Origin of the sequence: Flavilitoribacter nigricans DSM 23189 = NBRC 102662, assembly GCF_002646595.1 — a bacterium.
Taxonomy (GTDB): Bacteria; Bacteroidota; Bacteroidia; order Chitinophagales; family Saprospiraceae; genus Flavilitoribacter; species Flavilitoribacter nigricans.
Map to the genome: position 1 here is coordinate 230,686 of NZ_PDUD01000004.1, position 40,998 is coordinate 271,683.

Annotated in this window: 22 protein-coding genes (1 of these 22 only partly in view); 10 read left to right on the top strand and 12 right to left on the bottom strand. The window is 52.7% G+C overall.

Annotated elements, in window-relative coordinates:
* Nucleotides 1–6,278: the 3' portion of a T9SS type B sorting domain-containing protein gene (locus CRP01_RS04345; RefSeq protein ID WP_099148781.1), read on the top strand. 754 nt of this gene lie to the left of the window's left edge; only the last 6,278 of its 7,032 coding nucleotides appear in the window; its start codon lies off the left edge, out of view; it ends in the stop codon at nt 6,276–6,278.
* Between the two features lie 74 nt (nt 6,279–6,352).
* Here the strand turns inward: CRP01_RS04345 and CRP01_RS04350 are convergent, their stop codons facing one another.
* Entirely contained in the window at nt 6,353–7,012 is a 660-nt protein-coding gene (locus CRP01_RS04350) for a YggS family pyridoxal phosphate-dependent enzyme (protein ID WP_099148782.1), read from the bottom strand.
* Between the two features lie 365 nt (nt 7,013–7,377).
* On the opposite strand from CRP01_RS04350, the gene CRP01_RS04355 reads away from it, so the two are divergent.
* Complete coding sequence (locus tag CRP01_RS04355) at nt 7,378–7,599, top strand: hypothetical protein (protein WP_099148783.1); 222 nt, start codon at nt 7,378–7,380, stop codon at nt 7,597–7,599.
* 14 nt (nt 7,600–7,613) lie between these two features.
* Here CRP01_RS04355 and CRP01_RS04360 read toward each other — a convergent pair whose 3' ends face one another.
* A complete protein-coding gene (locus tag CRP01_RS04360; protein WP_099148784.1) occupies nt 7,614–8,390 on the bottom strand; it encodes a TrmH family RNA methyltransferase in 777 nt (258 codons plus the stop codon).
* 18 nt (nt 8,391–8,408) lie between these two features.
* Here CRP01_RS04360 and tamL point away from each other — a divergent pair, with 18 nt between their 5' ends.
* From tamL to CRP01_RS04375, 3 genes are all read left to right on the top strand, one after another.
* Entirely contained in the window at nt 8,409–10,859 is a 2,451-nt protein-coding gene (gene tamL, locus CRP01_RS04365; protein ID WP_099148785.1) for a translocation and assembly module lipoprotein TamL, read from the top strand.
* Between the two features lie 131 nt (nt 10,860–10,990).
* A complete protein-coding gene (locus CRP01_RS04370; RefSeq protein WP_099148786.1) occupies nt 10,991–12,013 on the top strand; it encodes a sterol desaturase family protein in 1,023 nt (340 codons plus the stop codon).
* A gap of 290 nt (nt 12,014–12,303) precedes the next feature.
* Nucleotides 12,304–12,879, top strand: coding sequence for a hypothetical protein (locus CRP01_RS04375; RefSeq protein WP_099148787.1), 576 nt, complete (start codon nt 12,304–12,306; stop codon nt 12,877–12,879).
* Here the strand turns inward: CRP01_RS04375 and CRP01_RS04380 are convergent.
* Entirely contained in the window at nt 12,839–14,134 is a 1,296-nt protein-coding gene (locus CRP01_RS04380; protein ID WP_099148788.1) for a sterol desaturase family protein, read from the bottom strand. The two genes, CRP01_RS04375 and CRP01_RS04380, sit on opposite strands and share 41 nt — an antisense overlap.
* Nucleotides 14,135–14,433: 299 nt before the next feature.
* On the opposite strand from CRP01_RS04380, the gene CRP01_RS04385 reads away from it, so the two are divergent.
* Nucleotides 14,434–16,023 (top strand): M20/M25/M40 family metallo-hydrolase, encoded by a 1,590-nt coding sequence (locus tag CRP01_RS04385; RefSeq protein WP_099148789.1) that lies wholly within the window; start codon nt 14,434–14,436, stop codon nt 16,021–16,023.
* 128 nt (nt 16,024–16,151) lie between these two features.
* On the opposite strand, the gene CRP01_RS04390 is transcribed toward CRP01_RS04385, so the two are convergent.
* The 8 genes from CRP01_RS04390 to CRP01_RS04425 all read right to left on the bottom strand — a co-directional run bounded on the left by CRP01_RS04390 (nt 16,152) and on the right by CRP01_RS04425 (nt 32,791).
* Nucleotides 16,152–18,239 carry a S9 family peptidase gene (locus CRP01_RS04390; RefSeq protein WP_099148790.1) on the bottom strand — a complete coding sequence of 696 codons (2,088 nt, stop codon included), beginning with the start codon at nt 18,237–18,239 and terminating at the stop codon, nt 16,152–16,154.
* A 15-nt stretch (nt 18,240–18,254) separates the two neighbouring features.
* The gene (locus CRP01_RS04395) at nt 18,255–19,874 is read right to left on the bottom strand and encodes a M1 family metallopeptidase (RefSeq protein ID WP_099148791.1); all 1,620 of its coding nucleotides are present in this window, start codon (nt 19,872–19,874) and stop codon (nt 18,255–18,257) included.
* 208 nt (nt 19,875–20,082) lie between these two features.
* Nucleotides 20,083–24,699 (bottom strand): thrombospondin type 3 repeat-containing protein, encoded by a 4,617-nt coding sequence (locus CRP01_RS04400; protein ID WP_099148792.1) that lies wholly within the window; start codon nt 24,697–24,699, stop codon nt 20,083–20,085.
* Nucleotides 24,700–24,830: 131 nt separating this feature from the next.
* A complete protein-coding gene (locus tag CRP01_RS04405; RefSeq protein WP_233752628.1) occupies nt 24,831–25,580 on the bottom strand; it encodes a LytR/AlgR family response regulator transcription factor in 750 nt (249 codons plus the stop codon).
* Nucleotides 25,580–27,466: a histidine kinase dimerization/phosphoacceptor domain -containing protein gene (locus tag CRP01_RS04410; RefSeq protein WP_099148794.1), complete on the bottom strand. Its 1,887-nt coding sequence runs from the start codon at nt 27,464–27,466 to the stop codon at nt 25,580–25,582. Before CRP01_RS04410 ends, CRP01_RS04405 begins: the two co-directional genes overlap by 1 nt.
* 234 nt (nt 27,467–27,700) lie before the next feature.
* Nucleotides 27,701–29,329 carry a glycoside hydrolase family 32 protein gene (locus tag CRP01_RS04415; RefSeq protein WP_099148795.1) on the bottom strand — a complete coding sequence of 543 codons (1,629 nt, stop codon included), beginning with the start codon at nt 29,327–29,329 and terminating at the stop codon, nt 27,701–27,703.
* A 68-nt stretch (nt 29,330–29,397) separates the two neighbouring features.
* Complete coding sequence (locus CRP01_RS04420) at nt 29,398–30,723, bottom strand: sugar porter family MFS transporter (RefSeq protein ID WP_099148796.1); 1,326 nt, start codon at nt 30,721–30,723, stop codon at nt 29,398–29,400.
* Between the two features lie 343 nt (nt 30,724–31,066).
* The gene (locus CRP01_RS04425) at nt 31,067–32,791 is read right to left on the bottom strand and encodes a PQQ-dependent sugar dehydrogenase (protein ID WP_170110220.1); all 1,725 of its coding nucleotides are present in this window, start codon (nt 32,789–32,791) and stop codon (nt 31,067–31,069) included.
* 581 nt (nt 32,792–33,372) lie between these two features.
* On the opposite strand from CRP01_RS04425, the gene CRP01_RS04430 reads away from it, so the two are divergent.
* The 3 genes from CRP01_RS04430 to CRP01_RS04440 all read left to right on the top strand — a co-directional run bounded on the left by CRP01_RS04430 (nt 33,373) and on the right by CRP01_RS04440 (nt 39,001).
* Nucleotides 33,373–33,705, top strand: a complete 333-nt coding sequence (locus CRP01_RS04430) for a PadR family transcriptional regulator (RefSeq protein WP_099148798.1) — start codon at nt 33,373–33,375, stop codon at nt 33,703–33,705.
* Nucleotides 33,702–36,353, top strand: coding sequence for an ABC transporter permease (locus CRP01_RS04435; protein ID WP_099148799.1), 2,652 nt, complete (start codon nt 33,702–33,704; stop codon nt 36,351–36,353). The genes CRP01_RS04430 and CRP01_RS04435 overlap by 4 nt, the downstream gene beginning before the upstream one ends.
* Nucleotides 36,354–36,550: 197 nt before the next feature.
* A complete protein-coding gene (locus CRP01_RS04440; RefSeq protein WP_099148800.1) occupies nt 36,551–39,001 on the top strand; it encodes a ligase-associated DNA damage response DEXH box helicase in 2,451 nt (816 codons plus the stop codon).
* A 58-nt stretch (nt 39,002–39,059) separates the two neighbouring features.
* Here CRP01_RS04440 and CRP01_RS04445 read toward each other — a convergent pair whose 3' ends face one another.
* The gene (locus CRP01_RS04445) at nt 39,060–39,422 is read right to left on the bottom strand and encodes a hypothetical protein (protein WP_099148801.1); all 363 of its coding nucleotides are present in this window, start codon (nt 39,420–39,422) and stop codon (nt 39,060–39,062) included.
* Between the two features lie 324 nt (nt 39,423–39,746).
* Here CRP01_RS04445 and CRP01_RS04450 point away from each other — a divergent pair, with 324 nt between their 5' ends.
* The gene (locus CRP01_RS04450; protein WP_222845653.1) at nt 39,747–40,874 is read left to right on the top strand and encodes a tyrosine-type recombinase/integrase; all 1,128 of its coding nucleotides are present in this window, start codon (nt 39,747–39,749) and stop codon (nt 40,872–40,874) included.
* Nucleotides 40,875–40,998 lie beyond the last annotated feature (124 nt).

Genomic DNA, 40,998 nt, shown 5'->3' on the forward strand with positions numbered 1-40,998 from the left:
CTTTTCGCAATAACTTTTGTGGCAATGACGGCGGGGCCATCAGTGCAACGCCCACCGGCGACGGGAGTTTACTGGCCATGCAGGTCGATAGTTGCCAGTTTACCAATAACCGGGCGGCGGACCGGGGCGGGGCCATCTGGTACCGGATGTCCAGTTTTGGCGAGTGCCGGGTAACGATCAAAAATTCTCAATTTCTCGAAAATGAATCCGGGGGAGAAGGCGGAGCGATCTACGCCCGCAGCAGCTTCGATAATGTGGCCGGGGATACGATCGCCAATTGTGTATTCACCCAAAACCGGGCCACGGGTACCAGTACGATCAACGAGGGAGAAGGCGGGGCCATCTTTATCAGAGGTTCGCAGGCGGGTACGCGTCACCAGCAGATCATCAACTGTGTATTTGATCGCAATAGTGCCGTACTGTTGGGAGGAGCGATTGCCACCACTTCCATAGAGTCGACACCGGGAGTCTGCTTCACGGACGTTGTAAACTGTTCTTTTTCCGGCAATACGACGGCCGGACGGGGCGGAGCGATCCATGCCCAGGATTCTACCGGCACCAACCAGGTGCGGGTGGTCAACAGCATCCTGTGGGGCGATTCGGCGGCAACGGACGGGATGGAGATCTTTACCGATCGCTCCTTGGTTGCGGTCCTGTACAGCGATGTGGCCGGCGGTTTATCACCCGACCTCACGGATGGCGGGAATAATCTGGATATCGATCCTTTGTACGCCGATCCGGAAAACGGCGACCTCCATCTGCCGTCCTGTTCACCGCTGGTGGACCGGGGTGATAATACCCAGATCCCACCCGCTATTACTACCGATCTGGACGGAGACGCCCGCATCCTCGGCGCTGCCGTCGATCTGGGAGCCTACGAATTGGGCCGTATCTACGTAGATCAGTCGGCCTCCGGCGCGAACAACGGCCGCTCCTGGTCCGATGCCTTCAATCTTTTTGAGGACGGCCTGGCGGCCGCCGCAACGGGCGATCAGATCTGGGTGGCCCAGGGTACCTACCGGCCGACCGACTGTGCGACCTGCACGGAAGCGGACCGGCAGATCTCCTTCCATTTGGTGCCCAATGTGGAAGCCTACGGCGGTTTTGCCGGCAATGAAACAGCGCTGGATCAGCGCGACTGGGTGACCCGCCCCACGGTATTGAGTGGGGATATTGGCGTGCCGAACGATAGTCTGGACAATACCTTTAGCGTGCTCATTGCAGAAAATTCGACCGACAAGACCATCCTGGACGGATTCATCATCGAAAGAGGCAATGCAGACGGTTCTTTCGGCTCGGCGGCCGGCGGCGGACTGTATCTGGATGCCAATCCGGGCGGGACCGCCAATCTCCAGATCCGCAACTGTACTTTTCGCCACAACTATGCCGGTGGCGGCGGCGGGATCGCTATTGACTGTACCCTGGGCGGCGAAAGCCGGGCGGAGATCCGGAACTGTATTTTTGAATTCAATACGGCCTCTCTGGGGATCACGAGTACCGGTGCTGCCATCTTTATGCAGGGCAACAGTGCGGCGCAGGTGTTGCCGCGCATTGTCAATTGTACCTTTCGCGATAACTTTTGCGGCAATGACGGCGGGGCCATCAGCGCAACGCCCACCGGAGAGGGCAGCCTGTTGGCCATGCAGATCGACAGCTGCCTGTTTACCCGCAACCGGGCGGCTGACCGCGGGGCCGGGATCTGGTATCGGATGTCCAATTTCGGAACGAGCCGGGTAGTGATCAAAAACAGCCAGTTTCTGGGGAATGTAGCCGGCGGGGAAGGCGGCGCGATCTATGCCCGCAGTAGTTTCGATAATATCGCAAACGATACGATCGCCAATTGCCTTTTTTCACTAAATCAGGCGACCGGTACCAGTACCATCAATGACGGAGAGGGCGGGGCGGTCTTTCTGCGGGCATCCCAACAGGGGACCCGGCACCATACCCTCGTTAATTGCATCTTCGACCGAAACCAGGCGACTTTATTGGGAGGAGCCTTAGCGATCACCTCCATTGAAAGCACTGCCGGAAATGCTACCACCGATGTGATCAATTGTACCTTCTCCGGAAACTCCACACCGGGAGACGGTGGGGCCATTCACGCGGAAGGTTCGGAGGGAATAAACACGCTCAATATCCGGAACAGTATCCTGTGGGATAACGACGCCACCGGGAATGGATCGGAGATCCGTAACAACAATGCAACCGTCAACCTCAGTTTTTCCGATATCGAGGGCGGGGTGCCCAATGGGATCAGTGATGCCGGTGATAATATCACTACCGATCCTCAGTTCGTCGATGCGGCTAACGGAGATCTGCATCTGGGCCCCTGTTCTCCGGCGCTCGATGTCGGCAGTAACGAACTCCTCCCGCCGGATCTGATCGATCTGGATGCCGACGGGAATACGGCCGAGGCCATCCCGCTGGATCTCGATGGCTTTGACCGGATCTTTCAAGGCACGATTGATCTGGGTGCTTACGAATTTGACGGCAGTGAACCGGCTCTGACGGTGAATAAAAACATCACGCCCGAAAGCTGCGGCGGCGCCTGTGACGGGGAAGTGATCGTGGTGCCCAGCGGCGGTCAGGCGGGGTATACCTTCGATTGGTCCAACGGACAGGCCACTCCCAAACTGGAGAACCTTTGCGCGGGCACCTATTACGTCACCATTAACGACGCATCTACCTGTACGCTGGTGGATTCCATCACCATCGAAGCGGGAGAGGCGCTGGGGCTAATGGTCAGCCCCGACCTGGAAAGCTGCCCGGGTGAGACTTCCGAGTTCTTCGCTACCGCCTCCGGCGGAGTGGGCATTCTGACCTACAATTGGGATAACGGACTGGGGAGCGGCAATCTGCAATCGGTCAATCCGGAAGTCAGTACGACCTACTCCGTGACGGTCAGTGATTTTAACGGATGTACGGAGACGGATTCGGTGACGGTAGCGGTATTCGACCGGCCGGAACCGGCGATCCAGGGAGCAGGCAGTATTTGTCCGGGCGGCACGACTACCCTGGATGCCGGAGACTTTGCTACCTACCAATGGTCGACCGGAGCTCAAACCCAACAGATCGAGGTCGCAGCGGCCGGCGTTTACAGCCTCACGGTGACCGATGAAAACGCCTGTACGGCAAGTACCGATATAACGATCACCCAGGCGGATAGTCTGCAGGTGAATATAATCGGGGAACTGGCTTACTGCCCCGGAACGGAAACCATTCTGGATGCGGGGCCCTTCGCCACCTACCAATGGTCTACCGGCGCTGCCACCCGAGAAATTGCAGTCAGTAGTCCCGGCAATTACCGGGTATTGGTGACCGACGAAAGCGGCTGCCCGGGCACGGCTAATGTAACGGTTGCGGAACTCGCTAGCGTGACGGTAGGCATTGCGGGTGATACCGCTTTTTGTAGCGGTACGGGCACGCTCCTGGATGCGGGAGTGTTCACCACCTACCAATGGTCAACAGGGGCGGATGTAGCCCAGATCGAGGTGAATGAAAGCGGCATTTATGGTGTCACAGTGACCAATGCGGAAGGGTGTCAGGGTACCGCTGAAATTACGGTGACCGAACTTATGCTTCCCGCTCCTGCTATTGCCGGGAACGATAGCATTTGCCCCGGAAGTAGTACACTCCTGAACGCTGGAGATTTTACAACTTATCTCTGGTCCAATGGTGCCGCCACGCGGGAAATTGAAGTCAGTGAAACGGGCATTTATTCCGTAGCGGTGACCGATGAAAACGGCTGCCCGGGCACGGCGGAGATCGAGATCACAGCGGCGGATAGTTTGCTGCCGGTTATCCAGGGTACGGATCGCTTTTGTGCCGGAGATACGGTTACGCTAGCCGGTAGCACGGGTTTCGACACTTATCAATGGTCCAACGGACTTAGCAGTCCCAACATAGCAATAAATACGGCGGGCACTTACGGACTAACGGTTACCGATGCAATGGGCTGTAGTGGTTCGGCCAGCTTTACACTCACCCAAGATCCAGATCCGATACCGGCCATTAGCGGAGCCACGAGTCTCTGTCCCGGTGCAACGGCGACCCTGGATGCCGGAAGCTTTTCCGGCTATCTCTGGTCTACCGGAGATACTACCCGGGCACTTACGGTTTCCACTCCGGGAACTTATAGTCTTACGGTCACCGACGATAATGGATGCAGTGGCAGCACGGAAGTCAATCTGCCGGCAGCCGACAGTCTGGAAGTCTCTATTCAGGGATCAGCTACCTTTTGTGCGGGTAGTTCGGCGGTGCTGACGGGAGAGCCGGGGTTTGCGACCTATGCCTGGTCTACCGGCGCTATCGAGTCCAGTATCGAGGTGGATACGGAAGGCACCTATTCCCTGACGGTAACGGATATGGCCGGCTGTAGTGGTACGGCTGCATTCAGCATTAACGAAAGTGCTTCCCTGAGTCCGGTGATCAACGGGGAACTCGACCTGTGCCCGGGATCAGTGACTACCCTGGACGGCGGTGTTTTTTCCGCTTACGCCTGGTCCACCGGTGCGAATGGGGCACAGATCGAAGTCAGTGAACCGGGACTTTACGGGCTTATCGTCACGGACGAAGCCGGTTGCACCGGTACCGCCGAAGTGGAAGTGGTGAGTGCCGACAGCCTGGAAACCATGATCCTGGGAACGAGCTCATTTTGCCCGGGTTCTTCCACAACGCTCACGGGAGAAACGGGATTTGCGGCCTACGCCTGGTCCACCGGCGCGACCGAAACCGGGATCACGGTCAGTGAACCCGGAACGTATCGCCTGACGGTCACGGACGAACGCGGTTGTACGGGGAGTGCACAAATTGAGACGGTGCTGGCGGATAGCCTGACCTTGGAGATCTTGGGTTCCGAAACCTTTTGCCCGGGTAGTAATACCGTCTTGTCCGGCCCCGCGGGTTTTACCAGTTACCTCTGGTCCACGGGAGCTACGGTATCCAGTATCACCGTCAACCAGCCAGGCACTTACCGGCTGACGGTCACGGACGCGACCGGTTGCAGCGGCTCGGCGGCCCTCACCGTAAGTGAAGGCGCTTCGTTGAGTCCGACGATCAGCGGCTCGCTTACTTTTTGTGCCGGAGCCAGTACCATTTTGAGTGTGGGCAGTTTTGCCAGTTACCAATGGTCTACTGGGGCGACCACTCGGGAGATCAGCATCAGTACCAGCGGCATTTACAGTGTGACGGTCAGTGACGGAGAGGGCTGTAATGGTTCGGCGCAGGTGACGGCCAAGGTACAGAGCAGTTCCCCGCCGCAGATCACGGGGATCACTACTTTCTGTCCCGGCGATTCCACGGTGCTGGACGGTGGGGAGGGGTACAGCGCTTATCAGTGGTCGGACGGTTCCACGACCCGGACCATTACCGTGCGCAACGAAGGCACCTACGCCCTGACCGTTTCGGATGAGGTCGGCTGCACCGCTACGGATGAAGTACTGATCAGTTTTGATCTGCCGGCAGATGCCATGGCCGGAGCCGGTCCGGAAAGCTGTGCGGATACTCTGCTACTGGCGGCCAATCAGCCACCGGGAACCATCGGCCGCTGGACTACCGATGCCGCCGGAGTTTCGATCCTGGAACCCGACGCGGCAAACAGCCGGATCACCGACTTACCGGAAAGCCCGGTTAACTTCACCTGGACCTTATCGACGGCAGACTGTCCGGATTACAGTAGTGATGCAGTGACGGTGAATCCCGGACAGGGACCCGTTGCCCGCGACGACCAGGCGATGATCGCCGCCACAGCCTCCCGAACGCTGATGGTTAACTTATTGACAAATGATGAGTTGCCCGCCGGAGGAACGCCGCTCGTAACCATTACGAATGAGCCGTCGCTCGGTACTGTCCTTGGGATTGAAAACGGGGTGTTGTCCTACCTCGCCCCGGAAGGGGCTTTCGGAGCGGTAAGTCTCACTTACGAACTATGCCTGGAAGCGTGCCCCTGTAGCACCGCTACCCTCACGATCACCATCGAAGCGGGTGCCATCGAGGAAATGGAAATTGCCAACGCCATTACCCCGAATGGTGATGGATTGAACGAGTTTTTTGTGTTCGATATCATCCGCAATACGCCGCCGGAAGCCAGTCCGGATAACGAACTGACCATTTTTAACCGCTGGGGCGACGTGGTCTTTTATCAGGAAAACTACGACAACTCCTGGACCGGCCTGAACAACCAGGGCAATCCGTTACCGGAAGCGACCTACTACTATATCCTCCGCCTGAATATCGGGGAAGGGGTGATCATTCGGGGGGATATTACCGTGATCAGGTGAGAAAATGGGTGAATGTTGAGATGTCGGAACGTTGGAACGTTTCGTCAATATTCATTTCAGAAATAGACAGATGACTACTGGTAATCCCGTTCGCCAAAAATCAGGCTGCCGATCCGCACCATCGTACTTCCTTCCTCCATGGCCAGTTGGTAATCGCCGGACATGCCCATGGAGATCTCTTTGAAGTGGTCCGCATCCGCAAAGAACTCCTGTTTCAGGGTATCGAAGATCGTTTTCAGGCGACGGAATTCCGTGCGGACCTGCTGCTCATCGTCGGTAAAGGTGGCCATACCCATCACTCCAACGATACGAATATTTTCCATCGCCCGGTAGCGGTCGGATTGGAGGAGTTCTCGGGCTTCCGCCAGGGTTAGGCCGTATTTGGTATCCTCTTCGGCGATCTTGAACTGCAGCAGGCAGTCGACCCGCCGCTCGTCGTTACCGGCACGTTTGTTGATCTCCTTCAGCACTTTGGCACTATCCACGGAATGGATGAGGTGAACGAAAGGCGTGATGTATTTGACCTTATTGGTCTGCAAATGTCCGATAAAATGCCAACGGATATCCGCGGGCAGTTCCTCCTGCTTATCGGTGATCTCCTGGACTTTATTTTCTCCGAAGTCACGTTGCCCAGCATCGTAGATCCGGCGGATCGTGGAAGCGGGATGGGTCTTGGATACGGCTACCAGTTGGGTCTGGTGAGCGGCTAATTCCTGTAGTATTTTTTCAAGCATGATGGATTAGGACTTTTGCGGTCTGCAAAGTAAGGAAAGATGTGGGCAATCTGCAAATGTGGGAGGGGGCGGAGGTGTGAGGTGTCAGGGGGCAGGTGTCAGGGGTGAGGTGCGAGGGGGCTTTTTTTAGCTTATTCTTAATACGCCTTAACCTTTCCTTTAGAAATTTGGCCGGATTCCCTGCGTTTAATAGACAACCGAACGGGATGATCCGCCTCCAAAAAACCAAAGAAAACTAGAAATCAAAACCCTTATCCTTACTACAACACCTATTCCTGAGTGGATCATCCCTTCCTTAAAAACCTGTTTAGACCCAAAAGTCAACCCGTAGAGCCACTATCCCTCATCACTGAAAACCGAAAGTCATGATTAACTATCAATTCGAAAAGAACGCCCGCCGCAACCGAATCAAAGCCTTGTTTTTCACTATTGCTTTTCATGCCATTCTACTGGGTGGTATCTTCATGACGGGAGATGCCGGGATCGAGGAATACATTCCCGACGTGGTGCAGGAGTGGATCGGAATGGATTCGCAGGATGAAGCGGTAGCCAAACTGCCGGAAGATAAGCAGGTGATCCGGCCTTAGTTGGCGGCAGCACCTCAGGCCGGTCCTTTGAGCTGGGCGCCGACCACCAGCGCTGCGATGATGCCCGCCGAAACCCCCGCATTCAAAGATTCCGCTCCGCCTTTCGGGTGGCGCGGAATTGCTATATAGTTGGTAATAAAATCCTTTACATTTTCTGAGATACCCTGGCCTTCATTGCCGATGACGATCAACCCCCTCGACGGCAGCCGGGCCTGGTAGATATTCTGCCCCTCCATACTGGCTCCCAGGATGGGCATCTCTTTCAGATCCGCTGTGAAATCCGATAACTCCAGTTCGGCAAATTTTACCCGGAGGATGGCGCCCATGGAGGCCTGCACCACCTTAGGATTGAATACCTCCACACAGCCCGGAGAACCACAGACCCATTCCAGTCCGAACCAGTCGGCAATGCGCAAGATCGTACCCATATTGCCGGGGTCCTGGATATTGTCGAGGTAGAAGGTCCAGTGGGTGTGCAGCCAGCTGATGTCAAAAACGGGGTGGGGGAGCTGTACCGTGGCCAGTACCTGATTGGGAGTAGTGAGCGTGGAGATCTGGCTGAGTTCGGCGGGAGTGACCGTAAAGACATTTTCCGGCGGAAGTTGTTGTATTTTGGGATTGGCGGAGAGCCATTCCTCCAAAGCGTAGAGGCCGCTTATCGGATGATCCGGTGCGTCCAGTAATTCCCGGGTCATTTTATCGCCTTCCAAAATGAAATTATCATACTTTTGCCTGAACTTCTTCCGGTGTAGCGATTTTAAATACTTGATCTTATTTTTTGAGATATTCATAGTTGGATTACCGTACGCATGCTAAAGTCCGCAAAATACGTATTTCAGGGCATTATCTGTTTGTTGTTGCTTTCTGCCTGCAACAGCACCAAGTTCCTGCAAGAGGACCAGTATCTGCTGCGGAGCAATACCATCAAGCTCAAGAACGAAGAAAAGATCGAGAATAAACGCATTCTCCAGGATGAGTTGCCCGGTTTCTACCGGCAGCGTAAGAACAGTAATTTCCTCTTCTTTTTTCCCCGCGAGTGGTTTTATTTTAAAACTTCCGATCCGGGAGACACCACCAAGCTGGACCGTTTCATCCGTCGCGTGATCGCCGAACCGCCGGCTATTTACAGCGAACAACTAGCCGATGAGACCGCCAGTAATATGGAGCGGTATCTACGCCAGAAAGGCTTCCTCGATGCCGATGTGCTGGTGGAAGATGATATCAACCGGAAACGGACCAAGGCCAACGTCACTTACTACGTATATCCCAACCGGCCTTTCCTGATCGACAGCGTATTTTTCTCCAGTGAAGATCCGATCATTGACAGTATGTTGCAACGGGTGAAGGAGGAGTCCCACTTTCAGCCCGGAAACCAACTGGACCTGGGGTTGTACGAACAGGAAAAGCAACGGGTGACCGCTTTTCTGCGCAATAACGGCTACGCTTATTACTACGGTAATTATTTCGATCAGGTGGAAGTCGATACGCTCGACCAGGATCATAAGGGGAAAGTTTATTTCAACGTATTGAATCCTTTTGGCGACAGTACCCACCAGCGCTATCGCATCGGCGAAGTGACCATCCTGCCGGATTACGATCCCATCTCCACGGATTCGGTTTTTGCCATAGATACGATCATCGACGGCTATCGGTTTCTACTGGAAAAGAACGCTTTTGACGTGCGTCCGCAAACGCTGATCAAAACGATGTTTTTGCGCCCCGGTGACCTGTCGAGCGAGCAAAACTACCAGCGTACCGGCCGGCAGCTTTCCGCGCTGGGTATGTACCGGTTCTGGCGCATCAAACCCGAACCGGACCCGGATGAGCCGGGTATCCTGAACTACAGGGTAGAACTGACGCCCAACTACAAGATGGAACTGGGGGCCGATTTTGAAGTCAACTACACCAACCGGAGTACGTCCGGTGCGGGTAACCTCATCGGTTTTGCCATCAACCCCAGTTTTCGGAACCGCAATCTACTGGGTGGCGGAGAGACGCTGCTGACGAACTTCTCCACCGGGGTGGAAATGAACTTCAGTGATCGCAGCCGCTTCTGGAATACGGTGGATCTGCGACTGCAGACCGAACTGTTTTTTCCCCGTTTCCGGGATTATCTCGGCTTCTGGAGTTTGTACAATGCCCAGCCGATCAATAAAAAACGCCGGGCGGAAGAGGACAGTTTCTACGCGCAGCTGCGGGAGAACGCCGCAACCCGTCTGTCGCTGAGTTATAACTACCTGCTGATCATCGACTGGTACAAATACAATCTGTTCAACGCCAGCTACGGCTACGATCTGCAGCGTACGCCCACCAAGCGCTACCTGCTCAACCACGTGGGCGTGGACCTGCTCATCCCGCAGACGCAACCGCAGTTCGATACCCTGCTGGCGGATAATCCCTTCCTCCGGAACAGTTTCGGGCAGCAGTTATTCGTGAGTCTGCTGTTCCGGGATTTTAACTACGTCTACAACGGCCGGCCGAACCGCTTCAATGAATCCAACTATTTCAGTTTTTCTCTGGAAATGGCCGGGGCGGAACTGTGGGCGGCGAACAATATCTACAACGGACTCGCCAACCGCAACGACATCTGGCGCTTGTCGGACACGATCAATTTTTCCCAGTACGCCCGTCTGGAAATGGACTTCCGATACTATAAACAGAATACCAGTAAACGCAGTATTGCGTCCCGCTTCAATTTCGGCATTGCGCGGCCTTTCGGGTTTACCACCGATGTGCCCTACGTGAAGCAGTTCTTTGTGGGTGGGCCCAACAGTATCCGGGCCTGGGCGCCGCGTGGACTGGGGCCGGGCGGTTATCAGGATCCCAACGCTCTGGACCGGGAAAACAACTTCCGTCTTTACCAGACCGGTGACCTCAAACTGGAATTTAATCTCGAATACCGTTTTGAGATCCTCTGGCAGATGAAGGGCGCTCTTTTCCTGGATGCCGGCAACATCTGGACCATCCGGGAGGACCCCGCCCGCTGTGGCTCTCAGTTCCTGTTCAGCGGAACGGAGCGGGCGGACGGTTGTTTCAATGACCCATTTTATAAACAGATCGCCGTGGGTGGCGGCTTCGGATTGCGTTTTGACTTTTCCTACTTTATCTTTCGCCTCGATATGGGCGTGAAGTTGCGCAATTCATATCCTAATTTTCGGGATGAATCCGGCAATGCGCTGGAGCGTGCCTACTGGGAGTCTTTCCGCAGCTTTGGATTATCCAGGGTTGCTTTCAACTTTGGGCTGGGTTATCCGTTTTAAGTTTATATGAAAATGTGTTGATGTATTCATGGGTTGAAGCGTTACGCCGGTTTCCGGCTGCCTATCATCCAGTTTTTCCCTCTGAAAAGCCACTTCTGCCCCGTGGAACATCGCTACCTCAATATAAGGACATGAACTATTGGGATATTTTTGTCAACGGTTATCGCGGCTACGCCGGCTATCTTTGGCACGAGATCACGCATCCGGCCTGGAATAACTATTTCTACTGGCTGATATTGGTATCGGCCTTCTTTTTCGGGATCGAATTACTGGCACCCTGGCGGCGCGATCAGCCGAAGTTTCGCAAGGATTTCTGGCTGGATTTCTTCTACATGTTCTTCAACTTCTTTTTATTCTCCCTGATCATCTACAATGCCGCTTCCGAAGTGGTGGTCAACTTCTTCAACCAGATCATCAAAGGCATTTCCGGATTTGACCTGCAGGCGAACAACCCCATGCGGCTGTGGCCGATGTGGGCCATCCTGCTGGTCGGCTTTGTCGTCCGGGATTTCGTACAATGGTGGGTCCACCGTTTGCTGCATTCTTCCCATCGTCTGTGGGAATTCCATAAGGTACACCATTCCGTAGAGCAGATGGGCTTCGCGGCTCACCTGCGTTACCACTGGATGGAGACGGTCGTGTACCGTTCCATCGAATATATTCCGCTGGCTCTGCTGGGCATCGGGCTGTACGATTTCTTTATCATCCATATTTTTACCCTGGCCATCGGCCATTACAACCACTCCAATATCACCGTACCGGGCCGGGTAACCGGAGGAATACTCGGCGGTCTGATCGGTATCGTTATTGCAATTGGCGCTTTTGATGTAAATTTGCTGACGGAACCTACCTTAATGACCCGGTTGCTGACGATAGCCGGCGCTACCCTGGTCGGCGCACTTGCGCTGGGACCTATTATGAAAAAACTATTCAATAGTCCGGAAATGCACATCTGGCACCATTCGTACGAATTGCCCGAGAGCCATCCGAACGGGATCAATTTCGGCATCTCCCTGGCCATCTGGGATTATATATTCGGAACGGCCCACGTGCCGCACAACGGCCGGGATATTCAGCTGGGATTTCCCGGGGTGGAGGAATTTCCCGAGGATTTCGTGCATCAGAATTTGCACGGATTCGGTAAGAAAGCCTGAGGCCGGACTGACCGGCCCCGCCTGTATTCCGGGGAACCTTAAAGTCCCAGATTGAGACAATGAGCGCGCTGAGAAGGGCGGGATCACTGACTTTCAGTGGCTTTTGAATGGTTAAAAAATCTCTTTTTAAAAACTCGACAAAAGATAAGCTAGGCTGGAGCAAGAATACGTTACCAAGGTCTACACTGACGTCAATCCGGTTGGGTCCTGACGGCAACCTCAGTCAGGATGCAACCGCTGCGCGTCGGGCATAAAACCCGTTTTCCAAATTGAGCAATCAAGTTAATCTTATGTTCCAATCCGCATCTACCAAACTCGTTCTGCTGTTCATCATGCTACCGATCTTTACGTTTGCCCAGCAGGAGCAGGATTCCACTTTAGTCAAAAGCGAAAAATACCGCATCAAGGCCCACGATCTCATTATCGGCAACCACCTGATCGAGGGTAGTGACGAAAGGTTTGAAGGGGCTCCCTTTTATTTTCTCGAACTGGGTTACGCCCGTTCGGTATCCTCCTACAACGGTGAGCATTCCTTAGGGACCACCGTCATGTCCATCACCCAGTCTTTTGCCATCAATCGGGAATTCGTCACGGCTACCCGTGTGGGTATGTCCGTACGGGGCTGGCTCGCCTCCATGGGGCTTTACCTCAATTACTACACGGATTTTGAATACGGTAATCTAAAGATCGCTCCGGAGTTCGGCATGGGTTTTCCCAACTTCAAAGCGGTGATGGGATTCAATATCCCTACCGTCTACAATAAGGATTTCGACTCCGTGCAGCACGGTATGTATCAGTTTACCGTCAATTTCAATCTGCCACTGGCTAAGAAGCGATTTGACTATGAGGAGCAGATGGCGCCTTAGCCTCGGCTGTATCGCGGCATTCGGTCCGTACGAAATAATAGACCACCAGGGGTGAAAAGATCAGGTAAGCGGCGATCAGGTAATTCAGATAGGGAACGATCGAGCTCATGCCGAACCAATCCTGCTGCCACCATATTAGTGCCAGCCCAAGACCGGACCGGACTAGTTCGGTAGCCAGGGCGTAGGGCGACTTGTCCATCAGAGTGGTAAAGCTGAATACGGATACGAACAAAAAGATACCGTAGAGCAGGATCGCGATAAAACTCAGATCACCGATGCGATTGAACAGGTACAGCATCAGTACGAAGGTGATCGCCAGCTGGGTCCAGGACCACACCAGCAACTGCGAGGAAAGGCGGGTATCGTATTTCTGGTAGGCGTAGACATCCTCCACGCCGGTAATCGGGAAGCGGTCGGCCACATCCGCCGGACGCCAGCCCGTGGGCATGAACCAGAGCCGGATCTTATCCCACCAATTACGGGTGTACCAGGCATCCCGGGCCAGCAGGGCCAGGTGTTGAAAATTGATCAGGAAGGGATTCCAGGTCTTCACCGGCCGTTTGACACCGTAGACCGGCGGAATATCCTCCCGCTCTTCCTGGAAGGTACCGAACCACTTATCCCAGAAAATAAAGATCGCAGCGTAATTCTTATCCAGGTATTGCTGGTTGATGGCGTGGTGTACGCGGTGGTGGGAAGGGGTGACCAGGATGTGTTCCAGCCAGCCCATTTTGTCGATCAGCTTGGTATGGTACCAGAACTGGGCAAACAAATGAATGGGTGCGACTACCGCGATCACTTCCGTCGGGACTCCCAGCAGGGCCGCGGGCAGCAGCAGGAAATTGAAGTAGGAAAAGATATTGGAAATAGACTGGCGCAGCGCGCAGGCCAGGTTGAATTCCTCACTACTGTGGTGAATGATGTGCCGGTTCCACAAAAAGTTGATCTCGTGACTCCAGCGGTGGACCCAGTAGCTGGACAGATCCATCGCCAGAAAGGCGATAACGTACAGCAGCCAGCCGGATTTGATCTCCGTGAGCGCCACCTTGTCCACCAACCATCCGTAGCTGAGGATCACAATAGTAAGTCCTAAAACGTCCTTTATCACATTGGTAAAACCGGAACTCAGACTGGAGATCGTATCGACTCCGCGGTTGACTTCCACCCGCATCCAGCGGGCGGCAATTTCTTCCACCAGCATTAACAATATGAAAAAAGGGATAGCGTAATTCAGTACCTGAGCGTATGTTTCCATAATTTTTTCAAGGATATAGTACAAAAATAATAATTTATCTGTTTCCGGAATTAAAGTTAACTTTAGGGCCTATTAGCTATAGGTATTTTGGAACATTAGACATACCGGACTCCGGATAGTATAGAAGTCAAGACAACATTAGAAGTAGGTATATTGGAACTTTAGGAAATTAGGATGTTTGGAAATTGGGAGCGTAAGGATCCTAAAATTACGTTATTTTCCCTTTGCACCTCCGGACTTCCCAAAACCCTCGTTATCCATCATCAAGACAATTATCTCACTTGACTCAATAATTCATTATGACTAATCGCTTACTAGTTCTCGCATTTTTACTGGTCGGCACCTTTACCATAGCTACCGCACAGGAAAAGGTCAACGACGAGATCAACGACATTATCCGCAAGCACGGTCTGGACCAAAGCCAGGCCATGGAGATTGCCGGCTGGATCACCGATGTGTACGGGCCGCGTCTGACCGGTTCACCCATGTTGGACAAAGCTACCGACTGGGCCGTTAAGACCCTGAAAGAATGGGGCATGGACAATGTACATCTGGAGCAGTGGGGACCATTCGGTCGCGGCTGGCAGATGAACCACTTTGAAATGCACGCCACCGATCCGAGCTACTGGCCGATCATTGCCTACCCGAAGGCCTGGTCACCATCTGTGAAGGGCGAAGGCGAAGTGATCTACCTGCAGGCCAACGACGAAGCGGATCTTGCTGCCTATAAAGGCAAATTGAAAGGCAAATTCGTACTGTTCGATACGCTGCGCAATGTTGATGAGTGGTTTGAAGCACCCGCTTTCCGTCACGATTCCGAAAGCCTGCTGAACCTGGCCAACGCGCCCGAGCCTACCCCTCGTCCCCGCCGCAACTTCCGTCGTCTGGGAGGTTTTAACTTCAATCAGATGCTCTGGGAATTCATCGCCGAAGAAGGGCCGATCGCCGTACTGGATCGCAGCTACAAGGGCGACCTGGGTACCGTATTCGTATCCGGCGCACGTACCGCTGAGGGCCGGGGTCAAACGGTGGACAATAAGGTAGTGCCTCAGTTCACACTGGCCGTAGAGCATTACAACCGCATTTTCCGCAACCTGCAGCGCGGTATTCCGGTGAAACTCAGCGTAGAGCTGGATGCCGAATACACCAATGAAGACGAAATGGAACACAACATCATCGCCGAGATCCCCGGAACGGATCTGAAGGACGAAGTGGTGATGTTTGGCGCGCATTTCGATAGCTGGCATACCGGCACGGGCGCTACGGACAACGGCGCCGGCTCCACCGTAATGATGGAAGCGGCACGTATCCTGATGGAAACGTTCAAGGAGAGTGGCGAAAAACCACGCCGTACGCTTCGTTTGGCTCTGTGGACGGGTGAAGAACAGGGACTGCTCGGTTCTCGCGCCTACGCCAAAGACCACTTTGCCGAGTTTCCGCCCGACAGCTATACGCCGCAAAGTCTGAAGCCGGACCAGGAGAAGATCTCCGCTTACTACAACCTGGATAATGGTACCGGTAAAGTACGGGGAGTCTACCTGCAGGGTAACGAAAAAGTAGCTCCGATCTTCCGCAGCTGGCTGCAGCCGTTCAAGGATCTGGAAGCCGGAACTTTGTCCATGTCCAATACCGGTGGTACGGATCACCTGGCGTTCGATGCCGTTGGCATCCCCGGATTCCAGTTCATTCAGGACCCTATGGCCTATTTCAACCGCACCCACCACTCCAATATGGATAATCTGGATCACCTGGTAGAAGCGGATCTGTCGCAGGCTGCTACCATCATCGCTTCCTTCATCTACCACACCGCCATGCGGGATGAGATGATGCCGCGCAAACCGTTTGAGGTCGAAGACGAAGACGCTGCCGACGGTTCCGGAGGGAAATAATTTGATCGAGTAGTTCGATCCGTCCTTACGGAATAAAAAAAACGCTAAGAATGCATAGCAGTAGGAAAAAGCTGCCCGCGTTCTTAGCGTTTTTTTATTGCTCCTTTTTGGAGATGCGCTTAAAGCGCCTACTCTTTATCTTTCTCCTTTTCCTTGTCAAATGGCAATTGCACCTCTTCTCCCCAAAGGTATTTATTGAACCACTGCCAGTTGTGCCAGGCGGCGGCCAGTCTTTCCTTTGGTTTGGAAATGCCGTGACCAAATCCCTTATACACCACCAGCTTGGCCGGCACGCCCACATCCCGCAGACCCTGCAGGAGCTCATAGGCATTGGCGATGGGGACCCGTTGGTCGAACTCTCCGTGCTGGATTAGGGTAGGGGTGGAGGCCTGGTTGATGTTAGTCATGGGAGAGGTCTTTTTGTAGATCTCCTCATCTTCCCAGGGCGTGGCCTTCAGGTATTGCCGGGTAAACGGATGAATATCGGTATTGACATAGTAGGTCATCCAATTGGAGATACCCGCGCCGACGGAAATGGCTTTGAAGCGATTCGTATTGGTGGTCAGGAAGGCGGAGATATAACCGCCCTGGCTCCAGCCCATAGCGCCCATACGCGTGGTGTCGATCAGCCCCTGATCCGCCAGGTGATCTACGCCGGAGAGAACATCCCAGGCGTCACCTACTCCGAGGTTCTGGACATTCAGTGAGCGGAAAGCCTCGCCGTAGCCGGCGGATCCCCGGTAGTTGGGGCGCAGCACGAGCGCTCCCTTATCCAGCCAGTGCAGGATCGGATAGAGGCTGCTGGGTACGGGGCGGGGCCGGTCGATACCCGTCGGGCCACCGTGGATCACCACCAATAATGGATATTTTTTGTTGGGATCGTAATCCTGCGGTTTGTGAAGAATGCCTTCAATGGTAGCGCTGTCTTTACTTTTCCAGGAGATCACCTCGCTTTGGGCCACCTTCCAGTCGGCGATCTGCTCCGTGAAATTGGTGATGGCGCGGGGGCGGTAATTCGCCGTCTCCGTCCAGTAGATCTCGTTGAGGTCTTCCCCTGATTCGGCATTGAAAGCTATCTTATCGCCCTTTTCGGTGACGGAAAATCCGTAGATCAGTCGCGGGTTATCGCCCAGCAGCGTGACCTTGCCGGTATTCGGGTCGATGCGATAGAGAAAGCGTTTGGTCTTTTGCCAGGCGGCACCGATGATGCCCGTTTCCGTCCAGTTGAGGCTGCCGATCTCCTCGTCGAAGTCCGTGGCCAGCGGGATGGCCCGTCCGCCACCGACCGGTATTTTGAAGATGTTTCCGTTCAGATAGTAATTGGAGGTGCGGTTATCGAGACTGGATTCGTAGAGGATAAACTTGCCGTCCGGCGACCAGTCTGCAAAGAAATCCGCACTCGGGTTTTCCACGAGCGGAGTAACCGTCCCGGACTCCACATCCAGGATCGAAATGTCGCTGTCGAAAAAGGAATTGATCAGCGGATCCGGTTGGTGATTGATCACGATCTTATCCCCGGAGGGAGACCACTTGAACCCACGGATGGTATAATCCACGCTATCGATGAGCGCTTCGACCTTCGGCCATTCCAGGCATTTCCAGGCCTGGGCCGTGCTATCCTTGGTGTCGTAGCAGGGCAGGTCGGTGGGCAGGGGCATATCCGGTTTGAAATCTACCGTGTACAGCCAGGAGCGGCGGAATTCCTGGTCGTCCACTTCGTAGGCTCCAAAACGCTCTTTACGGTCTTTCTGACTTTTGGCCTCGGGTTCCGACAGGCTGATGGCGAAGCGTTGGCCATCCGGCGACCAGTCGAAACTTTCAATATTGCGATCGGAATTGGTCATGGCGCGGGCCTCGCCGCCATTCGGACTGATCACATGGATCTGATTGTGTTCGCCGCTTTTGCGCAGAAAAGCGATCCATTGACCGTCCGGCGACCACTGCGGATTAAAGCTACCACCGTCGGTATTGTTCGTCAGCTGAAAGGGCTGCCCACCGTTTTTGGACAACCAGATCTCGGTATCGTAGCGGTTTTTGGACCAGTTGGTCCGTCCGGAAGTAAAGGCAACGTGTTGGCCGTCCGGAGAGATCGCCACGCTGCCGGCGGAGCGCAGGGCGATAATTTCTTCAAAGCCGGGCAACCGACTATCGTCCTGGGCAACCATTGGGCCGGACGCTAAAAACAGGCAGAGGATGGTAAACAATCTGGAATTCATTCGTTCGATTTTTGGTTATGGTGTTTCTCCCACGAGCAGGTCAACTTCGGGATCTATTTCAATGCGCTCGATGGTACCTTTAAATTTGATGGTCTGGCTCTCTTCTTTTTTCCGAACATCGACAGTGATCGTCTCACTGTTACCGTCGACTCCGTAGAGGTCGATCTTCAGCGGGAATTCAAACGCGGCCCCTTCCTGGGTCTGCCGGATGCGCAGTTCGTGTTTATTGCGCTTGCTGCCGGGAGTTAGCTGTACTTCTAGTATAGGCAGTCCGGGACGGTAGAGCCACTGCTCGAAGAAGGTATCGAGGTCTTGCCCTCCGGCTTTTTCCATAATGCGTTGCAGATCTTCGCTCAGCGCATTACCGTTGCGGTAAGTGGTGTAATACTCACGAATGCCGCGCCAAAAGGCGTCGTCTCCAATCTTGCGGCGCAGCATGTGCAGTACCCAGCCGCCCTTCTGGTAGGAGTTGGTATTGAGCAGATCGTTGTAATCCGTAATGCGGGTATCGATGATGGGACTGTCACTGGAAGCGGCAAAGTTGATGATCTGATCGCGGTCTTCCCGCCGCATTTCCCGGGCCGCTTCTGCGCTGTGCTCGTATTCGAAGTAAAGGATCGTAAAATAGGTAGCAAAACCTTCACTCAGCCAGACGTGGTGCCAGTTCCCTTCGGAAGCTGAGTTCCCAAACCACTGGTGAGCGATCTCGTGGGTGATGAGCGACTCCTGTTCTTTCCGGCCGTTCACGGAGTTTTCGTAATAAAAAATATTACTGGCGTTTTCCATGCCGCCGTAGCGGGTCTTGGATTGAACGTTGGCGAGTTTGGAATAGGAGTACGGTCCGACCCGTTCGATAAAGAAGGGCAAGACGTCCAGCGCCTGACCGTAATCGAAAAATCCGGCCTGCCGATTTTCCGGATATACCCAGCTGGTGATGGGAATGCCCATGACCGCTCCGGCCCGTTGTACGGCAAAATCCGCCGCTCCGATAACCATCACCTTCGTGGGTAAGGGAACATCCTCCCGCCAGTGGGTCAGTTTCAGACCGTTCAGCAGATTGGTCTCTTCTACCTGCACGCCATTGCCGATCACCTGGTAGTGCTCCGGGGCGGTGACGATAAATTCCACACTGGCTTTGTCGGACGGGTGGTCCACACTCGGCAGCCAGTGATGCGCCCGGTTGGGCCAGTTATCACCAAAGAAAGTGCGGTGGCCGAATTTGTTGGCATCGATGATCAGCCCGTCCGCCGGAATACCGCGGTAGCTGACCGAGAAATTATGCTCGCTGTCTCGTTCCGGTGCTGTGGGAAGCTGAATGGTAAGTTTTTCCCCGCTTTGCTCAAAAGAAAGCGATTGCTCCCCGAGACGGACCTGCTCCACTTTCATGCCGGTCTCTTCGGTTTCCCGGTAGGCGACTAAATCGAGGTCAAAAGAAGCAAGTGGCTGTAAAAACTTGATCGTAATCTCTGCTTTTCCGCGGATCTCATCGGTCGCATCCGAGAGGGCCAGCTGGAATTGGTAATGTTGTACATCGATCTGATCCAGTCTGGGTATCTGGTTTTGGGCGAAAGCGGACAGGATACCGGAGAAAAGAAAAAGTACGAACCAACAGGGTCTGGGTAAGGATCGCTTCATAAGGAAAATATGATAATTAGGATGGTTTGCAGAAGGGGCGTTCTATTAGCCGTAAGTTATCAGTCATTGGAAAAAAAACCTAATACGGCCGGTATAAACTTTAGACAACTTCGCTAAAAAATAAATCCCGAACTCCGGTTTACCGGAATTCGAGATTTTATCAACTTACTGCTTGCGGTTTAACGTTATACGCTTCTCGTCTCGCCTATCAATGGGCGATCACCAATTGCTGGGCCCGGACGCGTTGCTCGTCTTTCAATACCAGGTAGTACATCCCCGCCGGCAACTGCCAGGTAGCAAGGCTGTAGGTAGACGACTGCCCGGCAAATACGGAAATCGTTTGCTGCTGCCGCTGGCGACCAAATACGTCGTATAATTCCAGACTGATCTTCCGGCTGCGGTCGGAACCCATGCGGACGAATACGGATTCATCACCCGGATTGGGATAGATCTGCAGGTCATTTAGGTAATCGAGCTCCTGGGTGCCTACGGTATTTTTGCAGGCATCACCAATACCATCCTGATCCTCATCTTCCTGCAGGGCATTAGGTGTGGTTTGGCAATTGTCTTTATAATTGGGTATCCCATCGCCGTCAATATCTTCGTCGCAGGCATCACCGATCCCGTCCTGATCCAGGTCTGCCTGGTCACCGTTCTTCTGGTTGATGCAATTATCCATACTGTTAACTATTCCGTCCTGATCGCCATCCGCGTCCGGTTCCGCTACATCGCCGATGCCGTTGTTATCACTGTCCAGTTGGTCCGGATTGCTGAAAATGGGGGCATTATCCAAGGCGTTGACGATGCCGTCCCCGTCGACGTCTTCATCACAGGAATCGCCGATACCGTCACCGTCAATATCGGATTGCAGGGCATTAGCGGCCAGCAGGCAATTGTCTGCAGTGTCGGGGATCCCATCGCCGTCCATATCCGGATTCGGATTACCCGCGCCGGCTCCAATAGCGAATTTCCAAACTACCGGCTCCTCTATGGCATTGCCGTACTGATCCGCTACTTTCGCTACACGGATCTCGTAATTTTCACCTACCTGTGCGGCAAAGTTCCCTTCCGGTAGAATGATCAGTTGATTGCCGGAACAGCCGAACTGTGCGTCGAGAATCACGTCGTCGGACAAGCGTTTAACCGTAATATTATCTTTGGTCAGGTTCAGGCAGTTCAGCGGTTCATTGAAACTTACGCTGATCAGGTCACCGGGAAGGTATTCATCATCCACTGGTTCGGGCTGTCCAAATACCATCGGCGGACTGCGGTCTACCAGGCCGTTCCATTTTTCGGAATACACAAAACCCTGATCGCATAACAAACGAGCCCGAACCTGGTAGTTACCTTCGTGCAGATGCCCCAGGTCTACGGGTACGGCCATCGCATTCATATCGTCCGCCAATTGATCCGCTTCGACGCTTTGTAAAGTCTCCCAGTTATTGGTACCGGCGGCCGCGATTTCGATTTCCACGCGTTGGAGTTTGGTTTTATCGTAGTCCGTAAGCTGCACATCCAGGGTTTGGTCGTCCGTGCTGTTGACCAACCAGGCAGCGTCAGTATCATTGATGCGGATCGGACTACAGTCACTTGTGAAGAATGCAGAGATAGTTACAGATTGGCTGACATCTGGATCACAGTCGGAAGAGAGCGTGAACTCTAACCCATCATAGCTGTAAGCCAGTGGCCCTCTTTCTACTTCAACCGTCACCTCGACTTGTTGAAACGGATTGATGGTATAGGAGATCGGACCTTGCACTTCGCTTCCACCAACGCGGATACGGGCTGCATCCGGGTTACTGGCCTGGTTGAATTGCAGCAAATAGGTACGTGCTTCTTCACTTTGACTGATATTTCCCAGCAGCAATTTGAAAACCGCCGATTTGTTAGGGTCTACATCAGTTTTCACCAATTCTTCGGCGCTGATCTGTAAATCGTCTCTCGGTTGGGTACCCGGTTCCAACGGGCAACTGGAGCGCCCGCTGACCAGTTCGAAGACCGGGGTGTTATATACCGGGTCGGTTTTGATATCTACACTGTAGAAATCCCCTTCGTCATCATCGTTCAGGATGAAGCCCGTAGTAGTCTCCTTGGTGGTAGTCTGGGTCTCGGATTCTCCGGTTTCCATCCTGAACGTATAACGGTTGCCGCCGGATACGCCGGAGCCGGCTACTTCAAAACCCAGTTCTACCGCTACTTCCTGACTGATAAGCTGATTGAATTCGATGGAAATGGATTCGGTACTGGAACTGGAAACGGTGGATTCGTAGGGTGCATTAGCGCTGAAAGACCGATTTTCTTTGAATTTCGCTTTTTCTTTTAACTCCTCATTGCGTTGCAGGGCCTGCTCCCAAACGGCAATTTGGTCGGCAAAATAGGCTGCAGTATCTGGATTATTCGTTGCATTGAGGTCTCGCAATCGGCTCAGATCCGGCAGCAGGGAATTTCGGATATGGCTTTCGGTATAGGTATAGGTAGTGGCGAAGCCGTCGTTGCCCAGGATCAGACTGACGTCCGTAAGGATTCGGCAATTATCCGGGTCGTAAATAACCTCATCTGCGAGGGCATAGATCAAATTAAGCGCCGCGCCCATGAACACATCGCCTTGCTGCCCGGTGACGGCCTCATTGTCCGATGTAGAAAAGTTTTCGCCCACCGAATAGGAGACAATGTATTCCTCATTATTGACCGTGGAAGCACCTATTTCCGTAGAGGCTCCGATCATTCCCCAAAACGCGTACTCGGTCGTTATGCCGACTCCAACTTCGATAGTCGTACCCAATTTAGCTTCTACCCAGGGGTTATTTACCTTGTCGGTTAAGGCCGAAAAGCGGAGTGCTGTTTCCAACGTAGTATTTTTTTGCAGATAACTACTGCTGGCATCGCCCGGTGGATCTCGCAGGATAAGCAGGGGCAATTCGGGAGAGACGGTGGCAAAAGTTTTTTCCCGGGCGCGGACTCCGGTGACGATCAGATCGCGCTGCAGGTTGGCGATCCGGCCGTCTACATCGGCGCTGACGCTGAAATTTTTCAGATAAGGCTGGATGATGTTGGGGGTGCCTGCTTTCAGTTCGTAAGCAACCCGGCCCTGAGAAATAGGCAACGTGATAATTTGTTCTGCTTCACAGATGCGGTCTACAATGGTGAGTAAGCCGGTATCAACCGGACAGACCCCGACTTCTTCCCATACTTCAATGATTAGCGGATAGACCTGATGCTGTTCCAAAACGGGGTGATCCAGGCCGGTACAGGGGGCGCCCTCCAAACCGGTCAGTTGAATAATTGGCGGCCGACGATACGTGAAGTTCACTTGTTGGTCGCCTTCCAGCAGACTGATGTTTTTATCCTGGAAAAAGCCAACCACTTCGGCGTCGTTCAGATCGGATGCTTCGGTAGCACTGAAATTCTTTACCGTAACGGTATACTCCCGAGCCGGCAGTACCATTTGGTAATAGCCTGTTTCCGGGTCGGTCATGATCGTTGTATCCAGACAAGAGCCAGTACTGAAAATTCGCACTTCTGCTTGGCCAATGTAGCGCTCGCAACTGGCGTGTACGTAACCGCTGATGGTATCGACCGCCTGACTGGTGAAACTCAGTCCGTTGATAGGCTGGGTAACGACTACCGTTGCTTCGGTTTGTTGAAAAGTATGGTCCTTATAACGAGGCCGTATTTTGTAGGTGCCGGCCTGTTCTACGAGTATGGAGAAATTACCATTATTGTCTGTACGGAAACCCAGATCCTGGCCGTCCAGCAGCATTTCTACCTCGGGCAGACCGCAGGTGAAGCTTCCGGTCTGTTGTACCACCTGACCCTTTACCAGAAAGGAAGTCGTATCGATGAAGTTGACGTTGTTCTCCGTACTGATCTGCGGGGACAAGGTGCGGGTACGAAAAGCGGGATCAAAACCATGACCGGCTTTTCTGGCTTCGATGCGGAAAGTACCCTCATCGGCACCGTAGTATATATCTGATATGGTATAATTCCCTTCCGCATCGGTTGTGGTGCAATACTGCGCCCCCGGTGCCCATCTTCCCGGAATGTTGTTGGTTTGTACGGCACATACTTCTACTCCCTGGACCGGCGTACCTAATCCGGAAACCCCGGGTTTGGTGGCGACTTTCCCTCTGATAATCCCATCCGGCGGACGGAACATAATTGTCTCAGACCAGGTTTCGTTTGGATTAGCGAACTTCGGAACGTGAATACTTACGCGGTATTCGTGAGTTTGCCCTTTGGCGGGGGTGTCTGAGTAAGATGTTTGAGATCCTAAGCTTTTGGGGCCGTTATTGTTTTTATAGAGCACCCAGTCAATAAGATTAGCCGGCACATCTGATTCATTGGTCCACGTCATACCTATGCCGCCCGAACCATTGTCCCACCATTCCACCTTTGGAGCCCTAAGGCGCTGGGTTTTTACGGTAAGGTATTCGTCCGCTATGGATAAGCAACTAAGCTGACATGGAAAATCCGGAAACGCGGGGTGCTTATTAAAGCCCGTCTCCGCAAAGACTACCCGTATATCTTCGGTATCTTTTCCAGTCCTGGGAAATTTTAGTCTTACCGTCCAATTACTGGTAGATGCTGCTCTGGTTTTTTCGGCATACTGTTTAGAATCGTCCGAGGCGGATGCCACATAAACGCGTTGCGTGGCATTACAATCACACCCCTTTTGATCCGGGCGAATTTTGAGCTCCACTTCGAAGTAATAATCGTTGCCCTTATTAATCTGAGTAACCGTCATACTTTGTGCCCAGGTAGTATTTAGCGCAAAAAATATAACCAGGATCGTGAGCCCCCCTTTAAGGAATGTATCTTTTCTCATGGATCTTAGCTTTGATATGAAAATTTTTCTTCTATAAAGCTAAGGGGAAGCCCGGCCGGACACGTTCGGAATTGTCTGAAAGGGTAAAATGACTGTATGAGTGGTTGGATCGGGAGTTTAAGTGGTGTTTGCTAAAACAATCGCAATCTATTCAGGACTTCCGGTTTAAATCGCCGACTGACCGGTACGTGTTTATTGCCCCCGAGAGTGAGAAATTCCTGGTTGTCGGTGAGGGCTTCGATCTTATTCAGGTTGACCACAAAAGACCGGTGAGTACGCATGAAATGGGTGGAGGGAAGGCTTTCTTCCAGCGTTTTTAGCGGAACGGTGAGGATGTAGTCTTTATCATTGGTGGCGATCAGGCAGTAGTTCCCGTCGGCTTTGATGTAGAGGATGTCTTCGATTACCACCTTAACCATTTTGTCTTTATACCGAACGAAAATGCGGTCACTGAGAATGTAGGCGTTATCCTGGTTGTGATCGGAATGACCGGAGGTGTTTTCGGCCTGTAGACGACTAACGACCAGGGCCAGCGTGCGCTGCAGGTCCAGTTTTTTATAAGGTTTGGAAAGGAAGGCAAATGGAAGAGTTTCTTTGGCCCGATTGAAAGTGGCCTCATCAGCATTGGCGGTCAGAAAAATGATGGGGATATCGATCTCTTCGTTAAGCTGGTGGGCCAGTTGGATCCCATCCATTTCTCCTTTCAATTTGATATCGAGTAAGATGATGTCCGGTGGTGTCTGCCGGCAATGAGCCAGTGCCTGTTCGGCCCGGGTGACCATGCCGGTTACTTCGTAGCCTAATTCATCCAGATCAACCGAAATGCCGGCCGCAATTACCGTTTCGTCTTCTACAATTAACACTTTTACCGGATGGTCCATCAGTTCAGATTCGCTTTTTCGAGTTCAAAGTAAAATTTTGTGCCGTTCTGGTAATCAGCCTGTATGCTCCCCTGCAACTGGTCGGTCAATAAGCGTACCAATTGTGATCCGAAGCCGGTGCCCTGGGGGAGGCTTCCTTCCTTCCGACCGATCCCATTATCGGCAACGATCAGTTGCAATTGGTTTTGGGCAATTTCCCGAAGACTCAGTTCTATTTTGCCTTCCCGTCCTTCGGGAAAGGCATATTTTAAGGAATTGGTCAATAATTCATTAACGATGAGTCCAATCGGTACGGCTGTGTCTACGTCCAGCTCAACCGGCTCCATCACAAAACGGACCTCGACCTGCTCGTGAGCTCCGTAGGCATCCACGATATTTTCGCTCAGGTTTTTAAAGTAGTCCAGCATTTCGATGGTGCCAAGGTTTCTTCCCTGGTACAATTTCTGGTGAATGATCCCCATGGACTGTACACGACTCTGACTGGCTTGCATCACTTCTTTAGTGCTGCGGTCTTTCACTTTAATGGATTGGAGTTTCAACAGACTGGAGACCATTTCCAGATTGTTCTTGACGCGGTGATGGATTTCCTTGAGCAAGAGCTCATTTTCGTTATTTTTGGCAGCTAAGGCTGCATTTGTCTTTTTGTTTTTTCGAAAAAAGTAGAAAAGGGTTACAAAGAGAACGGCCAAAGACCCGGCGATGCCGATGCTAAGCCATTGAATCCGCTTTTGTTGGCGAATGGTCTCTTCCTGTTCCAAAAGGGCCTGGTTCTTCTTTCCCGTTTCGTATTTCACCAAGGCTTCCGATTCCAAGTTAGCCATCTTGTTATTCATTAGCGTATCGTGGACTGCTTTGGACCGCTTTTGGTAAACCAGGGCGGAACCCAAGTCCCCTAATTGCTCGTAGCAAATGGCAATGTCGCGATAATGTTCCCAAATAAGCGGGTACACCGAGCTTTCAGTCTCTTCAAAGGCCTGCACTCCGGCTAGGTAATGCGGTAATGCTTCGCCGTACTTTTCCTGGGCGAGCAAAATATTGGCGATCCCTATCCGGTAAGTGTCAGTACCCTGGTTCTCACCAGCAGCCTGTTTGGCCAGTTCCCAGGCTTTAAGGTGGTCATTCAGGCCCAACTCGTAGTTGCCGGCTTGTAAGGAAACTTCACCCCGGTTGGAATAGGCCCGCATGGGAATACCGATATAGTCCGGCATGGGTAAACTGTTTTCGGAGATCCGGATACACTCATCGGCGGCGGCATAGGCTTTTTCCAGTTGCCCGGCCTTACGGTAGGCAGTTGTCAGTTCCAACAGGGTAACTCCCATGGTGGGGAGGTCCTCGTTTTTTCGGCTTAGTTCCAGGGCCTGCTCACCGTATTTTATCGCCAGTTCGGTCTGGTCTTCTCCGTTATAGAGCGAGGCTAATCGACGATAGGCTTTGGCCAAACCTGCTTCGTTGGAACGGTTTTCATAAATGGCAATACTTTTAAAGATCAGTTCCTGCCCCAGATCGGTTTCGTTGGTGTTGAGGTAATCGGAAGCCAGAGTGATGTAGCTGTCGGCCAGCCGGATCTGATCATTCGTCTGTTCGAGCTGTAAAACTGCTTTTTGACTGTGGTACAGCACTGAATCGTAGGTGAAGGGGCGATGGTAAGCGTGCCAGCTGGCCAGCAGATCGTGTACATCAGCGATGAGAAGGTGATCGTTGGTGCGGTAAGCTCTGACTAATGTATTCAGTGCGATAGAATGGTAAGGTGCGGGATTGTCAATTATATTATCTTCCAACCAGATCAGGGCGGAGTCAATGGGTTGTCGTTCCAAAAGGTCTGCTTGGGCAAATGACGGATGCCCCGTCAGTATCATCCACCAAATGCAGCATATCATCCATCTCATATCGTTTGGGTTATTGGAGCGTAGTTTGAGAACAATTTTTAAATCATAGCCACTTTCTTATTCAGAGGTATAAAGATAAAATATTTTATCCCGAACCGAGGTCACTCCAGATACGCAGGGATATTTGAAATATACAAATAAGAACCATTGGATCCAGAATGATGATAAGAAGTATAAGGGCGCGAAATATATCCGGTTATTTAGCTCCCGGAGAGATTTGAAATAAAGAAGAGATTATCTCCAGATCGATCGCATACTCCGCCCCTCTATCTTTTTCCATTCCAGTTCGCCGCCCTCACTAAACAAAGCCACTTTACGGAAGGGAGCATTTGGAAAAAAGATGGCCGTCATGACGGTAGCACCATTATCAGCAAAGAGTTCTACGGAAGCTTCGTCAAAAAAGAGGTTCATCTTGATAATGGGGTCAAAAACAGTTCTCGGAGCATAGCTAACCGGCGTGAATTTATCCGAAAAATCATTGGTGCCGGCCTGAGAACGGTCGACAAAATAGCGTTGTTCGGTCGGATCAAAACCAACCCGTAGGGTATCGCCGGTATCATTGTATATAAGCATGCCGAACGGACCAACGGATTCGGTAGGGGAGGCCATCGCTTCAATTTCCAGCTCCAACGGTATACTTTGTTGAGGAATAGCAGCCGTTATTTCCTGCCGGCCTTCAGTTGGGCCCTGTAATACTTCGAAGCCACCGGAATAGATACCGGAGATCTCCTTGACCGGACGGCTGAAAACCCGAAGCCCCTGGTCCGTTTGGTGCAGGCTCAGGCTTCTCGGCAGGGTCATGGCACTGCGCCAGGGGTGGGTCGGTACCACCTGGGCGTAATCCCAGTTGCCCATCCAACCCATGAAGAGCCGACGGCCATCCTGGTCGAGTACATCACTGAAGGTGACCCCGGCGTAGTTGTCGGGACCGTAATCCAGCCAGACGGCCTGTTCCCGCTCGGGATCAGCCGGATCGGGTTGTACGTCCTGCGCAAATTCCGGATCGAGGGTAAAGGTCTTACCATCAAAGTCGCCGACAAAATATTGGGTAGCGGAACCGCCGTTCGGGCCCCCCGGATTGATGCTCAGCAGGAAAACCCATTTGGTTTGCTCCGGATCCCCCTCCACCGGTAGTTCAAAGAGGTCCGGGCATTCCCAGACGCCGCCGTGCGAACCGACATTTTCGCCGAATTCACTGGCAAAGGTCCAGTCCTTTAGATTGGGCGAGGTATAAAAATGGATCCGGTCCTTGACGGCCAGAATCATCACCCACTGCTGGGAGGCTTCGTGCCAGCTCACCTTGGGATCGCGGAAATCCTGGATACCGGGATTGCTGACAACGGGATTATCCGCATATTTCGTCCAGGTACGGCCCCGGTCGAGACTGTAGGCGATACTTTGTACCTGAAAGTCCTGCCGGCCGGCCGGATAGCCTTCCGGATCGTGGTGGGTGAAAATGGCCACCATGGGCGGGTTGTTAGCCGTGCCCAGTCCGCTGGTGTTTTTCCAGTCGATCACGGCGCTGCCGGAAAATATATAACCCAGGGAGTCCGGATACAAAGCGATCGGCAAATGCTCCCAGCGCACCATATCCGGACTGACGGCGTGCCCCCAGTGCATGGGCCCCCAAACCGTGCTGTCGGGATAGTACTGGTAAAATAGATGGTACTCTCCTTCGTAGAAAACCATGCCGTTGGGATCGTTCATCCACATGGAAGGAGGCGTGAAATGAATCTGCGGGCGGTGGGCTTCCCGGTAGGTGACGGCTACAGCTTCTTCCGCATCGGCCGGGACCTCCGCCGGCTCGTTTTTGCAGGCCGACAGGCCGAGCAGGAGTAGGATGAAAATTGGGAGATATTTCATTGGAGTGGGTTGGGTTGTAGACTTTCTAAGTTTTTGAAACTTAGAAAGTCTTAATTGATTACCAAGATCTACTTCCGGATCAACTGCTTTTCCAATTCTTCCAGCGGTACGCCTTTAGTTTCCGGCATCATGCGCCAGACGAATAGCAACTGCAGCACCATCATAAAGGCAAAGATCCCGAAAACGGAAGCGGCACCGATAATGGTGAAAAGCACCGGTACCATGGAGGGTATGATCGCCGCCAGTACCCAGTGGACCGAACTACCGAATGCCTGCCCTTTGGCGCGCAGGTGGTTGGGGAAGATCTCGGCAATGAACACCCAAATCACTGTACCTTGTCCGATCGCGTGGGCGGCAATAAACAGGAACAGGAAGATCGGCACGGCCATGCCTTTGATGCCGGCGGAAAAGGCAAAGGCCACCAGGGAAAGGGAAATGATATACCCAATGGAACCGATATACATCAGTTGCCGTCGACCAAAACGGTCGATCATCGACAGGCCGATCAGGGTAAAGATGAGGTTGGTGATACCGATACCTACGCTGCTCAGGAGCGCGGCACTTTGTTCCAATCCAGCAATTTCAAAGATCCGGGGGGAATAATAGAGGAAAGCATTGATCCCGGAGAATTGATTAAAAAATGCGATCAGGAAGGCCAGGATCAAAGGGAAGCGATATTTCGGACTGAAGATGGTTTCACTTTTGTCGCTTTGGTCGTGGTCGGCCTGAATCAAGCGGATCGCCTCCTCCACGTCGACATCCGGATTGATCACCTTCAGGGTTTCTGCGGCCCCTTCCCGGTCATTTTTGACGGTGAGCAGCCAGCGGGGGCTTTTCGGTACGGTGAAGACCATCAGGGTGTAGATCAGGGCCGGCAGCGCTTCGATACCGATCATCCAGCGCCAGGCATTCTCTCCAATGTCGCTCAGCAGATAATTGGAAACGAAGGCAATGAGGATACCGAAGACGATATTGAACTGGTAGAGGGCCACCAGTTTGCCACGATCATTGGCCGGTGAGATCTCTGATACATAAGCTGGTGCCGCCACGGTGGATGCGCCTACGCCCAGACCGCCCAGAAAGCGGAAAAAGGCAAATACCCAGGGATCGTTCGCCATCCCGGAACCGACGGCTGACACAAAGTAAAAAACGCCGATCCAGATGAGGGTGGTCTTACGGCCGAACTTATCCGTGGGGAAGCCGCCCAGCATAGCGCCGATCACCGTACCCCAGAGGGCCGATCCGACGATCACAAAGCCGTGAAAGACCTCGCCTCTCGCCCAGAGTTCCTGGAGGGCAAGGTCGGCTCCGGAGATCACTACCGTATCGAATCCGAACAAAAAACCGGCCAGGGCAACGGTAATGGACCAGAAGAGAATTTTGTTGAATTTCATTGTATAGTCGTTTTTGATAGTTTCGGTGTTTGGTGGTTTATAGCTTGATGGGGTAGATTAGGGAAATTCTGTTGAACTTTAGTCCTGTAACTTTTTTCGATAAAAAAGCCACCAAAAAATCTGGACAATTTAATGCTTTATTCCAGGCCGGCACCCGAGAGGAAGGAACCCGTACGGGCACCCACAAAATTGTCCAATGGCCGACCCACCTAACCAGATGGTGGATATTCCAAATGCTACCCAATGGTAAATTGATGGATCTAAAAAAGCGCCGGAACATAGTGTATCCGGGAATTTTCAATTCATTTAGACAGCATAACTACACCTCCAATCTTTCCTTTCCTCACATCATCGGCGTACTATCAATGCCGACGATCTTATAGATCTTCCCATCCGCTTTGGTGTAAATGTACATTTCCCCTTCGGCATCGAAACCGTAGCGCAGATCGACCCGGTTGATACCGGTCAGATCGCGGAAGGTGGTCAATTCACCGTTTTCCAGCCGGACGCCGGCTTCGCGGAAAGGAGACTGTTTGCCCAGGGCCAGGTCGGATGCTTTGGTGAAGAACACCCGTCCGTTGACGATACCGCCGAAGAAGTAGGTCCCCTTCAGTTCGGGGATCTGATCGCCGTAGTAGATGAAGCCGCTGGAAATAGCGCCCGCTTCGTCGTGGTCGAACTGAATGACGGGATAAGTGATCCCGGCGGAAGCATCATCCTCCGGCAGGGCGTAAACGTGGTCGAGATTGCCACCCTTATCGAAGCGGAAGGTTCCTTCCCGTTCGGGCCAGCCGTAGTTGCGCCCTTTTTCGATGATATTGAGCTCTTCAATCTGGTGGTGACCGATATCCGAGGCCAGCATTTTGCCGTCGCCGCCCTTATCCCAAAGCATGCGGTGCGGATTGCGGTAGCCCATGGCGTAGATCTCGCCCAGGCCACCCATTTCCATTTCGTCCACGAAAGGATTGGTGGGCGGAATGCCGTAATTGCCATTGGCACTGTTGTTACCGGCCGGATCGATACGAAGGATATTCCCCCAGATGCGACCTTTATTCTGCACCAGGAAGGGATAGCCACTTTCCACGGAGCCGCCGTCACCGATGCCGATGTAGAGCAGTCCGTAATCCTCGTCTCCGGGTTGGGCGAGGGGATTAAACGTGACTTCCTGCATGCCGTGGATCTGGGTAACCATGTCCACCCGCATCAGTTCGCGATTGCTGCCTGAAAAAGTAGCCGCCCGCGGATCGTTGATCTTCCATTCCGTCAGCACCCAGCGCACTTTGCGGGGAATGCTGTCGTGGAAGGTGAAATTAGCCGGTGCGGAAGTTTTTGGGTCTTCGGTGTGGTTGGTATAGAAGATACCGTTCTCGGCAAATTCCGGGTGGAAGGCATAGCTGCCCAGCCCGGTGGCCAGTCCCGGTTGATTGATGAAATGTTCGAAGTGATCGGCTATCTTCAGGAAGGGCTGCAACTCGCCGCCTTTCATTTCGTAGAGTATGCCGTTCAGGTCGGAAATAAACTGGCGGGAACCATCCGGCAGCGGGATCATCTTATTGATCCGGGCCACCGGCGGCTTTTCGGCCGTGGGCGGTGCAAGCGCTACCTGCCGGAGTTGCAGCACCAGGTCGGACATCGGGACCGTATCGGGAATGGGATCTTCCAGGGGCGGTCCGAGGTCGGCGGCAGTTTGTAATTCCGGCTGATCCTGGTGGGTATTCATAAAGGCCAGGATGGCGTCGATATCTTCTTCGGCCAGCATGCCGAAAGACGGCATATAGGTCTTGTATTCTTCGTGTAGTTTTTTGGCCCGTTCGTCTCCGCCGTCGATCATTTCCGCCGGATTTTTGATGAAGCTTTTCAGCCATTCCGGAGAGGCCTCCGTTGTGACGCCGGCCAGACTCGGACCGATGCCCGAACTGCGAAAATTGTGGCAGGCGGTACACTGGATCTCAAAAAGTTGTTGCCCTTTGGCAATGACTTCCGCATCGGCGGTATAATTAGCCTGCCGTTGACAGGCGATAAGCAGCAGGCCGAAAAACAGGCCGGTTAAAAGTGTTTTAGTGGTCATCGTGGTCGATCGTAATGTTTTAGCCGTTAAAGCTAGTAAAAATTGTTGATAGTGCTTTGGTTGCGGGCAGTACCCGGAGGGCAATCGCATATAATTCCTTTAGTACTTTTTGCGCAAAAAAGTACCCAAAATGCCGGGCAAAATTATCCCTCCCACGAACCTGACTCCCGAGAGGTACGAACCCGTATGGGCTCCCACCCCCAGTACGGGCCCTTATGGGCATTTTGCCCGCTTCCCAGCCCGCCTACCGACAAATCATTACCTAAATTGAGCATCTGGGACAATGCGAGACCTCCCTATCGGCTATTTCATCCGATTTTTTATATCCTCCCCTTTTTAATGCGATTGCCATAGCAGTAACCCGAAGGTGCTGATTTCCGGGCCAGTATCAGGATGCAGCGGATGTTTGGATCCGTGGAACTTTCCGGTCCGCCACTTTGAGTTTTCTCCTTTTAGTGCTGGCGGAGGCATTCTCAACATCAGACGATAATTCCCGCGGAGAGCGTACAAGAGCAGTATTTTTCGATTTGTTTTACAATTTGTATAGAAATCAGTATGTTTGTTTTACAATTTATATACAAATGGGCAAAAAATACCTCGGAGAATTCGAAGAACTGATGCTGACCATGGTGGCTATTCTGGGCGAAGAAGCGTACGGAAACGCGATCGTGGAAGCGGTCAAGGAACAACTCGACCGCAAAGTAAACCTCAGTGCGGTACACATTACCCTCTACCGGCTGGAAGACAAAGGCCTAGTACGATCCGCCATGGGGGGAGCCACGGCCAGCCGGGGAGGCCGGCGCAAGCGCTACTTTCAGATCACCAACGCCGGGAAGAGCCAGCTCCGGGAACTGCAGGAGCAACGGATGAAGCTGTGGGAACTGCTTCCTAACCTCAAATTCGGCAGCCTATGAAACCGCCCAAATGGTCCGTACGCCTGCTGGAATGGTTCTGTCCGGATGAACTGCTCGAAGGTATTCTGGGAGACCTGCTGGAGCAGTACGAGGCGGATTGCGAACGATACGGTCCCAGCCGCTCCGGAAGAAGGTTCACCTGGAATGTGCTGCGATTGTTTCACCCCACCATTCTTTTCCGCAATTCAATCACCCTAAATGTAGTGAATATGGGAATGCTCATCAGCCATTTGCGCGTAGCCGGTCGCAATATGCTCAAACACCGGTTCTTTTCGTTCATCAATCTGCTCGGCCTCTCCTGCACCATTGCTTTTGTATTGCTCACCTTTCTTTTTATCCGCAAGGAGCGCTCCTTTGATCAGTTTCATAAGCACAAGGATACCATTTTTCGGGTCTACCACGATGTGGTCAATTCAGAGACGGGGCAGTCTATGGCCCAAAGCGCCGTTACGGCGGTTCCTCTGGCGCGGGATCTGGCCGCCGCCCTGCCGGGAATCCGTCATTACAGTCGCTACGCCAGCAGTTCGGCCACCGTCCGGCAGGAAACGGAACCTTTCGATGAGACCATTCATTTTGTGGATGCCGATTTCCTGAAGATGTTCGACTTCCCACTGCTTGCCGGTAACCCCGCCACGGCTCTGGATGATCCGAACGATATCCTGCTTTCCACCGAGATGGCGGAAAAGTACTTCGGTAAGGGTGCAGCGATCGGGCGGGAATTGGAACTGATCGTTAATGATACGACCGTAACGGTTACGGTCAGCGGTGTGATCGATGCACGCCGGGACTATTCCAGTTTACCTTTTGACTTCTTGATGCCGATCGAGCAGTATCAGTTGGTGGTGCCGCTATCCGCTTTTACTTCTTACAATTACGGTCTGGTAGAAAATTACATTCAACTGGATGATCAAAGTTTGCGAGAAAACGTAGAGCCACAACTTACCCCGGTCATCGAAAAGCTTATACCGGCGGACAGAAACCGGGTACTCTACGGTCTGCAACCGCTGGCTGGCATTCACCTGGAAGACGAAATAGTGGGTAATGCCCTGTATACCAGCCCCCGTAAGCTTTACTTCATGGTGGCTATGGCCCTGCTGGTGGTGCTCATTGCCTGCATCAATTTTATCACCTTATCGACCGGGCACGCTCTGGGCCGTCTGAAAGAGATCGGGGTACGGCGGACCCTGGGGGCACTGCGTACCCAATTGCGCGGTCAGCTGATCGCCGAATCCTTTTTTACCTGCCTGCTGGCCGGCGGTGCCGGTCTGGCGGTGGCCTGGACGCTGAGTCCGGTCTTCGGTCAGTTGGTGGACAGTCCGTTCCAGTTTTCGCTGGGCGTACCGGAGCTGTTCTTTTTGCTGGCAATTATGCTGGTGATGGCCCTTATCACCGGTGGGTTACAGTCTACCGTCATCGTCCGGAAGCAGACGGGAGAAGCGCTGGCCAAGAAGGGTGGGGGAACTGCGGGACGGAACTGGTTCAGCGAAGGCCTGGTAGTCATGCAGTTCGCGTTGTCCATCGTGCTGATCATCGGGGCCGTGACCATCCGCAACCAGATGCAGTACATTCAGCAAAAAGATCTGGGTTTCGAGCAGGAACGATTGCTGGAGATCGGGCTGCCGTCCATTACGGACGCAGCGGCCAGCCGGCAACTGATCGACCGCTTTCGCTATCTGGCCCGGCAGGATCAGCGGGTGCTGGAAGTCGGCGCCAGCATGAATAACGCCCGGGAACCCTGGACGGAACTGGTCTTTGAACAGACCGACGGAGAGCAGGAAGCCCTGTTCTTCAACCAGGTTGACGAGTCCTATCTGCAAACTATGGGCATCGAACTGGCCGCCGGTAAATGGTTTGATCCGGAAAAGCAGAATGCGACCCGTTCCATTCTCGTCAACGAGCGACTGGTGCGCCATTTCGGCTGGGATGATCCCTTCAGTCAGCAGATCCCCGGCAAAGAATTTACCGGCAGTCATCAGATCATCGGAGTAGTGCGGGATTTTCACTTCAGCTCGCTGCACCAACAGATCAAACCGCTCATTCTGGCGCTGGACGACGAAGCGATCGCCTCGGGCGTAACGGGCCTGTCTACCTACGTCTGGCCGCCCAATCTTTACCAACTGGTGGTCCGCATCGCTCCCGGACCGGTAGAACCCGTACTGGAGCATCTGGAAAACAGCTGGAAGCAGATTGCGCCGGACAAGGCATTTTCCTACCATTTCACCGACGAGGTACTGGCCGCCAAATACGCGGAGGAAAAACGCTGGGGCCGGGTACTTAACTGGGCGTCTCTCTTCGGGATTGGGATCGCCTGGCTGGGCCTGCTTAGTCTGATGCGACTCTCCGTACAGCGCCGGACCAAAGAGATCGGCATTCGCAAGGTGCTGGGGTCCAGCACGGGCAACGTTATTTTACTACTCACGCGGCGGTTCTCCCTGCTGGTGCTGACCGGCAGTCTGCTGGCCTGGCCGGTAGCCTGGATATTGCTCCACCGCTGGCTGGAAAGTTTTAGTTACCGGATCGCGCTGAACCCAATCCTGTTTTTGCTTGTTGGTCTAACGGTGCTTTTACTCACGCTGGGTTCTATCGGCCTGCAGTCGATGCGAGCGGCGCGGACGAATCCGGTGGAGGCATTGCGGGAGGGCATTTGATGTGTTAAAGTGTTGAGGTGGAAATGTATGAATGTTTTGGAGTGTTGATGTGTGGATCATGCAGTTGAAAACCATTTTATGGTTATTCGGTGAATCCTGGTTGGATACTTTTTCCTGGCACTCTGTTTTACCTTCTCCTACTTTCTGCAAATTTTAAGATCCTTTATGCCTAGTGTTCATCATAAAAATCAACGGTCATAAGTAAGGAATTCCAACAGATCGGGAAAGATTGGTTCCGGCAACAGGGCTGGCGGGCGTTTCCATTTCAATTGGAAGCCTGGGAGGCCTATCTGGACGGCTACCACGGACTGGTCAATGCGCCAACCGGGAGTGGGAAGACTTATTCTTTGCTGCTACCTATCTTACTGGAATTTATGCGAGAATACCCGGATGCCCGGGAACGTAGCCAAAACGGCTTGCGGGCCATCTGGATCACCCCCATTCGGGCGTTGACGCGCGAGATCCAGTCTTCGGCCCAGCGGGCCATTCAGGACCTAGGATTGCAGTGGGAGGTCGGTATTCGCTCCGGCGATACCTCATCCTCCGAACGCCAGAAACAGAAGCGCCGCCCGCCGGAGATCCTGATCACCACGCCGGAAAGTCTGCACCTGCTGTTGGCCAGCAAAGGTTACGAAAAGTTCTTTAAGGAACTACGATGCGTGGTAACGGATGAATGGCACGAGCTGATGGGCTCCAAACGAGGGGTGCAAATGGAACTGGCCCTGTCCCGCCTGAAGGCGATCTGCCCGGCGCTGAAAGTATGGGGCATCTCCGCGACCATCGGCAATATGGACGAATCGCTGGCCGTGCTGATGGGCGACAGTTTGCAGCAAGGCCGGGTAAAGGTAGTTCGGGCGGATATACCAAAAGCTATCGAGGTGGTATCAGTACTGCCGGATGAGATCGAGCGGTTTCCCTGGTCGGGGCACCTGGGACTGAAGATGATCGAAAAGGTGTTGCCGATCATCGACGCCAGTCAGAGTACACTTATTTTTACCAATACCCGGGCCCAGTGTGAGATCTGGTACCAGAACCTGCTGGAAGTGCAGCCGGATCTGGCGGGGGCCATTGCCATGCACCACGGTTCCATTTCCCGTGAACTGCGCGACTGGGTGGAAAATGCCCTGCACGCCAATATGCTCAAAGCGGTGGTCTGTACCTCCAGTCTGGACCTGGGGGTGGATTTTCGTCCGGTAGAGACGGTCATTCAGATTGGGAGTCCAAAGGGAGTTGCCCGTTTTATGCAACGCGCGGGGCGGAGCGGGCACCAGCCGGGAGCCACCAGCCGGATCTACTTTGTACCCACCCACAGTTTGGAATTGATGGAAGGGGCCGCCCTACGGCAGGCGGTAGAAGAACAGCGCCTGGAAAGCCGTATCCCTTACATCCGTTCGTTCGATGTTTTGGTCCAGTACCTGGTCACGCTGGCGGTATCCGACGGCTTTCGGCCGGAAGAGATCCTGCCCGAAGTACGGAGCACCTTTTCTTTCCACAGTATCAGTGATGCAGAATGGGCCTGGATACTGGATTTTATCACCACCGGAGGGGCCAGCCTGCACGCTTACGATGAATACCAGAAGGTAGATATTGAAAATGGCGTGTACAAGGTAAGCAGTCGACGGACCGCTTTACAACACCGACTCAGTATCGGGACGATCGTGGGAAGCGACGCTTTGCAGATCAAATACCTGAAGGGAAGCTATATCGGTACGGTGGAGGAATGGTTCATCGCTCAATTGAAACCGGGAGATGTCTTCTGGTTTGCCGGGCGGGCCCTGGAACTGGTGCGGATCAAAGAGATGACGGCACTGGTACGTCGGAGTAAATCAACCAAGGGGAAGGTCCCTTCCTGGCAGGGGGGACGCATGCCGCTTTCCAGTGAGCTTTCTGCCTTTTTGCGGGAAAAAATGGATGAGGCCCACCGGGGAGCATGGGAGGATGTGGAACTGAATAAGCTGGCACCACTTTTTGAAGTGCAGTTGGAGCGGTCGGCTATTCCCCGTAAAGATCAGTTCCTAATCGAATATTTTAAAAGTCGGGAGGGCTACCATTTATTGGTCTATCCGTTTGAAGGACGCTTCGTGCACGAAGGAATGGGCTCTTTACTGGCTTACCGGATCTCCCGCCTGCAGCCGATCTCCTTTTCCATCGCTATGAATGATTACGGTTTTGAACTGCTGTCCGATATGGAAATACCGGTAGAGGAGGCCCTGGCTAAAGGCCTTTTCTCTACGGAAAATCTAAGTGACGATATCCACGCCAGCATCAATGAGACCGAGATGGCGCGCCGTCGGTTTCGGGATATTGCCGGTATTGCCGGTCTGGTATTTAAGGGATATCCCGGAAAGCAAAAGAAAATGAAGCACCTGCAATCGTCTTCCCAACTATTCTTTGACGTTTTCCACGATTACGAACCGGATAACCTGCTGCTGCTCCAGGCCTACGAAGAAGTACAAACCTTTCAGCTGGAGGAAGCCCGACTGCGCCGGGCGCTGGAACGGATCAGTGAACAGGAGATCCTGCTACAGCGACCACCTAAATTCACTCCTTTTTCATTTCCCATCCTGGTAGATCGCCTCCGGGAGCGACTGAGCTCCGAAAAACTGGCGGACCGGATCCGTCGGATGACCTTTGACGGTGTGCGGTAGTGTGATCCGGTTTAACCGGGCCAATAAGGATTTTCCAATAGCCAAATCGTGAAGCGGCTTACGCCCGCCGGATGATCAGCACCTCCTGATCGGAGAATGTCATCCAGGCAAAGTCATACACGTAATGATAGGTTTTACCTCTGCTATTGACGTAAAATCCGGTCAGGTAGTGAAAACGGAACTTTTTCTTTTCGAGGATAAGGCGATCCACCTTCTTTTGCTTTTTGTTTTTGCCCATGATCTCCAGGAGGATGGAGCGATTGCGGTGCAGGATCTTATCGGTTTCGCGGACGGTGTAGGCTGTAGCCCGGCGTAGGCGGACATGGTATTCATTCTTGCAGGCGATGGTGCAGAAGATCTTATCCGAGCGGCCGGAAAAGGGCGATCTGCACAAACGGCAGCGGCGTTTGGTGGTAGTCATTGTAGAGCGCGTTTTGTTTAGAGTGTGTTTGGGAATTATTAATTGGACTGCAAACGCCACTTTTTCGTTTATACTTCATCTATTTTTCAGTCCGTACCTTTCCCGGTACGGGCCTGTATAGGTGGGTATGCACTTCAAAATACCCCTCGTCTAAACAAAAAAATGACTGTTTTCGCCACAAAGAAAAAACCCCAAACGCACTCGTAAAGAGAGCTAAAAGTTATTAACCGTTAAGATCCGATGTTAACGGTTAACCACCACTAAATATGCTAATTCATTTGCAATCAGTCAAGCAAGTCGGCTTTTTTGTAAGAAAAAGCAACTATGAAGATCCAGGTTTTTCCGCTTGATTGGGAGGGTAGTAAAAGGATTGGTATTAAGCCACTAGGTTTTGATCGGGCCTTTCCGGGTATGATGAAGCAGATAAATGGGAGCCGCTGGACACCGGATGTGCGATGCTGGCACATACCTTATACGGCGGAAGCGTATGAGCAATTGAAGTTAATGTTTGGAGAAGGGCAGGTCTTGCCGGTGGCGGAGCGGCCAGGGGAAAGAAAAGAGCAGATCAAAGTGGATAGTGGGAAAATAGAACCAGTAAAGTTAAAATATATAGATCAACTGATTCGGTTAGAGGAGCGACTTAGATTACAGCGATATAGCTACAACACGGTGAAAACTTATAAATATTTTTTTGCCCAATTTATGAGCTATTATCCTGATTCGGACCCGCAGACATTGGAAAAGGCTGATATTATGAAGTTTTTACTGGAATGCTCGGCAAAGAAAAAGTGGTCTGATTCTACACAAAATCAGGCAGTTAATGCCATAAAGTTTTACTATGAAAAGGTACTGGGCCAACAACGTACTTATTATGAATTGCGGCCACGAAAAGGTACTTCCCTGCCAGGAGTATTTAGTGAACAAGAGATTAAGCTGCTATTTGAAGCGGTTACTAACCTTAAACACCGGTGCATCCTGATGCTGATCTACAGTGCAGGTTTACGCATCGGCGAGAGCATCAGCTTACGTAAAGAGGATATAAACTTCGATAGGAATACAGTTTTTATAAAGGGTGGAAAAGGGAAAAAGGATCGTACTTCCGTTCTTTCGGAAAAAATGAAAACTATTATCAATGATTATTTAAAAGCCTACAATCCACAATATTGGTTGTTTGAAGGACAAGACGGAGGCCAATACAGTACCCGAAGTATCCAGAATGTTTTTCGCCGAGCAGTGAAAACATCTGGTGTAAACCCCTTTTCTACGGTCCATACGCTTAGACATAGTTTTGCTACGCATCTGTTGGAAAAGGGGATGGATCTTCGCCATATCCAGGTCTTACTTGGCCATAGCTCCAGCAAGACTACAGAGATCTATACTCATATTACAGCGAAGTCAAGGGAGAAATTTTGTAGTCCTCTTGACTTTTTAGATATTGGAGATGAATCTTGAGATACAATTTACTATCCGCCATATGGCGGATACAAAGATGTTGAACTAAAGCGCCGATACCGGCGCTAGCTAAGGGCCTACCTTAACTTAGTAGAGAAAACTTTTTCTCACCAAATTTCTCTAC

Coding starts and splice junctions, on each gene's coding strand:
- CRP01_RS04425 (WP_170110220.1), bottom strand. CDS start 32,791: ATGACCACTAAAACACTTTTAACCGGCCTGTTTTTCGGCCTGCTGCTT.
- CRP01_RS04430 (WP_099148798.1), top strand. CDS start 33,373: ATGGGCAAAAAATACCTCGGAGAATTCGAAGAACTGATGCTGACCATG.
- CRP01_RS04355 (WP_099148783.1), top strand. CDS start 7,378: ATGATTAACTATCAATTCGAAAAGAACGCCCGCCGCAACCGAATCAAA.
- CRP01_RS04360 (WP_099148784.1), bottom strand. CDS start 8,390: ATGAATATCTCAAAAAATAAGATCAAGTATTTAAAATCGCTACACCGG.
- CRP01_RS04450 (WP_222845653.1), top strand. CDS start 39,747: ATGAAGATCCAGGTTTTTCCGCTTGATTGGGAGGGTAGTAAAAGGATT.
- tamL (WP_099148785.1), top strand. CDS start 8,409: ATGCTAAAGTCCGCAAAATACGTATTTCAGGGCATTATCTGTTTGTTG.
- CRP01_RS04370 (WP_099148786.1), top strand. CDS start 10,991: ATGAACTATTGGGATATTTTTGTCAACGGTTATCGCGGCTACGCCGGC.
- CRP01_RS04390 (WP_099148790.1), bottom strand. CDS start 18,239: ATGAATTCCAGATTGTTTACCATCCTCTGCCTGTTTTTAGCGTCCGGC.
- CRP01_RS04420 (WP_099148796.1), bottom strand. CDS start 30,723: ATGAAATTCAACAAAATTCTCTTCTGGTCCATTACCGTTGCCCTGGCC.
- CRP01_RS04395 (WP_099148791.1), bottom strand. CDS start 19,874: ATGAAGCGATCCTTACCCAGACCCTGTTGGTTCGTACTTTTTCTTTTC.
- CRP01_RS04435 (WP_099148799.1), top strand. CDS start 33,702: ATGAAACCGCCCAAATGGTCCGTACGCCTGCTGGAATGGTTCTGTCCG.
- CRP01_RS04385 (WP_099148789.1), top strand. CDS start 14,434: ATGACTAATCGCTTACTAGTTCTCGCATTTTTACTGGTCGGCACCTTT.
- CRP01_RS04415 (WP_099148795.1), bottom strand. CDS start 29,329: ATGAAATATCTCCCAATTTTCATCCTACTCCTGCTCGGCCTGTCGGCC.
- CRP01_RS04410 (WP_099148794.1), bottom strand. CDS start 27,466: ATGAGATGGATGATATGCTGCATTTGGTGGATGATACTGACGGGGCAT.
- CRP01_RS04380 (WP_099148788.1), bottom strand. CDS start 14,134: ATGGAAACATACGCTCAGGTACTGAATTACGCTATCCCTTTTTTCATA.
- CRP01_RS04400 (WP_099148792.1), bottom strand. CDS start 24,699: ATGAGAAAAGATACATTCCTTAAAGGGGGGCTCACGATCCTGGTTATA.
- CRP01_RS04350 (WP_099148782.1), bottom strand. CDS start 7,012: ATGCTTGAAAAAATACTACAGGAATTAGCCGCTCACCAGACCCAACTG.
- CRP01_RS04375 (WP_099148787.1), top strand. CDS start 12,304: ATGTTCCAATCCGCATCTACCAAACTCGTTCTGCTGTTCATCATGCTA.
- CRP01_RS04405 (WP_233752628.1), bottom strand. CDS start 25,580: ATGGACCATCCGGTAAAAGTGTTAATTGTAGAAGACGAAACGGTAATT.
- CRP01_RS04445 (WP_099148801.1), bottom strand. CDS start 39,422: ATGACTACCACCAAACGCCGCTGCCGTTTGTGCAGATCGCCCTTTTCC.